At 71.5% G+C, this 47,068-nt stretch carries 40 protein-coding genes and 1 pseudogene (1 of these 41 only partly in view); 25 read left to right on the top strand and 16 right to left on the bottom strand.

All coding sequences use genetic code 11. The features are described from left to right. Nucleotides 1–102: 102 nt before the first annotated feature. Nucleotides 103–1,026 carry a UTP--glucose-1-phosphate uridylyltransferase gene (locus ACFYT4_RS26125; RefSeq protein ID WP_389273765.1) on the bottom strand — a complete coding sequence of 308 codons (924 nt, stop codon included), beginning with the start codon at nucleotides 1,024–1,026 and terminating at the stop codon, nucleotides 103–105. 209 nt (nucleotides 1,027–1,235) lie between these two features. Next, nucleotides 1,236–1,664, bottom strand: a complete 429-nt coding sequence (locus tag ACFYT4_RS26120) for a nuclear transport factor 2 family protein (RefSeq protein ID WP_389273762.1) — start codon at nucleotides 1,662–1,664, stop codon at nucleotides 1,236–1,238. A 412-nt stretch (nucleotides 1,665–2,076) separates the two neighbouring features. On the opposite strand from ACFYT4_RS26120, the gene ACFYT4_RS26115 reads away from it, so the two are divergent. The 9 genes from ACFYT4_RS26115 to ACFYT4_RS26075 all read left to right on the top strand — a co-directional run bounded on the left by ACFYT4_RS26115 (nucleotide 2,077) and on the right by ACFYT4_RS26075 (nucleotide 11,157). Then, on the top strand, nucleotides 2,077–2,745 hold the full coding sequence (locus tag ACFYT4_RS26115; protein ID WP_389273759.1) for a HEAT repeat domain-containing protein: 669 nt from the start codon (nucleotides 2,077–2,079) through the stop codon (nucleotides 2,743–2,745). Between the two features lie 6 nt (nucleotides 2,746–2,751). Next, a complete protein-coding gene (locus ACFYT4_RS26110) occupies nucleotides 2,752–3,756 on the top strand; it encodes a HEAT repeat domain-containing protein (protein ID WP_389273756.1) in 1,005 nt (334 codons plus the stop codon). 596 nt (nucleotides 3,757–4,352) lie between these two features. Then, on the top strand, nucleotides 4,353–4,622 hold the full coding sequence (locus ACFYT4_RS26105) for a hypothetical protein (protein WP_389273753.1): 270 nt from the start codon (nucleotides 4,353–4,355) through the stop codon (nucleotides 4,620–4,622). Next, nucleotides 4,619–5,053 (top strand): helix-turn-helix domain-containing protein, encoded by a 435-nt coding sequence (locus tag ACFYT4_RS26100; protein ID WP_389273750.1) that lies wholly within the window; start codon nucleotides 4,619–4,621, stop codon nucleotides 5,051–5,053. The genes ACFYT4_RS26105 and ACFYT4_RS26100 overlap by 4 nt, the downstream gene beginning before the upstream one ends. A 214-nt stretch (nucleotides 5,054–5,267) precedes the next feature. Next, the gene (gene uraD, locus ACFYT4_RS26095) at nucleotides 5,268–5,912 is read left to right on the top strand and encodes a 2-oxo-4-hydroxy-4-carboxy-5-ureidoimidazoline decarboxylase (protein ID WP_389273747.1); all 645 of its coding nucleotides are present in this window, start codon (nucleotides 5,268–5,270) and stop codon (nucleotides 5,910–5,912) included. A gap of 101 nt (nucleotides 5,913–6,013) precedes the next feature. Continuing rightward, nucleotides 6,014–6,412, top strand: coding sequence for a hydroxyisourate hydrolase (gene uraH, locus ACFYT4_RS26090; RefSeq protein ID WP_389273744.1), 399 nt, complete (start codon nucleotides 6,014–6,016; stop codon nucleotides 6,410–6,412). An 8-nt stretch (nucleotides 6,413–6,420) separates the two neighbouring features. After that, nucleotides 6,421–7,416, top strand: a complete 996-nt coding sequence (pucL, locus tag ACFYT4_RS26085) for a factor-independent urate hydroxylase (RefSeq protein WP_389273741.1) — start codon at nucleotides 6,421–6,423, stop codon at nucleotides 7,414–7,416. A gap of 122 nt (nucleotides 7,417–7,538) precedes the next feature. Next, on the top strand, nucleotides 7,539–8,915 hold the full coding sequence (locus ACFYT4_RS26080; protein ID WP_389273738.1) for an 8-oxoguanine deaminase: 1,377 nt from the start codon (nucleotides 7,539–7,541) through the stop codon (nucleotides 8,913–8,915). Between the two features lie 772 nt (nucleotides 8,916–9,687). Continuing rightward, on the top strand, nucleotides 9,688–11,157 hold the full coding sequence (locus ACFYT4_RS26075; protein ID WP_389273735.1) for a nucleobase:cation symporter-2 family protein: 1,470 nt from the start codon (nucleotides 9,688–9,690) through the stop codon (nucleotides 11,155–11,157). Nucleotides 11,158–11,329: 172 nt separating this feature from the next. Here the strand turns inward: ACFYT4_RS26075 and ACFYT4_RS26070 are convergent, their stop codons facing one another. Further along, complete coding sequence (locus ACFYT4_RS26070) at nucleotides 11,330–12,208, bottom strand: chitosanase (protein WP_389273732.1); 879 nt, start codon at nucleotides 12,206–12,208, stop codon at nucleotides 11,330–11,332. A gap of 512 nt (nucleotides 12,209–12,720) precedes the next feature. On the opposite strand from ACFYT4_RS26070, the gene ACFYT4_RS26065 reads away from it, so the two are divergent. The 4 genes and pseudogenes from ACFYT4_RS26065 to ACFYT4_RS26050 form a co-directional block, all read left to right on the top strand. Next, nucleotides 12,721–14,748 carry a M4 family metallopeptidase gene (locus ACFYT4_RS26065; protein ID WP_389273729.1) on the top strand — a complete coding sequence of 676 codons (2,028 nt, stop codon included), beginning with the start codon at nucleotides 12,721–12,723 and terminating at the stop codon, nucleotides 14,746–14,748. 476 nt (nucleotides 14,749–15,224) lie between these two features. Then, on the top strand, nucleotides 15,225–17,345 hold the full coding sequence (locus ACFYT4_RS26060) for a HEAT repeat domain-containing protein (protein ID WP_389273726.1): 2,121 nt from the start codon (nucleotides 15,225–15,227) through the stop codon (nucleotides 17,343–17,345). Between the two features lie 201 nt (nucleotides 17,346–17,546). Beyond that, the gene (locus ACFYT4_RS26055; protein WP_389273723.1) at nucleotides 17,547–17,879 is read left to right on the top strand and encodes a hypothetical protein; all 333 of its coding nucleotides are present in this window, start codon (nucleotides 17,547–17,549) and stop codon (nucleotides 17,877–17,879) included. Nucleotides 17,880–18,300: 421 nt separating this feature from the next. After that, nucleotides 18,301–18,486 (top strand): annotated as a pseudogene (locus tag ACFYT4_RS26050) (S1 RNA-binding domain-containing protein); the annotation flags it as partial. Nucleotides 18,487–18,520: 34 nt separating this feature from the next. Here ACFYT4_RS26050 and ACFYT4_RS26045 read toward each other — a convergent pair. From ACFYT4_RS26045 to ACFYT4_RS26030, 4 genes are all read right to left on the bottom strand, one after another. Further along, complete coding sequence (locus tag ACFYT4_RS26045) at nucleotides 18,521–19,009, bottom strand: transposase family protein (protein ID WP_389273720.1); 489 nt, start codon at nucleotides 19,007–19,009, stop codon at nucleotides 18,521–18,523. Nucleotides 19,010–19,012: 3 nt separating this feature from the next. Then, nucleotides 19,013–19,234 carry a helix-turn-helix domain-containing protein gene (locus ACFYT4_RS26040; protein ID WP_389273717.1) on the bottom strand — a complete coding sequence of 74 codons (222 nt, stop codon included), beginning with the start codon at nucleotides 19,232–19,234 and terminating at the stop codon, nucleotides 19,013–19,015. Next, entirely contained in the window at nucleotides 19,234–19,725 is a 492-nt protein-coding gene (locus ACFYT4_RS26035; RefSeq protein WP_389273714.1) for a DUF2975 domain-containing protein, read from the bottom strand. Before ACFYT4_RS26035 ends, ACFYT4_RS26040 begins: the two co-directional genes overlap by 1 nt. Before the next feature lie 429 nt (nucleotides 19,726–20,154). After that, nucleotides 20,155–20,805: a TIGR03086 family metal-binding protein gene (locus tag ACFYT4_RS26030; RefSeq protein WP_389273711.1), complete on the bottom strand. Its 651-nt coding sequence runs from the start codon at nucleotides 20,803–20,805 to the stop codon at nucleotides 20,155–20,157. A gap of 149 nt (nucleotides 20,806–20,954) precedes the next feature. Here ACFYT4_RS26030 and ACFYT4_RS26025 point away from each other — a divergent pair, with 149 nt between their 5' ends. Continuing rightward, nucleotides 20,955–21,908 carry a fibronectin type III domain-containing protein gene (locus tag ACFYT4_RS26025; protein ID WP_389273708.1) on the top strand — a complete coding sequence of 318 codons (954 nt, stop codon included), beginning with the start codon at nucleotides 20,955–20,957 and terminating at the stop codon, nucleotides 21,906–21,908. A gap of 325 nt (nucleotides 21,909–22,233) precedes the next feature. On the opposite strand, the gene ACFYT4_RS26020 is transcribed toward ACFYT4_RS26025, so the two are convergent. The 3 genes from ACFYT4_RS26020 to ACFYT4_RS26010 form a co-directional block, all read right to left on the bottom strand. Continuing rightward, on the bottom strand, nucleotides 22,234–23,172 hold the full coding sequence (locus tag ACFYT4_RS26020) for an alpha/beta fold hydrolase (RefSeq protein ID WP_389273705.1): 939 nt from the start codon (nucleotides 23,170–23,172) through the stop codon (nucleotides 22,234–22,236). A gap of 561 nt (nucleotides 23,173–23,733) precedes the next feature. Next, nucleotides 23,734–23,994, bottom strand: a complete 261-nt coding sequence (locus ACFYT4_RS26015) for a DUF397 domain-containing protein (RefSeq protein WP_389273702.1) — start codon at nucleotides 23,992–23,994, stop codon at nucleotides 23,734–23,736. Beyond that, complete coding sequence (locus tag ACFYT4_RS26010) at nucleotides 23,991–24,833, bottom strand: helix-turn-helix domain-containing protein (RefSeq protein ID WP_389273699.1); 843 nt, start codon at nucleotides 24,831–24,833, stop codon at nucleotides 23,991–23,993. Before ACFYT4_RS26010 ends, ACFYT4_RS26015 begins: the two co-directional genes overlap by 4 nt. Before the next feature lie 182 nt (nucleotides 24,834–25,015). On the opposite strand from ACFYT4_RS26010, the gene ACFYT4_RS26005 reads away from it, so the two are divergent. The 3 genes from ACFYT4_RS26005 to ACFYT4_RS25995 all read left to right on the top strand — a co-directional run bounded on the left by ACFYT4_RS26005 (nucleotide 25,016) and on the right by ACFYT4_RS25995 (nucleotide 31,048). Then, the gene (locus ACFYT4_RS26005) at nucleotides 25,016–25,498 is read left to right on the top strand and encodes an ATP-binding protein (protein ID WP_389273696.1); all 483 of its coding nucleotides are present in this window, start codon (nucleotides 25,016–25,018) and stop codon (nucleotides 25,496–25,498) included. Nucleotides 25,499–25,604: 106 nt separating this feature from the next. After that, entirely contained in the window at nucleotides 25,605–30,359 is a 4,755-nt protein-coding gene (locus tag ACFYT4_RS26000; RefSeq protein WP_389273693.1) for an RHS repeat-associated core domain-containing protein, read from the top strand. Continuing rightward, entirely contained in the window at nucleotides 30,356–31,048 is a 693-nt protein-coding gene (locus ACFYT4_RS25995; RefSeq protein WP_389273690.1) for a histone-like nucleoid-structuring protein Lsr2, read from the top strand. Before ACFYT4_RS26000 ends, ACFYT4_RS25995 begins: the two co-directional genes overlap by 4 nt. Nucleotides 31,049–31,168: 120 nt before the next feature. Here ACFYT4_RS25995 and ACFYT4_RS25990 read toward each other — a convergent pair whose 3' ends face one another. The 3 genes from ACFYT4_RS25990 to ACFYT4_RS25980 all read right to left on the bottom strand — a co-directional run bounded on the left by ACFYT4_RS25990 (nucleotide 31,169) and on the right by ACFYT4_RS25980 (nucleotide 34,932). Beyond that, entirely contained in the window at nucleotides 31,169–32,365 is a 1,197-nt protein-coding gene (locus tag ACFYT4_RS25990; protein WP_389273687.1) for an FAD-dependent monooxygenase, read from the bottom strand. A gap of 62 nt (nucleotides 32,366–32,427) precedes the next feature. Then, nucleotides 32,428–34,053, bottom strand: a complete 1,626-nt coding sequence (gene aceB / locus ACFYT4_RS25985; protein WP_389273684.1) for a malate synthase A — start codon at nucleotides 34,051–34,053, stop codon at nucleotides 32,428–32,430. Between the two features lie 225 nt (nucleotides 34,054–34,278). Beyond that, nucleotides 34,279–34,932: an NTP transferase domain-containing protein gene (locus tag ACFYT4_RS25980; RefSeq protein WP_389273774.1), complete on the bottom strand. Its 654-nt coding sequence runs from the start codon at nucleotides 34,930–34,932 to the stop codon at nucleotides 34,279–34,281. A 181-nt stretch (nucleotides 34,933–35,113) separates the two neighbouring features. On the opposite strand from ACFYT4_RS25980, the gene ACFYT4_RS25975 reads away from it, so the two are divergent. From ACFYT4_RS25975 to ACFYT4_RS25965, 3 genes are all read left to right on the top strand, one after another. After that, nucleotides 35,114–37,165, top strand: coding sequence for a protein kinase (locus ACFYT4_RS25975; protein WP_389273681.1), 2,052 nt, complete (start codon nucleotides 35,114–35,116; stop codon nucleotides 37,163–37,165). A gap of 120 nt (nucleotides 37,166–37,285) precedes the next feature. Next, nucleotides 37,286–37,603, top strand: coding sequence for a DUF5955 family protein (locus ACFYT4_RS25970; protein WP_389273678.1), 318 nt, complete (start codon nucleotides 37,286–37,288; stop codon nucleotides 37,601–37,603). Nucleotides 37,604–37,967: 364 nt separating this feature from the next. Further along, nucleotides 37,968–38,657, top strand: a complete 690-nt coding sequence (locus ACFYT4_RS25965; protein WP_389273675.1) for an alpha/beta hydrolase — start codon at nucleotides 37,968–37,970, stop codon at nucleotides 38,655–38,657. Between the two features lie 54 nt (nucleotides 38,658–38,711). Here the strand turns inward: ACFYT4_RS25965 and ACFYT4_RS25960 are convergent, their stop codons facing one another. Then, a complete protein-coding gene (locus tag ACFYT4_RS25960; protein ID WP_389273672.1) occupies nucleotides 38,712–39,521 on the bottom strand; it encodes an IclR family transcriptional regulator in 810 nt (269 codons plus the stop codon). A 411-nt stretch (nucleotides 39,522–39,932) separates the two neighbouring features. Here ACFYT4_RS25960 and allB point away from each other — a divergent pair, with 411 nt between their 5' ends. Together allB and alc are read left to right on the top strand one after the other, a co-directional pair. Then, complete coding sequence (gene allB, locus ACFYT4_RS25955; protein ID WP_389273669.1) at nucleotides 39,933–41,297, top strand: allantoinase AllB; 1,365 nt, start codon at nucleotides 39,933–39,935, stop codon at nucleotides 41,295–41,297. A gap of 2 nt (nucleotides 41,298–41,299) precedes the next feature. Beyond that, nucleotides 41,300–42,430 carry an allantoicase gene (alc, locus tag ACFYT4_RS25950; protein WP_389273666.1) on the top strand — a complete coding sequence of 377 codons (1,131 nt, stop codon included), beginning with the start codon at nucleotides 41,300–41,302 and terminating at the stop codon, nucleotides 42,428–42,430. A gap of 426 nt (nucleotides 42,431–42,856) precedes the next feature. On the opposite strand, the gene ACFYT4_RS25945 is transcribed toward alc, so the two are convergent. Then, on the bottom strand, nucleotides 42,857–43,069 hold the full coding sequence (locus ACFYT4_RS25945; RefSeq protein WP_389273663.1) for a hypothetical protein: 213 nt from the start codon (nucleotides 43,067–43,069) through the stop codon (nucleotides 42,857–42,859). Between the two features lie 145 nt (nucleotides 43,070–43,214). On the opposite strand from ACFYT4_RS25945, the gene ACFYT4_RS25940 reads away from it, so the two are divergent. Genes ACFYT4_RS25940 through ACFYT4_RS25930 form a run of 3 tightly spaced genes read left to right on the top strand, consistent with a single transcriptional unit; the run spans nucleotide 43,215 to nucleotide 46,372 of the window. Further along, the gene (locus ACFYT4_RS25940; RefSeq protein WP_389273660.1) at nucleotides 43,215–44,495 is read left to right on the top strand and encodes a sensor histidine kinase; all 1,281 of its coding nucleotides are present in this window, start codon (nucleotides 43,215–43,217) and stop codon (nucleotides 44,493–44,495) included. Further along, nucleotides 44,492–45,172 (top strand): response regulator, encoded by a 681-nt coding sequence (locus ACFYT4_RS25935; RefSeq protein ID WP_389273657.1) that lies wholly within the window; start codon nucleotides 44,492–44,494, stop codon nucleotides 45,170–45,172. The genes ACFYT4_RS25940 and ACFYT4_RS25935 overlap by 4 nt, the downstream gene beginning before the upstream one ends. Before the next feature lie 24 nt (nucleotides 45,173–45,196). Next, complete coding sequence (locus ACFYT4_RS25930) at nucleotides 45,197–46,372, top strand: cytochrome P450 (protein ID WP_389273654.1); 1,176 nt, start codon at nucleotides 45,197–45,199, stop codon at nucleotides 46,370–46,372. Between the two features lie 86 nt (nucleotides 46,373–46,458). On the opposite strand, the gene ACFYT4_RS25925 is transcribed toward ACFYT4_RS25930, so the two are convergent. Further along, nucleotides 46,459–47,068, bottom strand: the 3' portion of a protein-coding gene (locus ACFYT4_RS25925; protein WP_389273651.1) for a Gfo/Idh/MocA family oxidoreductase. 395 nt of this gene lie beyond the right edge of the window; the window shows 610 of its 1,005 coding nt (coding positions 396–1,005); its start codon lies beyond the right edge, outside the window — the gene reads right to left on this strand; it ends in the stop codon at nucleotides 46,459–46,461.

The raw sequence follows: 47,068 nt of genomic DNA, 5'->3' as shown, positions 1-47,068 counted from the left end.
GGGGGGGGGGGGGCGCGGGGGGGCGGCCCCGCGCGGGGGCGCCCCCCCCCCCCCCCCCCCCCCCCCCCCCCCCCCCCCCCCCCCCCCCCCGCCAGCGGCGGATCAGTCGGTCGTCCCGGCCCCGGGCCGGTCGTCGTGGTCCAGTTGCCGGGCGAGCCGGCGCAGGACCGGCCCGTACTCCGGGTGGGCCAGCGCGGAGGCCATCTGCGCCACGAGGTAGTCGGCCGGGTTCCCGGTGTCGTACCAGCGTCCGGAGATCACCTGCCCGTACACCGCACGGCTGTTGGCGTACGCGTTGATGGCATCCGTCAGATAGACCTCGCCGGTCCGGTGCTCGTACCAGCGGCTGGTCTGCTCGCGCAGCTCGTCGATGATGGCGGGGGTGACGACATAGCCGCCGATGGCCGCGTACCTGGAGGGGGCGTCGTCCGGTTTGGGCTTCTCGACCAGGCCGGTGATCCGCAGCAGCCCGCCGTCGAGGTCCTCCTTGACCACGGGCACCCCGTACCGGCGGGAGTCCTCGGCCTCTATGGGCATCAGAGCCAGCACGGGGCAGTTCGTCGTCTCGTAGGCGCGGATCAGCTGCTGGGCGCGGGGCACCTCGGCCACGAACACGTCGTCGGGCCACAGCACCAGCATCGGCTCGTCGCCGACGTTGCGGGCCGCGTTGAGCACCGGGGTTCCATTGCCGTACGGGCCGTGCTGGTCGAGATACGTGATGTGCCCCTGGTGGGCCAGTTCGGCGACCTCCTCCACCGCGTCCGCGTACGCGGTCTTGCCGTCGGCGCGCAACTGCTCGACCAGGGCGGGGTTGGGGCGGAAGTGGTCCTGGATCAACGACTTCCCGCCGGAGACGACGATGGTGATGTCCGTGATGCCGGACGTCACCAGCTCGCGCACGGTGTGCTCGATCACCGGTTTGTCGCCGACCGGGAGCATTTCCTTGGGCGTGGCCTTGGTCAGGGGCAGGAGTCGGGAGCCGAGTCCGGCGGCGGGGATCACAGCCCTGCGGATCGTCGGGGGCATCAGGTCTCTCTCGGTCGCACGGCGCACCGTACCGGTCGGCCCGGTGCGCTCCGACGCTATCAACGCGCCGGGCCCCGCCGGGCCGGTATGGCCCGGTGTGCACCGGCACCGGGCGAACCGGTGTACTTCGTCACCGTGAGGCGTCCGCCGGTGCCGGTCGCCCGGGTGATACGGGTCACGGGAGGTGGCGGCTCACAGCGGGTTCCGGCTCACGGCGACGACGGTGCCGGAGCCGCCGCGGTGATGTGGCTCAGCACGCACAGCCACCCTCCGTCGCGCCGTACGAAGACATCGGTCGTCCACTCGTCGGCGTCGAAGCGCCGGCCCCCGAAGTGGGCCGTGTTGGTCGCACGCGCCGTGAACACGGCCGTGTTCCCGTGCACCTGGATCCTGGGCCGACTGACGAGATCCATGGCCGAGTGGGTCAGGTCCCCGGACTCGACGAACGCGAGGAACTGCTCCTTGGTGGTGATACCGGTCTCGGAGACGATGGCCCACTCGTCCGCCATGAAGCTCGCGATGCGCGCGGCGTCGTTGGAGACGATGGCGGCCGCCCAGTCGTTCACGACGGTGGTGAGCTGATGGTGAACCGCGTCGTCCTCCGGCCCCCGGGGGAATGGATCGGCACTGTCTCCCATGGCCCGAGCGTAGCCCGGATCCCGCGCCGCGACCCGCCGGGTGGCGCACCTCGTGCCCGGCAACCGCTACGGCGGAGCCCGTACGGAAGGGGGGCGGCCGGACGCCCGGAGCTCGGCGGTAAACGGCGGAAGGCGACACCGGGCGGGTACGGCAGGGGCGCCGCGTCAAGGGCGGGGGATCGTGGGAGCTGCCGGCCGCGAGGGAAGCCGGGGCGAGTGCCGGGGCGTCACTGTTCCGCTTGAACCCGACTGGGCCGACCTGGGTATTCGCTGACCTGACGTCACGCACGTCTCGTCCGACGTGACGAGCAACCGGACTCGGTGGGCAGAGGTGCCCGGCCGTCTCTCGGCGTGGCCCGCTTGACCTTGACACGTTGACAAGGTCTTCACTGTGGCCGAGGAGGTGGTCCCGATGGCCATGCCCAAACAGGACACGAACACCACGCGAGCTCTCCAGGGGCTGGAGAACAGCAGCTCGTCGGTGCGGCTGCAGGCGGCGCTGGCGGTCGGCACTACTCCGGACGCGGGGTTCATCGGCAAGCTCATCGAGCGATGCGCGATCGAACCTGAGTTCTACGTGCGTGAAATGCTGACGTGGGCACTCACCCGCCACGCGGCATCGATGACGGTCCCGGTGCTGCTCGACGAAGTCCGCTCGGAGCGTGCGCAGGCACGGAGCCAGGCGTTGCACACGCTGTCCAAGATCGGGGACCGGCAGGCGTGGCCGGCGATCACACCGGCGCTGCTGTCCGACGCCGACGACGAGGTGGCCCGGAGCGCCTGGCGGGCAGCGGTCGTGCTCGTGCCCGAAGGCGAGGAGCACGCGTTGGCCGTAGCGTTGGCGACACAGCTCGGGCGCGGCGAACGCGAGACGCAGCTGAGCCTCAGCCGGGCGCTGATCGCGCTCGGGGAGGTGATGCTGCCGACACTGGGCGCCGCGACGACAGCTCTCGACCCTCGCGTACGCGCGCACGCGATCGCCACGGAACGGCTGTGGCGCGACCCGGATGCCGGATTCGAGTCCGCGATCGAGGAGGCGAAGCGCGTCGTAGCCCTCGGAACGACCGGCCGGGAGGGGTGACAGTCGGTGCTGATCGGTGATGTGGCACGACTCTCCGGGGTCAGCGCCCGCATGCTCAGGCACTACGAATCGCTCGGCCTGGTGCGGCCAACGGGTCGTACCGACTCCGGCTACCGGGAGTACTCCAGCGAGGACATCCGGCGGATCTTCCATATCGAGAGCCTGCGGTCACTGGGGCTGTCGCTGCGCGATGTCGGGCGCGCGCTCGATGACCCCGGCTTCACGCCCTCCGACCTCGTCGACGACCTCATCCGCCAGACGCGCGAGCGCATCGCGGCGGAGACGGAGCTGCTCACGCGACTGCGTCGGATCGGCGCCGCCGAGCCCGCCGGCTGGGAGGACGTCCTCCGGATCGTCGCACTCCTCCAGGCGTTGGGGTCGAAGAGCGCCGGGACGCGCCAACGCGCGGCCCTGTCCTCGGGCGAAGAGGTTCCGGTGCCGGTGGAAGCACTGGTCGAGGCGGCGCTGAGCGAGTCGGACCCGAACGTCGCGGGAGCCCTCCGATGGGCTTTGGCGCGATCGGGCGATGGCGGATTGGCACTGCTGGCGGAGGGCCTCGGCTCACCGGAAGCCGAGGTGCGGAAACGTGCCGTCCAGTCCATCGCCGAGATTCCGAGTGGTGAGGCGACCGCACGGCTGCGGGACGCCCTCGCGAACCCCGACATCGTGGTCCGCGGGTATGCGGCGCTGGCGCTCGGGGCACGTGGAGTGGCCGACGCGGTCCCGACGCTCATCGACATGGTCGTCGAGGAGACGAACGACGTCGATGCGGCCGACGCACTGAGCGCGCTGGCGAGTCGTCCCGCGCTGGCGGATCAGATCGCCACCGGGCTCGTTGATCGCCTCGCCCACGGTACCGCTGAAGCGCCCGTACGCCGACGGCTGACACAGGCGCTCGCGGATATCCCGGGAATCACCACGTCACGTGCCCTCGCGGAGCTGTCACATGACGAAGACCGTGCCGTCGCGCTCACCGCCGCCTACCTTCTCGACATGCGCACCGCGCGATAGCGGACCCTTCCCGGGGTGCCGTGTGCGTGGGGACCCGTTGGTGCCGGTCACCGCCGGCAACCCGATGTCCACCCCGACGCCCCGGCAGACTCGCCCCGCCGCCCCGGCGCGGGCAAGGCGGCCATCCGGTGCCACACCGCCCGCTGCCGCCTCGCTCCCCGACTCGCCACGGCGCTCGACGCGCCGACCCCCTCCGTGCGCAAGCCCGGCTCGGTGTGGACCGAGCTGCCCCGGCCCGCGAGCGCCGCCACCGAACCCGTGCCGGCCTCGACGGCGGGACCGTTCGCCGCCACCTCGCCGTACCGTCCGGCGCCGCCCCCGAGGGCGGTTCCCGCGGAGAACGTCATGGTCCGTCCACGACTCCGCCGATCACCGTGGAGGAGTCCGTTAAGGTCGTGTCGGAGTGCTCGGGCACATCGGCGCGCGGCGGCGACGCCGAACGTCCACGGACACCTCGGTCCCGCGTCGGAAGGACGGACGGGGGCCACGGTGGAGCGGGCGATCGACGCGCCGGCGGCGGAGCGTCCCCCACATATGCCCTCCCGGTGTGAACACGGAGAGAACGCGCAGGTCGGATGAGACGTCATGGGGGCACAGTGCGATTGAGAGTGGAGTTCACCACCGAGCCCTTCGACCTGGAAGAGGCGCCCGTCCACGCGGTGGTCGCCCGCGAGGTGGTCCAGTCGGCCGGGCTGGAGGCCGTGGACGTCGGGCCGTTCGGCAATACGGCGGAGGGCGGTACCGATGCCGTGCTCACCACCGTGGACGCGCTTCTGCGCCGCACCCTGGAGGCCGGGGCCACCCGGATCTCCCTCCAGGTGAGTCTGATCGAGGAGACCGCCGCGGCCGACGGGACGGACCGGTGACCCGACCGGACGACACCCCGCCCCCCGCGACGGAACACCCGCTGACGCGCGCCGTCACACCGCTGGTCGACGCCATGGGCGGCGAGATCGTGGGCCTCGCGCAGGCGGGCGCCGACGATGTGGTCCTGGCCTGGGAGGGCGAGGAAGTGCTCGCCGTACGCCTTCCGCTGCTCTCCGAGTCGCTGGACCGCATTCTCGCCTCCCTGGAACGCACACACGGCAAGCCCCTGTCGGAGCTGGACCGCAAAACGAAGCAACAGGTCGTACGGAACCTGGAGGCGCGCGGAGCGTTCTCCGTGCGGCACGGGGTGGAGACCGTCGCGGGGGCGCTGGGCGTCAGCCGCTTCACCGTCTACAACTACATCAACTACGCCAACGAGCGGCGGGCTCGGGCCCGTGGCGGCGACGAGCGGTCGCCGGGGGACGACTGATGTGACGGCGCTGTCCGGCACCCGGTCGTCCACAGCAGCAGTGCCCCTCCGCGGTCTGTCCGAACCGGAGAGGCGGCCGTGGGCGAGGCCGCCCGGACGGAGGGCAGGGACCCCTGGGAGGCATTTTTCAACAAAGTGTTGACGTGATGTTGTCGAGCGCGTTAGCTATGCGCAGCCCGTTCGACGCACAGCAGAAGCAGCCACGGAGGTTCCCGTGCCGTCGAGACCACAGCGCGTTACGGGGAAGGCGCACGAGCCCTCCGCGGGCCTCACCCGGTTCAACACCGCACCCGAGGGGGACGCGATCGCCGCGCTCCACGAGGTGTGCGCCAGTTCGGCGTGGGGGAGCGCACTGCTCGCCGGCCGCCCCTACGCCACCACCGAAGCCCTCCTCACCGCCGCGGACGCCGCCGTGGCCGGGCTGACGGACGCGCATCTGGCCGAGGCGATGGCGGGGCACCCGCCGATCGGCCGCCCCAGACCCGGAGATCCGACGTCGTCCCGGGAGCAGAGCGGGATGGCGGGGGCCTCCGACACCCTGAGGGCGGAGATGCTGGAACTGAACCTGGCGTACCAGGAGAAGTTCGGCCATGTCTTTCTGATCTGCGCCACCGGGCTGACCGGGGAGCGGATGCGTGACGCCGTCCGGAGCCGGATCGGCAACACGCCGGAGCGGGAGCGCGAGATCGTCCGCACCGAACTGGGCAGGATCAACCGCATCCGGCTGGCCCGTCTCGTCGAGGTCACCGAGGCAGCCGACGACAACGGGGCCATCGAGGTCACCAAGGCCACAGGAGAGACGGCAGAGAAGACAGGGAACACGGGGATCTCAGGGACGGCGGACAGTCGGGGCGACTAGGAGCCCTGGTGCCGGACAGCCCCTGCGCCCGCCGACGTGCCGGGGACGAGGCCGGACAGACACCGGGACCGACCGACGAAGCCCGTGGAGGAGAACAGCGCATGAGCACGGAAGCCACCGCGTCGGTGTCCACCCACATCCTGGACACCAGCATCGGACGCCCCGCCGCCGGCGTCGCCGTCACCCTGTCGGCCCGCACCGGGCCCGGCGCCGAGTGGGTGCCTCTCGGCGACTCCTCGACCGACGCGGACGGGCGCTGCAAGGACCTGCCGGCCCTGCCGCGGGGCACCACCGGGGTGCGCCTCGTCTTCGGGACCGAGGCGTACTTCCTGACGCAGCAAGCCGAGGCGCAGCAGGACGCCCCCGCGAACCGGGACAGCGGTGCCGGCCCCGTGTTCTTCCCCGAGGTGGCGATCGCCTTCGCCGTCGTACCGGGCGAGCACTACCACGTACCGCTGCTGCTCAACCCGTTCGGCTACTCCGTTTACCGAGGGAGCTAGCAGATCTCATGACAGCCGATTCCCGCCCCGACCGCCCCCGGAACCCGGGCCACGGCCCGGCCCGCGCGGACCGACCGGCCCACCCGGTGGTTCTCGGTCAGAACCAGTACGGCAAGGCCGAGAACCGTGTCGTGCGCATCACCCGTGACGGTCACACCCACCACATCAAGGATCTGAGCGTCTCCGTCGCCCTCTCCGGGGACATGGAAGAGGTCCACTACTCCGGCTCCAACGCCAACGTCCTGCCCACCGACACCACGAAGAACACGGTGTTCGCGTTCGCCAAGGAGCACGGGATCGCGTCCGCCGAGGAGTTCGGGATCCATCTGGCGCGTCACTTCGTGTCGTCGCAGGAGCCGATCCACCGGGCCCGTATCCGTATCGAGGAGTACGCGTGGGAGCGCATCGTGACCTCCGGCGGCAGCCGGGGGGCCGGAGGCGACGGCGGACCCGGCCACTCCTTCGTCCGCAAGGGCCAGGAGACCCGTGTCAGCCAGATCACCTACGACGGTGAGAGGTGGCAGGTCGTCTCCGGGCTCAAGGACCTCACTGTGCTGAACTCCACGGACTCCGAGTTCTGGGGTTACGTCAAGGACGGGTACACGACGCTCAAGGAAGCCTACGACCGCATACTCGCCACCGATGTGTCCGCGCGGTGGCGCTACGGCTGGACCTCGGACGAGGACCCCGTGCCCGACTGGAACACCTCGTACGAACAGGCGCGGACACACATCCTCCAGGCGTTCGCCGAGACGTACTCGCTCTCCCTGCAGCAGACCCTCTGCCACATGGGGTCACGGGTGATCGGACACCGGGACGAGATCGACGAGATCCGCTTCTCACTGCCGAACAACCACCACTTCCTGGTGGATCTCGAACCGTTCGGGCTCAAGAACGACAACGAGGTCTACTTCGCGGCCGACCGGCCCTACGGACTGATCGAGGCCACCGTTCTGCGGGAAGGCGCCGAGCCGGAGATCCCGGTCGATCTGACCAACCTGTGACCATCCTCTGACCGGCCCTGTGAACCCGACCCTGTGAACCCGACCGTGCGAACCGGTCGGAACGACCCGGACGCCCGACCCCGGACGCGGACGCCCGAGCCAAGGAAACGAGGACCCCCCGTATGGCGGCTTCGCGCATCGTCATCGAGAACTGTGCCATCGCGACCGTGGACGCACAGGACACCGAGTACGCCTCCGGCCATCTCGTCGTCGCGGACAACCGGATCGAGTCGGTGGGCCCGGGCCCGGCGCCCGGAGGGCTGGAGAACGTGGTCCGCCGTGTCGACGGCACCGGCCATCTCGCCACCCCCGGCCTGGTCAACACCCACCACCACTTCTACCAGTGGATCACCAGGGGAGTCGCCACCGACCACAACCTCTTCGACTGGCTGGTCGCGCTCTACCCGATCTGGGCCCGGATCGACGAGCCGATGGTCCGCGCGGCGGCCCAGGGTTCCCTGGCCATGATGGCCCGCGGCGGAGTCACCACGGCGATGGACCACCACTACGTCCACCCGAGAGGCGCCGGGGATCTCTCCGGCGCGATCATCGGCGCGGCGAGCGAGACGGGCGTCCGGCTCACCCTCGCCCGGGGCTCCATGGACAGGGGGGAGTCGGACGGGGGACTGCCGCCGGACTTCGCGGTCGAGTCCCTGGACGGCGCGCTGGCCGCCACCGAGGAGACCGTCGACAAGTACCACGACACGTCGTTCGACGCGATGACCCAGATCGCGGTCGCGCCCTGCTCGCCCTTCTCCGTATCCACCGAACTGCTCCGGCAGGGAGCCGAACTGGCGCGTCGCAAAGGCGTGCGGCTGCACACGCACGGCTCGGAGACCATGGAGGAGGAACAGTTCTGCAAGGAGCTGTTCGGCCTCGGCCCCACCGACTACTTCGCGTCGACGGGCTGGCTCGGCGACGATGTCTGGATGGCGCACTGCGTCCATATGAACGACGCGGACATCGCCGCCTTCGCCCGTACGGGAACGGGAGTCGCGCACTGTCCGTCGTCTAACGCACGGCTCGCGGCGGGCATCGCCCGGGTGCCCGACATGCTGAAGGCGGGTGTCCCCGTCGGCCTCGGTGTCGACGGAACCGCCTCCAACGAGTCGGGGGAACTCCACACCGAACTGCGCAACGCGCTCCTCATCAACCGCCTCGGCGCCCACCGCGAGCACGCCCTGACCGCCCGTCAGGCACTGCGCCTGGGGACGTACGGGGGAGCGCGGGTGCTCGGCCGGGCCGAACAGCTCGGCTCCCTGGAGGCGGGCAAGCTCGCCGACCTGGTGCTCTGGAGGATGGACACCCTGGCCCACGCCTCCATCGCCGACCCGGTGGCGGCTCTCGTCCTCGGCGCGGCGGCTCCCGTGACGCTCTCCCTCGTGGGCGGCAGAACCGTCGTCGAGGACAACCGCCTGACCACGGTGGACGAGGACGCCATCGCGCGCGCCACCCGGGCGGAAGCCCGGCGGCTCGCGCGGATCGCGGCGGGGGACTGAGCCGGCCATCGCGAACGGGGCGGATCGGATCGGCGCGGGTGCGGCCACCGGCGAGGACGGCTCCCGTCCGGCCCGGTCTCACCGCCGTGGGGGGGGGGGGGGGGGGGGCGGGGGGGGGGGGGGGGGGCGGGGGGGGGGCGGCGGCGCGCCCCGCGCGCCGCCCGGCGCGCCGCCCCCGCCCCCCCCCCCCCCCGGCCCCCGCGCCCCCCCGCCCCCCCCCCCCCCCCCCCCCCCCCCCCCCCCCCCCGCCCCGGAGAACCACCAGGGCTCGGAGAACCACCAGGACTCCGGCCGAGGGGGACGGCCCCCAGCCGGTGCCGTGGACTCGGAGGGGTCCACGGAAGCCGTGCCGGAGGAGGGGCCACCGCGTGTGGCGCGTCCACCGGGCACGGTGAGCGCGTGACGTCCCAGCGGGACGCCGTACGGCCCGGCGATCCGCCACCGTGCGGAGGTACGGCCGCCCCGCCCGGTGCTGTCCGCCCGCCGCACCACCCCGCGTGACCCGCACAACCCGTCCGACCCGCACCATCCGCGCGGCCGGAACGACCCGTACGACCTGGGAACCCGTACCGCCCGAACACCCCGTACCGCCTGAACAACTTGTACGACCTGGAACGCCCGCACCACGCGTACCACCCCCAGCGTCTCCCGCCCGACGCGCCCCCGCCCATGTGAGACACCCGTACGACCTGAACCGACTGCACCACTACGCACCACCTCCCTGACACCCGCGCCGTCGCCGACGGCGTGTAACCGACCGGAGGAACTGCCCGTGGCCGCGAAGCCCAGGTATCCCAGCGATGACAACGCAGGACCGGACGCCGACGACGGAGGCGGGGACCGCAAACACCCGGTCGACCAGTCGCTTCCGCCCGTCAAGCTCTTCACCAGCGGCCTGCAGCATGTGGCCGCGATGTACGCGGGTGTGGTGGCCCCTCCGATGATCGTGGGGCCCGCGGTGGGGCTCAGTGCGAAGGACACCGCGTTCCTGATGGGGGCGAGCCTGTTCACCGCGGGCATCGCCACGCTGCTCCAGACCCTCGGCTTCTGGAAGATCGGTGCCCGGCTGCCGTTCGTCAACGGGGTCTCGTTCGCCGGAGTGACCCCGATGGTCGCCATCGGGAAGGACCGCGGCGCGGACGGAATCGCCGTGATCTTCGGCGCGATCATCGTCGCCGGGATCCTGGGCTTTCTGCTCACTCCGTACTTCTGCAAGCTCGTCCGCTTCTTCCCGCCCGTCGTCACCGGCACCGTGATCACCCTGATCGGACTGTCCCTGCTGCCGGTGGCCTATCGGTGGGCGCAGGGCGGCAACTCGGCCGCCGACGACTACGGTTCGATGAAAAACGTCGGTATGGCGGCCCTCACCCTGGCCATCGTGCTCGCCCTGCGCAAGCTCCTGCGCGGCTTCCTCCGGCAGATCGCCATTCTGCTCGGGCTGGTCGTCGGCACGGTCGTCGCGATACCGCTGGGCATGACCGGCTTCGACGCCATCAAGAACGCCGATGTGATCGGCTTTCCGACGCCGTTCCACTTCGGAGCACCCCAGTTCGAGATCGCCGCGATCATCTCGATGTGTGTGGTGATGCTGGTCTGTATGACCGAGTCCACGGCGGACATGCTCGCCCTCGGCAGGATCGTCGAACGGCCCGCGGACGAGCGGACGATCGAGGGCGGGCTGCGCGCCGACACCCTCGGCAGCGCCCTGAGCCCGCTCTTCAACGGTTTCATGTGCAGCGCCTTCGCCCAGAACGTCGGCCTGGTCGCGATGACGAAGGTGCGCAGCCGCTTCGTCGTCGCCGCGGCCGGCGGAATCCTGGTTCTGCTGGGGCTCTTCCCGGTGGCCGCGTCCGTCATCGCCCTCGTACCGCTGCCGGTCCTCGGCGGTGCGGGGATCGCCCTGTTCGGCACGGTCGCGGCCAGCGGCATCCAGACACTGGCCGCGGCGGCACTGGAGAAGGGCGAGAACTCCCTGATCGTCGCGGCCTCGGTCGGTATCGGGCTGATCCCGATCGCGGCACCGGAGTTCTACCACGCCTTTCCGAAGGACATGCTGGTCGTTCTCGACTCGGGTATCTCGACGGGCTGCATCGTGGCGATCGCCCTGAATCTGGCCTTCTACCATATGGGGCGCAAGGGCGGTTCACCGACGGTCCCCTCCGAGGACGACACCACCGGAACCGCCGCCGAGACCGGGAGCGGGACCGGAACCGTGTCCGCACCGACCCCTGCGACGCACTGAGGACACCCGCGGAAGCACATACACGGGAGGGCGCGTACAGCGGAGGGCGTGTACGGCAGCGGGGCGCGTGCACTCGCGGGCGTACGGACCGGTCCGACCGCCGGCACGAAGGCGGGGCGCGTACCCATGGTGACGGGTACGCGCCCTGCCCCTTCCCCCTCGGTGGTGGACCTCAGTCGATATGGAAGCGGTCGCCGTAGACCTTCCAGTCGAGTGGTGTGGTGAGCGCGAAGTTGCCGTTCCGGACGAAGACCCGCTGGGCCGTGTCCACCCGACTGGTGTCCTTATGCGCCGTCTCCTGCTTCATCGCCCAGACCCGGGCGTCGAGGAAGGCGTTGAGATACGTCTTCTCGTTGCCGCCCTGGGCCGGTGACTTCGCCTTGGCGAGGGCCCTCATACGGATGCTGCCGAAGCTCGTGGGGTCCGTGCCGCCGCCGTGCATCACGATGGCGTCGTAGTAGATGAACTGGCCGAGCACACCGACGCCGTCACTCTTGCCACGGCTGACGGCCGGGTTGAAGTACACCCGGTCGCGCTCGCGGTCCTGCGCCCTCCTGAACTCCGGATCCTGGGCCGCCTTCACCCAGTCTGCGGGAAAGCGGGGATCGAGCCCGGCGTGTGATTCCGTGCCGTTCACCTGCCGGAGCGCGGGCAGATAGGTCGCCAGTACGTTGCCGGGCTTGCGCCGGGTGTACAGCTCGACCAGCTCCAGCATGTCGCCCGTACCGGAACAGAACCCGATGATCCCGGCGGTGTAGCCGCGCTTGTCGCGTATGTCCTCGATATAGGTGTACTGCGCTTTCCAGTCCAGCGACGAGTTCTCCGCGCTGGAGGCCAGCTGCATCGCGATCTCCTTCTTCGCCGGGTCGTCGAGCCCGACGGCGGCGCGCGCCCGGGTGGCGGGCCGCTGACCGGCGGCCTGCTGCCCGCCGCCGGAGGAGGAGCCCGCGTACGCCGTGGCGGACACGGTGATCAGCGTCACGCCGAGCAGCAGGACATGAGGGATGAATCCGGCGGCCGGACGTCGAGTGCGCCTGTGGGGGGCGGGCACCTTGCCTCCAGAGTGTGGGGTGTGGAGGTGCGCTGTTAGGAAGCTTTCCTATCAGAGGGGGGATCTGTCGAACACCCATGTATACGCAAAGAAGTTGAAGGGAGATCGTATGGTCACGGCCTTGTGCGTGAAGACGTGCGTCAAGTGTCCGGTGAATTCCGCTTCAGCCCTTCGTAGGGGGCGAACTACCCTCGGTTAAAGCGCAGGCGGTATCCGATCGGGCGGGTGTCGAGATTCCGCTTCTGGGTCGGTGGAGGGAAATCGGCCAACCTTTGTCCTGCTCCTGACACGCCGGGCAGCGCGGTGGCACGCTGACTCCCGGTCGGCGCCCTACACCCCCACAGGCTCTCCCGTGACCGCCGTCCGGCACTCCGGTCCCTCCGGAATCGCTCACCTTGAACCACCGTCACCGGGGCTGAACCACCGTCACAGGGCCGCCGGCGAGCGACCGTCCGCTGTCCGGCCCTCAGTCGGCATGCCCTCGGCAGGCCGGCCAGCGAAGGAGTCACACGTTGAGTCCCACCTCTCCCGGACCGGTCGGCAGGCGCGGCCGAACAGCGACGGCCCTGGTGGCCGTCGCCGTCGTCGTCACCATCGGTGTGCAGGTCACGGCCGATGCGACGACCCCCGCGACCTCCGGCGTGCCCGCCACCTCCCGGGCCATTCTCGGCGTCGTTCCGCCCGGCTCGGGCGGCACCCCGGTCGACCCGGGCGCGCTGCCCGCCGCGACCACCCCGCAGGAGAGGGCCGCGCTGATCCGGAAGGCGGAGGGGCAGCGCACCGGAACCGCCCGGGAGATCGGGCTCGGCCCCGGAACCGAGCTGAGGGTCAAGGACGTCGTCGAGAACCGGGACGGCACCACCCACACCCGGTACGAACAGGTCTACAAGGGCCTCCCCGTGCTCGGCGGGCAGCTCATCGTCCACCGCGGCCCGGACGGTGCCGTCGACGACGTCGACAGGGCGACCCGGGCCGAGATCGCCGTTCCGGCCACCACCGCGCCCGCCGCGAGGAAGCCGAAGGCCGCCACGGCGAAGGGCTCCAGGGCGCCGCGCAAAGTGATCTGGGCCGGGGGCGACAAGCCCGTGCTCGCCTGGGAGCGGGTCGTCGGCGGTACCCAGAAGGACGGCACGCCGAACGAACTGCACATCATCACCGACGCGCTGACCGGCAGGAAGCTGTCCGAGTTCCAGGCCGTGCACACCGGCAGCGGCAACAGCCAGTACAGCGGCACGGTCCGGATCGGCACCGCCGGCTCGCCCGGCGCGTACACCCTGACCGACACCGCGCGCGGCGGACACACCACGGTCGACGCCCACACCGGGGCCCTGTTCCAGGACACCGACGACACCTGGGGCGACGGCACGCCCGCGAACCCGCAGACCGCGGCCGTGGACGCCCACTACGGTGCGGCGCTCACCTGGGACTACTTCAAGACCGTCCACGGGCGCAACGGCATCAGGGGCGACGGGGCCGCCGCTTCCAGCAGGGTCCACTACGGCAACGCCTACGTGAACGCGTTCTGGAGCGACTCCTGCTTCTGCATGACCTACGGGGACGGCGAGAACAACCGGAAGCCGCTGACCGCCATCGACGTCGCCGCCCACGAGATGACCCACGGCGTCACCTCCCACACCGCCGGACTCGCCTACGACGCCTATGACGCCGGGGGTCTCAACGAGTCGACCTCCGACATCTTCGCCGCCGCCGTCGAGTTCCACGCGGGCAACGCGGCCGACACCGGTGACTACCTGGTCGGCGAGAAGCTCGACATCAACGGCAACGGCACACCTACCCGTTACATGGACGAGCCCAGCAAGGACGGGAAGTCCGTCGACCACTGGCGGTCGAGTCTCGGCGTCCTCAATCCCCACTACTCCTCGGGCATAGCCAACCACTTCTTCTATCTGCTGTCCGAGGGCGGCGGCCCGAAGACGGTCAACAGCGTCCGCTATGACAGCCCGACCTTCGACAACCTGCCGGTGCCCGCGATAGGCATCGGGAAGGCCGAGAAGATCTGGTTCAAGGCGCTCACCGAGAAGATGCTCCCCAACGAGACCTTCGCCGCCGCCCGTCAGCACACCCTGGAGGCGGCCGGCGAGCTGTACGGCGTGGACAGCCCCGAGCACAAGGCCGTGGGCCACGCCTGGGCCGCCGTCAACGTCGGCACCCGCCCGGACGGTCCCTGGCCGAGCGGACCCTCGTTCGAGAACCAGACCAACCTCCCGGTCGTGTCCCGCGGCCCGGCGGCTGTCTCCCCCGTCACGGTCACCGGCGTCAGCGGCAACGCGCCCACGTCGGTCAGGGTCACCGTCGACATCAAGCACGCGTTCCGCGGCGAACTGTGGATCGACCTCCTCGCCCCCGACGGGACCGTCTACCCGATCAAGAACTACACCGTGGACGGCACGGTCGATCTGAAGGACACCTTCGCCGTCAACGCCTCGGCCGAAGTCGCCAACGGCGTCTGGAAGCTCAAGGTCTGGGACACCTACCCGGGCAACGACGGGCTGCTCGACAGCTGGAAGATCACGTTCTGACGGTACGGGTACGCCGGGGCGACCGACCGGCGGCCGGTCACCTGATTGCCGGTCACCGGCCCCGGCGGCGTCCGGCCCCCGGCCGCCCGACGACCGGACACGTGCCCGCTGGTCACCTGCCGGCCGGTCGCCCGACTGCCCGGACGCCCGGGGAACGGATTCCCGACTGCTCCGGTCACCCGATGGACCGGGCACCTGTTCATCAGGGTCGCCGGCCCGGAGGACGGTTGCCCCGGCCCCTGGCGCCCCGGGGCCCGCGCCCATCCCCGGCCGCTGACCGGCGGCGGGCGCGGGCTGCCGGGCGCGGCCCCGGCGGCGCGCGTCCTGGCCGCCAGGCCCTCCCGGCCGGTCGCCCGACCGGCCAACCACCCGTGGTCCGGGCCCTGTCCGGGGTCCGGGGCGCGTCGGTCCCGGACCATCCGGTGCCGGCGGGCGTCCCGGCCGCGTTGTCAGACCCTCGTGCCATGCTCTGAGGCATGGATCTTGAACGGATTTTCGCGGATCTGGACGGCGTGCGCTGGGCCGAGCTGGAGCATGCCTACGGTGACGCGGAGGACGTGCCCGACATGCTGCGGGGACTCGTGGGCGACGAGGAGCAGGCGTCCGAGGCCCTCGACGAGCTGTGGGGCAGTGTCATCCACCAGGGCACGGTGTACGGGGCGACCGCGGAGACCGTGCCCTTCCTCGCGCGGCTGGCCGCCGCCGGGGTCCGTTCCGGCGATCTGCTGCTCCTCCTCGGCGCCATGGCCGAGAGCACCGACGAGTACGGCCTGCCGCGCCCGGGGCTCTGCCGGGCCGCCGTGGTGGCCGGGCTCCCGCTGATCCTTCCGCTGTGCGGGTCCGGCGACCCGGAGGTGCGCCGGGCCGCCGTCTGGACCGCGGGGCGCACGAAGGACGCCTCGGTCCTGCCCGTACTGCACGTGCGCCGGTCCGAGGAGCGGGACCCGGGTGTACGGGCCGAACTGCTCGCCGCCCTCGCGCATGTCGACCCCCTGGGCACGGCGGACGCCGCGGCGGAGGCGCTGACCGCCGACGCCCCCGCCGAGCTGCGCGTCGTCGCCGTGATGGCCTGCCTGGACGCGGGGCTGCCGTGGTCGCCCGTCCACCGGGACACCATGCTCGCGCTGCTCCCGGCCGACCCGGTCGTCTCCGGCCGCTTCGACCAGTTCCGGAGCGAGCCCCTGCGCCACGTGGTGAACGAGCTGCTGCTCCGCGACACCCCGGCCGACCGCGCGTCCGCGTACGAGCTGATCGAGGCCGCGCTCCGGCTCACCGAACCCGGTGCGCGGGGCGAGGCGCTCGGAGCGGCCGAGCACGCCTGCCTGGTCTCCCGCGGCGCGCCCGCACGGCTGGCCCCGGTGCTGCTCTCCCTGCTGTCCGACCCGTCGTTCACCCACACCGCGTCCCTGCTGCCGATCCTCGACAAGCTCGGTGGCCACGCGACCCCGGCGGCGCCCGCCCTGGCGGCGCTCGCGGCAGCCGGGGGAGACCTCGCGGACCGCGCCCTCGAAATCCTCACCCGCCTCGCCCCGGAACAGGCGGCGCCGCTGCTGGCCCGCGACCTCGGCGACCGGTCCCGTACGCTCGCCGCCGTCGTCGGCTTCCCCGGCGCCCGCCCCGCGGCCCCGATCCCGTACGCGCCGGAGCTGCTGAACGCGATTCGTATCCAGCTGACCGCCGTCGCCGCGGCGGACGACCTCAAGACCACCGAGCCGGGCCGGCTGACCGCGCTGCTGGCGAGCTGGGGACCCCGGGCGTCGGCGGCGCTGCCCGAGCTGACCGCCCTGTTCCACCGTTCACCGTCCCGCTTCGCGCGGGCGCTGGCGGCGGTCTGCCCGCCGGAGAGCCGCGACGGGACGGCCGAGCTGCTGCGCAAGGCCGCCGACCGCGGTCCCGTCGCGGACCGTTACGCCGCGGCCGAGGCCCTGCGCGGCCTCACCGGCGAGACCGGACCGCTGCTGAGCGCGCTCCAGGACACCCTGGGCGGTGAGCTGCGCGCGGAGATCCCCGAGACGGCGGGCACCCTCGGCGCGGACGGTAGCGTCCTCGTCCCGCAGCTGCGGACGGCGCTCACCCCCGCGGGCAGCAGCCGGACGGTTCACGAGATGAACACCGACATCCGGATAGCCCTGGCCCTGTGGCGGCTGACGGGCGACGCGGCCGAGCCCCTGAGGATCCTGGGGGGCGTCCTCGCGGAGGCGGCGGACGGTATGTGGATGGGCGGACCGATCCACAACTCCTGCCGGGCGGCGGCCGAACTGGGCGTCTGCGCCCGCCCGTTGGCCCCCGTACTGGAATCCCTGCTCGCCGACCCCGAGCACGCGCCGACGGCCGTCCTGGCGCTCCACGCGGCCGACACCACCCCGGCGCACGCGGCCGACCTGCTCCTGACCTCGGCCGAGCTGCACGCCGACCCCGTCACCGCCCTGGAGGCCCTGCGGGCACTGGGCACCGACACCCTCACCGCCGAGGAGACGGCGCGCCTCACCGCCCTCGGGGAGCGGGACCTGCGGGTGGTGGCCTCGGGCCCGGAGCCCGAGATCATCCCCGGGGACGAGCGCTTCCAGGACGCGGTGCGGAAGCTGCTCACGGGCTGAGCGACGCGGCCCGGATACCCCCGGCAACGGCGTGCCGGTCAGGCTGAGTGCGCGGGGGAGCGGGCCCCCGCAGCCGTGGGGCGGCACGCGCCGGGTGCCGGTGAAGGTCACTGCAGTTGCTTTTGAGCTGCGGAGATCGTTGCCCCGCGTGTGACGGGGTGCGGCGCAGGCCAACGGGTGCGGATCGGTATCCTGACGAAGGTGTTCACCGCTGAGGTGGTCGACGCGGCGACAGCCGAGCATGACCGAGCCGAGCGGCGCTGCCGACTCCTCGCGTCGACCGACGCCAAGCTCACGCACTCGTTCGCCGAGGCGGGTCGGGAGGTGTGCAGCCGTCTGCTTCCGGTCCGGCGGCGCCGGGACTGTCCACGCGCGATCAAGAAGCCGAACCGATGGCCGGTGCTGAGGACTCGCGTCAGAGGCGACACCGTGCAGCACGGCCGTTGGGCCCACAACCCGACCGCGAAGCAGAAGAGCTCACGTCGGGCCGGACGACCCGCGCTGAAGGCAACGCAAGCTCTGCCACCGCACTGACAAGTAGCCTCCGCCTATGAGCTGGGCCGCTGCCTGCGGACCTGTCGTCGATCGACGACCTTCCCCCCAAACACGAGCCGCCTCCCATCGGAAGCCGGTCCGAGATCCACGAGGCACTCAGGTCAGCCCTGAGCGAGGTCGACCTCACCGATCCCGCCTGGGGAGAGGCATTCGGGCCGACCTGGGTAATCGAACTCGGCATAGGCGAGAACGACCCCGTCGGGTCGGTCATGCTCCATGTCCGGGGCGGGGAGGACGACATGCTTCCCGTAATCTTCCGCATCTCCCGAGCGCTCGGCTGCCGTCCTTTCGACTGCTCCACCGGTGACCTGCTCACGGAGGACGCCCCCGACAAGTTGGCCCGCCTTCCAAACTTTTCGAGACAGGGCGTTCGACTAGGCCATATGCCAGGGTGGCCGGCATGGATTGGCATTCTGAGAGCCCGGAACTTTGGGCGTTTCTGGAGTCACTGAACCGCGGCGAGATCCTGTCCGGTACCGTCGCGGCGATCGAACGGTTCGGCGTCTTTGCCGACCTTGGGGACGGAGTCGTCGGGCTGGTCCCCTTCCAAGAGATCCACGGCAGGCCTGCGGCCGGTCCGCCGGAGGCGTTCGAGGCCGGCGAGGAGATCTCCGTCGTCGTTACGGACATCGAGCGTGCCCATCGCGGCCCGTGGCCCTGGCCGCTCCGCGCAGGGTCTTGCCGTCGACCGCCACTGCGTGCAGCCGGCCGTCGGCCCCAGCGCGCCGGTCGGCCAGCCAGCGGCCCACCGCCCGGTCCAACGCGTCGCCGTCGATGCGGCCCAGCAGCCGACGCACCGTCGCCTCCGCCGGCAGGCACCGCTTCGGGGACAGCGGACCGGGCCGTACGCCGAGACGCTCCAGGACGGACGGCGGGGCGTCGGTGATCCACCCACCCACCGCCAGCAGGGAGGTCGCTCCGGCCAGAACCGCGCACGCGGTCAGCACAAGCATGACGACCAGAGCGTGCCGTACGCCGCGCGGATCGCGAGGGTCGGGCACCTCGGCCAGACGCTCCAGCAGGCCCGGGATCTCCCCGGGTACGGCCCCGGGATGCTCGCGGAGTTGGTCAAAGGCAAGAGGGATCGGCGATGACGCGTCGGCAGGCACGGTTCATTCGCCCGCGGTGTCCTCGGCCTCCCAGCGAAGCAGGTCGCCTGGCTGGCACTTGAGCACCTCGCAGAGCGCGGCGAGCGTCGCAAAGCGTACCGCCTTGGCGCGGCCGTTCTTGAGTACCGCCAGGTTGGCGGGCGTGATCCCTGCGCGGTCTGCGAGTTCGCCCACGGACATCTTCCGCCTGGCCAGCATCACGTCGATGTCGACGGCGATCGGCATCAGATCACCTCGTCCAACTCGGCCCGCATCTGCGCCGCTTCGACGTCGCGGGCGACGGCCTGGGCGAGCAGCATCCGCAGCACGAGCACGATGAGCGCGACTCCCAGGATGGCCACGCCAATCCCGCCCATAATGAGGGTGACGCCCGGGTCGTCCCGCTGGCCGGGCGCATTCAGGGCCGTGACCGCGAACCACACGAGAGCAGCCGCAACGATCGCGCCGATGATGACGTCCACGTACCGGAAGGCGGCGTGGGAGAACACGGTTCCGCGCCGCACCATCGTTACCAGTCGCCATACACAGACCAGGGCGACCTGGGCCGTCCCAATGCCCATGATCGTGATCACGCGCAGCGGGGTCAGCGGGAGCGACCCGTCCTCCGGGTCACTCCCGCTGACCAACGCCCACACCATCAATGCCTGTACGAACACGGTGCCGGTGAGCACCACCACGAGCACGGCGCGCAGCGCGCGCACCGTCAGCTTTCCCATGACCCATCCTTCCATCGAGTTACGATAGAAATCTATCGAATCTCGATAGATGAAGCAAAGGCTGAGCCGGAGGGCGGGCGGCGGTTTCGCGCCATCGCGGGATGCCGCCGCCTCCCGCGGCATGGCGCGATGCGAAGGTTTTCGATCGTGCCGAAGTCGACCTGGCTTAGCCACAAATCGGACACCATGCGACTACGCCGAAGCCTTGGCCGGTGAAGGGCCCCGGCCCGGGCGGGGTGAGGTTCGCCAGGGCCGGGACCGGTGTGGCCGGGCCCGCGTTGTCCGGGCCTGCGGGCTCCGCGCGGGTCGTCCGGGCGCGGTGGGGTCCGGTCGCGAGAGTCCGGGCGGCGGGCGATCAGGAGCCGATGGGAAGCCCGCAGGCGTGCGGGGCCGACCGGGCGGAACCGGGTTCACCAGGTGTCCGGCCGGTCATCCCGCCGCCGCCCGTTCGCCGGGTCGCCAGTCGGGCCGTCGTCCGCTGAGAGCGACGACCCGGTCGAGCAGGGGTGCTCCCTCCGGCACGTCGACGATCGGCCCGAAGATGGTCCCCCGCATCGGGTCGTCGTCCCCGGCCGCCTCCAGTGGCGCGTACGAGCCCCGGAGGCTCGCCTCGCCGGGTGCGTACCGCTGACGCGTGGCGCGGGCCAGATCCCACCCGTGGATCACCAGCTCGTTCAGCGCGACCCGCCCCGCGACCGCCGCGGGCAGGCCGACACTTCCGGCCTCGGTCTCGCCCTCCCACGCCGCGGGGTCGGCCCATGCCTGAGCCGTCTCGTCGAGTCGTCGCGGCAGGACGTCCCGCCAGCCGTCCTCCAGGACCGGCAGCGCGTCCCCGGGGTCGACACCGGTCGTCTCCCCGAGATCCTTCCGCCCGGCGTCGCGGAAGGCGGTGGTCAGCCCGACGGGATGCCCGAGCAGTTCCCGTACCGCGTAGTCGGGACAGGGGGTCGGATCGCCGAGCCGGTCGTCACGGACGCCGACGAGCAGCCGGGCCACGGCGTCGGCGGCGGGACGCAGGCCGGGAAAGGGGGTCGCTGTGGGTTCCGTACAGGGCAGACCCCCGGCGCGCCGGGAACTCATCGCCCGCCGATCACCGTGCGGCCGCGCCGCCCCGCCCGGAGCCGCGCGGGGCGGCGGCCCCGTCGCGAATCCGCGCGAGAGTCTTGCTGTCCGGGCCCCCTGCGGCCATATTGGTCTGGACCATTGCCCTCGCCCGCGGAGGCCCGATCGTGCAACGTCCCCCCACACCAGCCGCGTTGGTCTGCGTGGCCGCCCTGCTCGTCCTCACCGCGTGTGGCGGTGAGGACGAGGACACCGAGCCCCCCACCACACCGTCCGGCGTCACCGCCCAGGCGGGCAGCGCCACATCCGTCCACGTCATGTGGGAGCGGTCCACCGACGACAAGGCCGTCACCGGCTACGAGGTGTTCCAGAAGGGCACCAGGGTCAAGACCCTGCCCGCCACCAAGAACATGGTGGACATCGGCGGCCTCAGCCCGAAGACCGCGTACAGCTTCACCGTCCGCGCCCGTGACGCCGCCGGAAATCTCTCGCGGCCGAGCCCGGCCACCGCCGTCACCACCCCGGCCCCCACGCCGGAGGACAAGAAGGCGCCCACGAAGCCGGTACGGCTCCGCGGGAAACTCGACGGCGGTCGCGCGGTCACCCTCACCTGGGAGAAGTCCACCGACAACACCTCGGTGACCTCGTACGACGTCTACCAGGAGGACTCCCGGGTCCACAGCGTCCCCGGCACCGGGACGACCGCGCGTGTGACCGGGCTGCGTCCCGGCACCGTCTACACCTTCACCGTCCGGGCTCGCGACGCCGCCGAGAACTCGTCCCCGGACAGCAACGCCGTCGATCTGACCACACCCGCCGCACCCGGCGAGGGGCCCAGCACGGCGCCCACGGAGGTGACCACCTCGGCGCGGAAGGGGTCCGTCGAGCTGACGTGGACACCGCCGAAGACCGACGGGCCGATCCATACCCATGAGCTGTACCTCAACGGGAAGTTCGCCACCACGATCGTGTGGGGCGCGACCCCGCCGGCCGGCCGGGCGACCTACACGATGACGGTCACCGACCCGCCCGGCACCCGCTACAGCGTGAAACTCCGGGCCAAGCTCCCGGACGGCAAGTGGGGCGACTTCTCCGCACAGCGCACGGTGGTGGTCCGCTGACGGCCCCAGCGCCGTGAGCGGACCGGCCCCGCTCACGGCGGGGTGGCTCACCACCGCGGCCACCACAGCCACCGGCCGGTTGAGTACCGGGCAGCCGAGGCGTCCGGCTTGGCCGAGTACCCGAGTACCCGAGTACCCGGGAGCCTCCAGGGCGTCCGGCCCGGTCCGGCGCCGACAGCCCACCGCGGCGTCCGGCCCTGTCTTGGCGCTCGGTTCGCCTCCGAGGCGCTCAAGCGGGTACCGACGGTCGATCCGATCGTGCTCGACCGCTCGTCCCTCGCGGCCTCCGCGCGTTCGCCCTTTCGGTACCCGCGCTCCTCTTCGGTCAGCGCCGGGGGGCCCGCCACCGGGAGCCGGCGAACACCAGCGCCGAGCCCGTGAGCACCGCCGCGCCCGCCAGTCCACCGGCACCCGCGAGCGCCAGCTTGCGGGCACCGGACTCGGACAGGGAGGTGGCCCGCGCCGCGCCGGACGCGGTGGCGTCGGCGGCCTGGCGGATCGTCCGGGTGACGACCTCCGGGTGGGACATCATCGCCGCGTGCGAGGAGTCGACCTCGACCGTGCGGGACCTGGCGCGCTTGGCCTCGAAGCGCTCCAGATCGGGGGCGATGGCCTTGTCGTTCTTGGCGACCACGAACCAGGAGGGAATGGTCTTCCAGGCGGCGGGGCCCGCCTTCTCCTCGAAGGTGGCGCCGGAGATGGGCCGTTGCCCCACAGCCATCAGCCGGGTCGTCGACACGGGCAGATCCGCGGCGAACACGCTGTGGAACCGGTCGGTCTTGATGTACAGATCGGTCCCCTCGGTCGTCCCGTCCGAGTACGGAACGGAGTTGAGCGCCGGCTGGAGTTCACTGCCCGGGAACGTCGCCGCCAGGGCGCCCAGCGTCTCACCCTTGTCGGGCATGAACGCGGAGACGAACACCAGCGCCTTGACGTTGGGGTTCCCGGCAGCCGCACCGCTGATCACCGCGCCGCCGTAGGAGTGGCCGACGAGCACGATCGGCCCGTCGATGCTCTTGAGCACGCTCGCGATGTACGCGGAGTCCCCGGTGAGACTCCGCAGCGGATTGGCCGGCGCGATGACGTCGTAGCCGTCCCTCATGAGCCGCTCGGCGACCCTGTTCCACCCCGACGCGTCCGCGAACGCGCCGTGCACCAGCACCACCGTCGGCTTGCCCGTCCCCCCGGCCCCCGCCGAACCCCCTCCCGCGACGTCCCGCTCCGCCGCCACCGCGGGCCCCGCGCCCAGCACCGCCGCGGTCACGCCCAGAGCGAGGGCGGATGTCCGGGATCCCCGGCACGCACGGGACGTACGGGATCCACGGGAATCACGGTGTGCCCGCGCTACGCAGGAGCCGTGGGACGCACGGGACGTACCGGACGCACGGGGGGTACGGGGTATTCGGCGCCGAAGCGGGTGGCGCACGGATGAGGACACGGACATGGGCGGTCTCGTTTCTCCGGGGGAAGGGCTTGTCGACCACCAGCGTTTTCGAGCCCGCCCGTCCCTGCACGCCTGGGAAAGCACGCGAGTGAACGGGAGGACCGTCCGGGTGACCCACCGGAGGCCGCCCCTCATCTCCTCGCCCGACCTCCTGGGCCGGCGTCCCCGAAGGGTTCGCCGCGACGGAGGTCCGTCCCGTCGGGCAAGCGGGATGCGGCCCGCGCGACCGTCCTCGCGGACGTCCTGCCCACCGAGCACGTGCCCTGCCTCGCGGCTCAGCGCTACCAACGGAGCAGGCCGACCGAGCCTCGCGTACAGGCGCGTACAAACGCCCGGCACCGGAACGTTTCCCGGTGCCGGGGCGCTGTCGTTTTCTTACGGTCAGCCTCGCGCGGCGAATTCCACGAAGGCCGCCCAGGGGGCCGGAGCCAGCGACAACATCGGCCCCGCTTTGTCCTTGGAGTCGCGGACGTGGACGGTGGTCGGGCATGTCGCGACCTCGATGCACTGGCCACCTTCGGCGCCGCTGTAGCTGCTCTTCTGCCAAGCAACTTCAACGCACTCGCCACCATCGCCAGCGCTATAGCTGCTCTTGAACCAGACCAAGTCTCGGGGGACTTGTTTGGTCGCTTCCCAGCTCATCTCTCTCCCAGCAGCTTCTCGATCAGGGCGAAGGTTTCCTCCGGAGTGAGCGCTTGAGCCCGAAGAATCCCGTACGCGGCTTCCAGCCCCCGGACCTTGCCGCGTTCAGTGTGGACGCGGCTGTCACCCTGAACTTCCGTGTAGGCGATCCTCCGCCCTTCCCGCTCCTCGATCAAGGTGAAGGGGCCGGCCAACCCGGCGTGATCCTCGCGGTGCAGCGGCATGACCTGCATTGTCACGCTGCGTTTCTGCCCCACCAGCAGGATCTGTTCCAATTGGCCGCGCCAAACATCCTCACCACCGAGCGGACGGTGGAGCACGGACTCCTCGATGACGAAGCTGAGGTGGGGTACAGGCCGTCGCGTGTAGACATCCTGCCGAGCCATTCGGGCCGCCACACGTTGCTCGACAATTTCTTCGTCCACCAGTGGCCGCCACATCTCGAACACCGCTCGTGCGTACTCCACCGTCTGCAACAACCCGGGCACCGCCTGCGTCGCATACACATGCAACTCAACAGCCTGCGCCTCCAACCTCGCCGCATCCCTGAAAAACGCCGGATACCTGGCCCGCGCCACCTCCTCCTTGCTCGCCCTCAGCACCCCGCCCGCGTCCAGCACGTCATCGGCCTTGTCGATAAAACGCTCCGGCGGAATCCGGCGCCCCTGCTCGAAGGAGGCGATCGTCGAGGCCGAGTACCCGGTCAACGACCCCAGCTCTGCCCGTTCCATGCCCTTTCGCACGCGGCAGAGCTTCAACTGCTGCCCGAAGACGTACAGGATCCCCGAGCCGGGCTCGTACTCCTCGCCACGTTCCGACAGTTCCTGCTGATCGTCCATGTCACGTACCTCCCGTACCGCCCGCCATCCGTGTGTGGTCGGCCGTGGACGCTCCACCACCCCGGGAGCCGGTCCGGTCACGGCCGATTCGCGGACAACGCCGAGCCCCGGCGCGTACAGCCCTGACCGGTCATGGCGTTACTCCTGGTGAACGGTACGCACACACCGCCAGGGTTTTCCGCATGAACAGAGGAATTACCCCGACGGAGGCATTCCGCCAACGGCAGGCACCGGAGCGCGAGTTCTCGATGCGTTTCACGTCGACACCGCGCGGCGCCCGGCTCGCACGAAGGCTTGTCGCGCGCAGGCTCGACGACTGGGGATATCCGCGAGGCTCCGACCCGCATGACGCGGTGACCCTCATCGTCGCCGAGATGGCGAGCAACGCGGTGCGCCACGGACACGTGCCCGGTAGGGACTTCGATGTCCGGCTCACCGTGACCACCACGCCCGGAACGCTCCGTATCGAGGTCGCCGACTCCCGTACGGAGAGGGGATCCGTACCCGAGGCCCCCGGTACGCCTCCGCCCGCGGACGAGGAATCGGGCAGAGGGCTCTACCTCATCTCGCTGCTCGCCGACCGCTGGGGCATCGTCCCCCGCGTGGACGCGCCCGGTAAGCACGTATGGGCGGAACTCGCCCTGGGACAACGGGAGAAAGGCTGAGGTGTGCCCCGATCTGGCTGAGACCCGACCCCGTCCGAACGGGTGCTCCATGTGATGCTGGATCTTCATATCATCGGCCTGGGTGTGAAGCGGGGGCAGGTGCGTCGTGGGGTACACGATTCCCGAAGGCGTGGACACGATGCTCGACGTCGTCGGCGTGGGCTGGCCCAATGTCGACGAGGAAGCGTACCGCGATATGGCGGACGCGCTGCGGGAGTTCGCGGACGACGCGGACGACGACGGGCACACCGCGCATCAGCATGTCCAGCGGCTGCTCTCCAGCGGACAGAGCGAATCGCTGACCGCGCTGGACCGGCACTGGAAGAAGGTCCAGCGCAAGAACAAGGATCTGGCCGCGGCGGCGAGGATCATCGCCGGTGCTCTGGACCGGGTCGCGGACATCATCGTGGCGCGGAAGATCGCTGCGGTCGCCGAACTCGCCGATCTCTGCGCCACGGTGGGCATCACCCTCGCGCTCGCTCCGGTCACCATGGGGCTCACCACGCTGCTCGCCGGCGGCAAGATCGTGGCGACCCGTATCGCCTTCAGGCGGATCCTGAAGGAGATGGCGGAGGCGGCGGTGGCGGAGATCGTCGCCACGCTCACCGAGCCCGCGGTGGCGGCGCTGGAGAACATCGTCACCGACCTGGCCATTCAGACCGCGCTGAACGCCGCCGGTGTCCAGGACGGCTACAACCCCGACCAGACCGTACAGGCGGGCAAGGACGGGCTGAACCTCGCGTCGGCGGACGGCGCCGCCGGTGGCCCGGGCCCCGGCGGCGGCCCGGTCATCGACCATGACGCGCACGGTCAGGCCGGGACCAAACTCGCGAACGTCCAGGTCTCGATGAAGACCCGGGCGGGCAGCAAGATCAACAAAGCCAAGGGTCACCACGGCCGGGCCAAGGGCAAGGACTCCCTGACCGCCGTACTCGACACGACCATCGAGAAGGTGACGGCACAGCTCGTCAAGGGACACAACGACCTCGGCGACCACCTCGGCAAGGCTCTCCCCGACGCCATCACCAAGGGGTCGAAGATCCACAAGGACACCGACCGGGGTGTTGACGACGGCATCAAGAAGGTCAGCGCCAAGGGCGGGAAGGACGGCGACCCCGGACAGGCGGGCAGAAGCGGACCGTCGCACCGCAAGGGTCCCGACGACACCCGCGTGAAGCCGGACTCCCTCGACCTCGCCAAGTCCGATCCCCGCCGTAACGCCATCTCGCTGGAGAAGAAGCTCTGCAAGAACGACCCGATCGACATCGCGACCGGCGAGATGACGCTGCCCCAGACCGATCTGTCGCTCCCGGGAGTCCTCCCGCTCGTTCTGCGGCGCACGCACCTCTCGGAGTACCGCTACGGCCGCTGGTTCGGGCGGAGCTGGGCATCCACCCTGGATGAGCGCATCGAGCCGGATCCCCGGGGACAGGGAGCGATCTGGGCCCGCGAAGACGGTTCCCTGCTGATCTATCCCCGGCTGCCCGGGCCCGACGACCCGGACGGTGTGCTGCCGGTCGAGGGTCCGCGCCTTCCCCTGGTGTACGAGGGGCGGGAGAACGCGTCCACGACGTACCGGGTCACCGAGCCGTCCTCGGGGCTCGCCCGGTTCTTCACCGGAAGCCCGTACAACGCGTCGCCCGCGTACTGGCTGACCGAGATCGAGGACCGCAACCACAACGGCATCACCTTCGTGCGGCGCGGCGACGGAAGCCCGGCCCGGGTGGTGCACGACGGCGGATACGAGGTCGCCCTGACCGTCGAGGACGGCCGGGTCAGCGGACTCGCGCTGCGTACCCCCGAGGGCCCGGTCACCGTGCGGTCCTACGGCTATGACGCGCAGGGCAACCTCGACGCGGTCGTCAACTCCTCCGGGCTCCCCCTGCGGTTCACCTACGACGCCGACGCCCGAATCACGTCCTGGACCGACCGCAACGGCTCGACCTTCCGGTACGGGTACGACACCGCGGGACGGGTTGTCCGGACGATCGGCCCCGCAGGCTGTCTGTCGTCCACGTTCGTCTACGAGACGGACCCCGAGACCGGTGGCAGGACCACGCGCTACACGGACTCCGCCGGCGCCACCAGTGTCTACACCGTGAACGACGCCTTCCAGGTCGTTGCCGAGACGGACCCCCTGGGGCACACCACCCGCTTCGTCCACGACGCCCACGACCGGCTGCTGTCCCAGACGGACGCCCTGGGGCGCACCACCCGCTTCGAACGCGACGGCAGCGGCAGCCTCGTGGGTCTCGTCGCCCCCGACGGTATGCGTACCACCGCCACGTACAACGATCTGCGCCTGCCGGTCAGCGTCACCGAACGCGGCGGGGCCCGGCGGCACTACACCTACGACGACCGGGGCCGTCTGCTGAACGCCGTCGACCCCGCCGGCGCGCGGACGGAGTACGCGTACAACGGGCGCGGCCATGTCACCGCCATCCGCGACGCCCTCGGCCGTGTCACCCGGATCAGGACCGACGCCGCCGGACTTCCGCTGGAGATCACCGCACCCGGCGGCGCGAGCACCGTCATCGTCCGGGACGCCTTCGGCCGCATCACCAGTGCCACCGACCCCTTGGGGGCGGAGGTCCGGCAGGGCTGGTCCCTGGAGGGCAAACCCCTGTGGCGTGAGCCGGCCGACGGCACCCGGGAGGAGTGGACCTGGGACGGTGAGGGGAACCTCCTCGGCCGCACCGACCGCATGGGCCGCACCAGCACCCACACGGCCACCCACTTCGACCGCCGCTCGGGAACCCGGACCGGCGGCGGTGACTACGCGTTCACCTACGACACCGAGTTGCGCCTGACCAAGGTCACCAACGCGGAGGGCCTGGAGTGGCACTACTCCTACAACGCGGCCGGACGGCTCGTCTCCGAGACGGACTTCGACGGCCGGACCCTGACCTACGATCACGACGCGCTGGGCCGGATCGTGCGCCGTACCAATGCCGCAGGACAGTCGCTGGCCTTCGAGCGGGACGCGCTCGGACGCGTCGTCGAACTGCGCCACGGCGACGGCGCGGTGTCGGCCTTCACCCACGACGAGAGCGGTCACGTCTCCCGGATCACCAACGCGCACGCCCGGATCGACCTGGTGCGGGACAGGGCCGGCCGGGTCGTGTCCGAGTCCGTCAACGGCCGTACGCTGGCGATGGGTTACGACGCCCTCGGCCGTCGCTCGCACCGGCGCACTCCGTCCGGTGCGACCAGCGACCTCTCCTACGGTGACGGAGGTCTGGCCGCCTACACGGCGGGGGACCACACCTTCCGCTTCGACCGGGACGCGCTGGGACGCGAGACCGCTCGTACGCTCGACGACTCGCTGACGTTCCGGCAGGAGTGGGACCCGGTCGGCCGTGTCGTACGGCAGTCCCTCGGCACTCCGGGCGCCGACATCCTGGACCGGGCCTTCACCTATCAGGCCGACGGCTCACCGCTCGGTGTGGACGACAGCCTCACCGGCCGCCGTACCTACACCCTGGACGCCGCGAGCAGGATCGCCGTCGTACAGGCGGAAGGATGGCAGGAGCGGTACGCCTACAACACCGCCGGCGACCAGACCCACAGCGCCCTTCCCGCCGGGGCGCCCGGCCAGGACAGCACGGGCCCGCGGCGCTACGACGGCAGCCGCGTCACGCACGCCGGCCGGACCCGGTACGCGTACGACGCCCAGGGCCGTGTCATCGAGCGGCGGACCACCACCCTCAGCGGGAAGATCCTCACCTGGCGTTTCACCTGGGACGCGGAGGACCGGCTCACTCATGCCGAGACTCCCGGCCATGGCCGCTGGCGCTATCTCTACGACGCTCTCGGCCGCCGGATCGCGAAGGAGCGCGTCGACGGGGACGGCCGAGTCCTGGAAGCCACCGGCTACTGCTGGGACGGGGCACAGCTGGCCGAGCAGTACACGGACGGCACCACGCTGGTGTGGGACTACGCGGGGCTGAGCCCGCTGGCGCAGCGCGAGTACAGGGCGCTCGGCCCACAGGAGGCCGGCGCACAGCGGAAAGGCGGCACCCAGGAGGAGTACGACCGCAGGTTCTTCGCGATCGTCGGCGATCTGTCGGGCAGCCCCAGCGAACTCGTGGGCCGTGACGGTTCTCTCGCGTGGCGGGCCCGGGGCACGGCCTGGGGAGCCACGCAGTGGAACCGCGACTGCACCGCGTACACACCGCTGCGCTACCCCGGTCAGTACTTCGACCCCGAGACCGGACTGCACTACAACGTCAACCGCTACTACGACCCCGACCTCGGCCGGTATCTCACCCCCGATCCGCTGGGTCTCGTCCCCGCGATCAACCACTACGCCTACGTTCCCAACCCCTTCACGCTCGCCGATCCCCTGGGTCTCGCCGGCTGCGAGGCCGACCCCACCTGGGGAGGGCGGGTCGTCTTCGTCAGGGACGAGCACGGACGTCCCTACGAGATGCACGCGACGATCACCAGGGACATGCTCAACGAAGGCACGGACGCGCGGAACTCGCTCCGGCCGCCGGGCTTTCTGCACGGCACCGACTACAACCAGGCCCGCGGGCACATGCTGGCGAACATGCTCGGCGGATCCGGCGACACCCTGGACAACCTGTTCACCATCACCCAGGACCCCACGAACAGCCCGGACATGCGGGACCTGGAGCAGTCGATCTACAACGCGGTGAACGGCGACCCCTCCCGGAACATACCCGGCGAGATCGTCCAGTACAGCGTCTACCTGGAGTACACGGACGATCTGAAAGACTCCGTGCCCAAGTACATTCAGATGGAGGCCGACGGAAACAACGGCTTCCGTCTCGGCACGTCTCTGCTGAACCCCGACCACGCCGACCAGCTCCAGCGACGTCTTCTAGGAATCCCGTGACCGCGCTCGCCGCACTCACCCGGCTCTGCCCGCCGCCCGAGACCTCCCCGCGTCCCGTCGACTGGGACGAGGCCGAAGCCCACCTCGGCATCCGGCTTCCCGGGGACTACAAGCGGCTCGCGGCGCTGTACGGACCCGGGGTCTTCGCCGGCTACATCCATGTCTTCCACCCCCATGGGGCGACCGAATGGGTCGACCTCACCGGTCCGGTGCCCGCCAGGGCGCGTGCGCAACTGCAACGGGACCTCGACGGAGGCACGCACCCGGTCCCCCACGACCCACGGCGTCTCTTCGCCATGGCCGGTACGGACAACGGTGAACGTCTCTTCTGGATCACCGACCCGCAGGACGCTCCCGACGCCTGGCGCATCACCGTGAACGAGGCCCGCGGTCCCCGCTGGTTCACCTTCGACGGGACCGTCACCGAGTTCCTCCTCGCCGTGCTGAGCGGTGAGACGACCGTGCCCCAGTTCCCGAAGGACCTGCTCGACCAGGCCACGCGTTTCACCCCGTCGCAACCGGTTCCGCGCACACCGCCGCAGCCCCCGGCCCGGCCGCCCGCCTCCACCGCCGCCGTCCGGGAGTGGGCCCGTGCCAACGGCTACGACCTCCCCGCCCGCGGGCGTATCCCCGCCGAGATCCTCGAAGCGTGGGACCGGGCAGGTCAGCCCGGGGCGGCCGGAGGCTGACGGGCCTGCCCCGGGGAGTGCCGACCGACGGAGCAACCAGGACGGCGGCCGGGGTGACGATGGAGGGCGCTCGGACCGTGCCGGAGGATCCGACGAGGTTCGTGGTCTGACCGGGCCTCGCTACAGCCGCCTCCCCCCGAACACCCCCGCCCCGTCCGCACCCTTCCACCAGGCGTCCAGGGCGGGCTGGTCCAGGGTGGGCCAGTCGGGGGTCGACTCCACCAGGGCCCGGCCCAGGCGGCGGCCGAGGTCGACCATGGTGCGGCCCATGACGGAACGGGCGCTGTCGTAGGTGCCGAGGGCCTCGGGCAGGGACGGGGTGGAGCGGAGCGCGGATTCGAGCAGGGCGGCGTCCTGGAGGGCCTTGACCGCGCCCGCGCCCGTGTGGGGGCGGGCGACCGTGGCCGCGTCACCCAGGAGGGCCAGACGGCGGGTGGTGCCCGGGGAGGCGGTGAAGTCGTACATCGGCTGGACGAACAGTTCGCCGGGGGTGGTCAGTGCGACGAGCTCGGCCCAGAACGGCGGCAGACGACGGGAGGCCAGCCGGGCCAGGTGCTCGCGCAGACGGTCGCCCAGGGTGCCCGGCGGCAGGCTGGTGGGCAGCGAGAGCAGATTGTCGGAGCCCGGGGGCGGGGCGGTGTACAGGACCCAGTTGACCCGGTGACCGCCCGTGCCGTCCGGGATGCGGTAGACGACGAGATGGCCGCCGGGGAACACGACGTAGGCGACCGTGGTCTTCTCCCACCGGCCGGGGTCCGGCAGCCGGCTCTCCGGGTAGGCGCCGCGCCACGCCAGATAGCCGGCGTAGGCGGGGCGTACACCGGGGCAGGCAGTCTCACGGACCACCGAGCGATAGCCGTCCGCGCCGATCACCAGGTCGTAGCGGGCCGAGCCCGTCCGGGTACGGACCTCGGCGCCGGAGACCGACTCGACGACGGAGGAGACCTCGGTGCCGGAGCGGAAGACGACCGGATCGGGCACCCGGGCCCGTAACTCCCGCCACAGCGGCCCCCAGTTGTACGTACGGAAGGCGAAGGCGTCCGAGGCGATCAGACGGCCCAGGGGAGCGTCGCCGTCGCGGACGAGCCAGTGGCGCTCCGTCAGTCTGACCCAGGGCATCGCGCCGTCGAGATAGCCCGCCGCCTCCAGCTCCGTGTAGCGCGTGCTGTGGACGGCGACTCCGACGCCCCGGTCGGCGAGATCGCCCGCCGTGCGCTCGTAGACGGTGATGTCCCGGTGCCCCGCGCGGTGCACGGCGAGTGCCGCCGCGCATCCCCCGATGCTGCCGCCCACGACGGCGACCCGCAGTCCGCTCATGGAGCGCATCATGGCAGCCCCCCGCGCCCGGAAGCGGCCCGGACGCGGGGGAGCGGCGGGAATCAGCCGATCAGCTGCTCGTACGCGGGGAGGGTCAGGAAGTCCTCGTAGTCCTCGTCGAGCGCCACCTTCAGCAGCAGGTCGTGCGCCTGCCGCCAGTTGCCCGCCGCGAACGCCTCGTCGCCCAGCTCGGCGCGGATGGCCTCCAGTTCCCGCGCGGCGACCTCGCGGGCGAGTTCCGGGGTGGCGCGCTCGCCGTTCTCGAAGACGACGCCCGCGTTGATCCACTGCCAGATCTGGGAGCGGGAGATCTCGGCGGTGGCCGCGTCCTCCATCAGATGGAAGATGGCGACCGCGCCGAGGCCCCGCAGCCATGCCTCGATGTAGCGGATGCCGACCTGGACCGCGTTGCGCAGCCCCTCGTACGTGGGTGTGGCGTGCAGGGAGTCGACGGCGATGAGGTCACCGGCCGCGACGGAGACGTCCTCGCGCAGACGGTCCTTCTGGTGGGGCCGGTCGCCGAGGACGGCGTCGAAGGAGGCCATGGCGATGGGCACGAGGTCGGGGTGGGCGACCCAGGAGCCGTCGAAGCCGTCGGCCGCCTCGCGGTCCTTGTCCGCCTTGACCTTCTCGAAGGCGACCCTGTTGACCTCGGCGTCGCGGCGGGAGGGGATGAAGGCCGCCATACCGCCGATGGCGTGGGCACCGCGCCTGTGGCAGGTGCGGACGAGGAGTTCGGTGTAGGCGCGCATGAAGGGCGCGGTCATCGTGATCGCGTTGCGGTCGGGGAGGACGAACTTCTGGCCGCCGTCCCGGAAGTTCTTGATGATGGAGAACAGATAGTCCCAGCGGCCCGCGTTCAGCCCGGAGGCGTGGTCGCGCAGCTCGTAGAGGATCTCGTCCATCTCGTAGGCGGCGGTGATCGTCTCGATCAGGACGGTCGCGCGGACCGTGCCCCGGGGGATGCCCGTGTAGTCCTGGGAGAACACGAAGATGTCGTTCCAGAGACGTGCCTCCAGGTGGGACTCCGTCTTCGGGAGGTAGAAGTACGGGCCCTTGCCGAGGTCGATGAGGCGCCGCGCGTTGTGGAAGAAGTAGAGGCCGAAGTCGACCAGCGCGCCGGGGACCGGGGCGCCGTCCGGGGCCTGGAGATGGCGTTCCGTCAGATGCCAGCCGCGCGGGCGGGTGACGACCGTCGCCAGCAGATCGTCCGGCTTCAGGGCGTACGCCTTGCCGGTGCGCTCGTCCGTGAAGTCGATCCGGCGCTCGTACGCGTCGATCAGGTTGAGCTGGCCGAGGACCACGTTCTCCCAGGTCGGCGCGGAGGCGTCCTCGAAGTCGGCGAGCCAGACCCGCGCGCCCGAGTTCAGGGCGTTGACGGTCATCTTGCGGTCGGTGGGTCCGGTGATCTCCACCCGGCGGTCCTCCAGCGCCCGGGGAGCGGGGGCGACCCGCCAGGAGTCGTCCTCGCGGATCGCGGCCGTCTCCGGCAGGAAGTCCAGGGTGGAGGTACGGGCGATCTCGGCACGCCGCTCGGCCCGGAGGGCCAGCAGCTCGTCCCGGCGGGGGGTGAAGCGCCGGTGCAGCTCCGCCAGGAAGGTGAGGGCGGCCTCGGTGAGCACCTCCTCCTGCCGGGGCAGGGGCTCGGCTGCGACGACGGCCAGCGGGGAGGGCGCTGGTGCGGACATGAGCTGTCACTTCCTTCGACGGGCGGTGCGCGGGTGCGTACGAAGGCCCCCGGGCGGCGGGGGCGACTGAATCGGATATTAGTTTCCTCATCGTGGAAGTTCAAGGTCTGTTGATATCGAGAATCCGCGGTTCGACACACCGCGGGTGCGGGGCCGTTTCGACCAGCCGCGGGTGCGGGGCCGTCCCCGCACCCGCTCGGACCGTGGCCCGCCACCCGGGGCGGCTCACTCCAGCCGTTCCAGGTCCTCCGGCGTGTCGATGTCGTACGGCTCCGCGACATCGCCGCACTCGACCAGGACCAGCGACGAGGCGTGCCCGGCCAGATAGGCGCGGGCGCCCCGGTCGCCCGCCGCGCTCCGGGCGACCGCCCGCCAGCGGTGCGCGCCGAGGAGCACGGGATGCCCGCGCACCCCCTCGTACGAGGCCGCCGCCAGCGCGTCACGGGAGCCGTACGCCGCCCGGACCCGGGAGACCGCCGCCGCGCCGATCCCCGGCTGGTCCACCAGCAGGACGAGTGCCGCGTCGGCGTCCGTGCCCGCGAGGGACTCCAGGCCCGCGCGCAGCGACGAGCCCATGCCCTCCGCCCAGCCGGGATGGTCGACCAGGACGCAGCCGGGGAGGTCCGGCAGCACGGTCCGGGCCCGCACCTGGTCGGCTTCCGCGCCCAGCACCACGTGCACCGGCCCGCAGCCGCCCTCGCGCAGCACCTCGACCGCGTGCTCGATCAGCGGGCGGCCCCGGTGCGGGAGCAGCGCCTTCGGCCGTCCGCCGAGCCGCCGTCCGCCGCCCGCGGCCAGCAGCAGTCCCGCGACCACCGGACCTCCCCGGACCGGTCCGCCCAGCGGCTCCGGCAACGGCTGGTTCGACAGGGGTGTCATGGGGTGTGTCATAAGGACTCCCTAGCGCAAATCCGGGCGAAGCGGCGAGTGGCTGACGGACCGTCGGCGGCGGGCCGCGACCGTGCGCGCGGCGGCCGTCGTCCGGCGTGGAGAGGGGCGGGTGACCTTGGGTAAGGTGCTCATTCCAGTTCGTGTAGTTCGCCGTGGGGGACAGAAATCGATGAGTGGGCGCGCACATCAGGGAACGGTCTTTCAGCCACTCGGTGAAGGGGATCCGCGGCACGTCGCCGGATACCGGCTCGCCGCCCGGCTCGGCGCGGGCGGTATGGGCAAGGTCTATCTGTCGTACACACCGGGCGGCCGGCCCGTCGCCATCAAGGTGATCCGGCCCGACTTCGGGCAGGACGCGGAGTTCCGCCGCCGGTTCGCCCAGGAGGTGCACGCCGCGCAGCGGGTGCAGGGCCTGTACACCGCGCCGGTCATCGACTCCGACCCCGACGCCGAACAGCCCTGGCTCGCCACGGCGTACGTCCCCGGGCCCTCCCTCGCCGACGCGGTCGCCCAGCACGGCAAACTGCCGGTCGAGACCGTGCTGTTGCTGGTCGCGGGCATCGCCGAGGCCCTCCAGGTCATCCATGGCGCGGGCATCGTCCACCGTGACCTCAAGCCCGCGAACGTCCTGCTCGCCGCCGACGGCCCGCGCGTCATCGACTTCGGCATCGCGCGCGCCGCCGACGCCACCTCGCTCACCAGCAGCGGTGTCACCATCGGTACGCCGTCGTTCATGGCCCCCGAGCAGGCGGCCGGCAGCCAGGTCACCCCGGCCACCGACATCTTCGCCCTCGGCCAGGTCGCGGCATACGCGGCCACCGGACGGGCCGCCTTCGGCGAGGGCACCTCGCACGGGGTGCTCTACCGGATCGTGCACGAGGAGCCGGACCTCTCCGGCGTACCGGAGGCCCTCCACGAGCTGGTGACCCGCTGTCTGGCGAAGGAGCCGGACGAGCGGCCCTCGGTCGCCGAACTGCTGACGATCTGCCAGAGCGCCAACGCCGAAACGGTGCTGCGCCGCCCGGAGGAGTGGCTGCCGAGCGTGGTCGCCGCCGAGATCGGTACGCGCAAGGCCGCGCCCGCACCGCCGGTGACACCGGCGCCCCCGGCCGCCCCCGCTCCCGGCCACGTCCCCGCGCCGCCGGCGACCCCGCCGCTCCCGGCCGCGGGCCCCCAGGTGCCCGCGCCCCCCGTCGGCGCCCCGGCGGCGGGTCCCGCAGGGCCGCCCGGCGGAGCGCCGGCGCCCGTCGAGCCGCCGCCGTCCGCGGCCCCGCAGGCGTCCCCCGAGGCCGGGAGCCCCGCCGCGGCCACCGGCCCGGAGCAGGCCGCCGGGACCCCGCAGGACGCCGCCTCCGGCACCCCGGGCGACCCGCGGGCGGTCACCGCCACCCCCACCGCCGTGTCCGCCCCCGCGACCCCGCCACCCGGTTTCGGTCCGCCCCCGGCCTCCGCGTACGGCTACCCGCATCCCCAGCCGGTTCCCCAGGGCGCCACGGTCCCGACCCCGCAGTACGGCGCGCCCGCGCAGCCGTACGGGGCGGCCACCGCGCCCGCCGGGCCCACCCCGCCCCCGAAGAAGCGCGGCCGGTTCATCGCGATCGCCATCGCCGCCACCCTGGTCGTCGGAGCGCTCGCGGGAGGCGGCGCGTATCTGGCCCTGTCGGACAAGGACGACAAGGGGGAGACGGGGAGCAGCAAGCCCGGTGACGCCGTGGCGGCCTCCGAGGCCCCCCGGCAGCCGGTGGACAGTACGCCGGAGTCCGGGCCCACTCCGGATCCCTCGGTGTCGGAGCAGCCTTCGCAGCCCGCCGAACCGGTGCAGGACCCGGAGCCCTCCTCGTACACCGGCCTCAATGTGGTCGACGGCTACCACCTCACCTTCGGGGACGACCCGCTCAAGCCGCTCGACGACAACTCCAACTCCGACGTCTCCTACGACTGGAGCCTGGGGCGCCTCGACGTCGAGAACGGCAGGCTCATCCTGCTGCGCAACGGCCAGAAGCCGGACCTCGCCACCTGCCGCGGCGAGACCCGGTACGCCCAGAACCTCGAACTCGACGTGCTCTCCAAGGGCTCGAAATTCTGCGTTCTGACCGACTCCGGACATGTGGGCGTCGTTACCTACCAGGGCAAATCCCCTGATTCCGACCCCAGTAAGTTTGTCACCCTCGATGTCACGGTGTGGCTCAACGCGGTGGATGTCGTACAACCGACATCCTGAATTCGGTCCGCGGAGTGGCGCGTACTGCCTCCTATGGCGTTAACTTGCCCGCAACTCTGGGTGGTTGTGCATCGACTGAGTGTCGTCGAGCCGTCCCGGGGGTGTGTGAGGGGGAGAGCTTTGTTGCGAAGCGTGGGGCAGACGCGGGTGACAGGGAGCGGGGAGGACCCCAGGGCGGCGGAACTGAACGCCGCCGTCTCACGGCTGCGCCGTGAACTGGCGGCCCACCCCGGACGGTTCTCCGACCGGGACGTCGCCGAGGACGAACTGGCGGTACTGGCCGCGATGGTGGCCGGCGGCGCCCCGGAGATCCCCAGAATGCGCCGCTCCCTGCTGCTGATCGCGGGCGCGATCGGCTCGGTCAGCGCGCTCGCGCCCGCGCTGCTGCAGGTGCGCAGGGCCGTGGATCTGTTCGGTGAGGTGCCGCGCCAGCCGTGAAGTGCCGCGCCGGCCCGTGAGGTGCCGGTCGCCCGTGAGGTGCCGCGCCGGCCGTGCATCGATACACCGGCCGTGAGCCGCCGCGCGGCGGTCCGGCCCATCGGCCCGGGCGTTCGGCGCATCGGCCACCGAACCGGCTTACGGAGGTCCTGTGCCGGGTCCCATGGCCCCGGGGGCGGGGCTCCGGGGTGGTGTGCCGGAGCCCCCGCCCGCGCGTTCCGCATACCCGCTCCGTGCGGCGGTCACCTGCCCGGCCGGTCACCTGCCGGGCAGGTGCCGCCTGCGGTGGCACGGTCGAGAGGCCGGTCATAGCGTGGAAACCAAGGGGGTTCCACAGGCCGTAGACCGAAACGAAGGTGCCAACATGGCCAGTAAGCCGACCGTCGTCCTGGTGCATGGATTCTGGGGCGGCGCAGCCCACTGGGGTAAGGCCATCCTTGAGCTGAAGGACCGCGGCTACACCTCCCTGAGGGCGGTGGAGAACCCGCTCACCTCGCTCGCCGAGGACGCCGAGCGCACCCGGAAAATGGTCAAGCAGGTGGACGGCCCGGTGCTGCTGGTGGGCCACTCGTACGGCGGCGCGGTCATCACCGAGGCGGGCGATCTGCCGAATGTCACCGGACTGGTCTACATCGCCGCGTTCGCGCCCGACGCCGGGGAGAGTCCGGGCGGAATCAGCCAGGAACTCCCGCCGGCCGCAGTCGAGAACATCGTCCCCGACTCCGACGGCTATCTCTGGATCAAACAGGATAAGTTCCGCGAGAGCTTCGGCCAGGACCTGTCCGCCGACGAGGCGCTGGTCATGGCCGTCACGCAGAAGGCCCCTCTCGCCTCGACCTTCGGGGACGAGGTGACGGACCCCGCGTGGCGGAAGAAGCCGGTGTGGTACCAGGTGTCGACGAACGACCGGATGATCCACCCCGACAACGAGCGACGGATGGCCCGGCGGATGTCCCCGCGCAAGATCGTCGAACTCGATGCCAGTCATGCGTCGCTGGCCTCGCAGCCCAAGGCCGTGGCCGATCTCATCGACGAGGCCGCGAACAGCACGTAGCGCCGGCGGCACCGCGCCGTGGGACGCGGCCGGGGACCGGGCCGTACGGGACCGTCAACCCGCGCCCGTGGCCGAGCCGTTGTTCGCCAGCGCCGCCGACAGCTCACGGGCGACCTCCTGGAGCACGGGCACGATCCGCTCCGTGGCCGACTCCGTGACCCGGCCCGCCGGACCCGAGATGGAAATCGCGGCGGCGGTCGGCGAGTCGGGCACCGGGACCGCGAGACAGCGGACCCCGATCTCCTGCTCGTTGTCGTCGATCGCGTAACCGGTGCGCCGGACCTCCTCCAGGGCCGCGAGGAAGCCGTCGGGCGTGGTGATGGTCTTCTCGGTGGCGGCCGGCATACCGGTCCTGGCGAGCAGCGCCCGTACCTCGTCCGCGGGGGTGCCGGCGAGCAGGGCCTTGCCGACACCCGTGGAGTGGGGCAGGACCCGCCGTCCGACTTCGGTGAACATCCGCATCGAGTGCTTGGACGGCACCTGTGCCACGTACACGACCTCATCACCGTCGAGCAGCGCCATGTTCGCCGTCTCGCCCGTCTCCTCGACCAACCGGGCGAGACAGGGGCGGGCCCAGGTGCCGAGCAGCCGGGAGGCGGACTCGCCGAGGCGGATCAGACGGGGGCCGAGCGCATAGCGGCGGTTGGGTTGCTGGCGGACGTAGCCGCAGGCGACGAGGGTGCGCATCAGCCGGTGGATCGTGGGCAGCGGAAGGCCGCTGCTCGCCGACAGCTCGCTCAGCCCGACCTCGCCCCCGGCGTCGGCCATGCGTTCGAGCAGATCGAAGGCGCGCTCCAGGGACTGCACACCACCGCTGGTCGTGGTCTTGGCGGCGTCGGCGGAGCCGGCACTGGACGTCGGCACGGGCGGCGGTCCTTTCGGGCGGACGGGCAAGGGAGCAGCCTACCGGGCGGCGGCGCCCGGCACACCGCTCCCGGCCGGAGTCCTCGCCGGTCAGGGGGTGTTTGTCCGCTGGCCGTCCGGAGTCGGGAAGCGTCTCGGGCGGGGCGGCGGCACCTGGGTGGAGCACCTGTGGAACAACGCTACCTTCTGCTGATCGGGATTCCCATTCCGCCTGATGGAAATTCCGTCCCTTGACGGCCCGACCGCCCAGAGGGAAGACTCCTTCAACAGTTCGTTGATTCTGTCGGATGTGCGAACACGCGGACGGGCGGCGATGTGGACCTGAGCGACACGGATGTGAGGGGCACGGACGCGCGTGGCACGGGCGCGGGTGCCACAGGCGTGAGTGACGCGGGCGCGGGTGCCACAGGCGTGAGTGACACGGACGTCGGCGGCCTCGGCTCGGGCGGTGTCGATCTCGTCCTGCGCTCGTCGCGGGTGGTCACCCCCGACGGAACCCGTGCCGCCTCGGTCGCCGTCCGGGGAGGCAGGATCGCCGCTGTCCTGCCGTACGGCTCCGCGGTCCCGGCCGGCGCCCGGCTGGAGGACGTCGGCGACGATGCCGTACTCCCCGGTCTCGTCGACACCCATGTCCATGTGAACGACCCTGGCCGCACCGAGTGGGAGGGGTTCTGGACCGCCACGCGCGCGGCGGCCGCCGGCGGTGTCACCACCCTGATCGACATGCCCCTCAACTCCCTGCCGCCCACCACGACCGTGGGCCATCTGCGGACGAAGCAGCGTGCGGCGAGGGACAAGGCCCATGTGGACACCGGCTTCTGGGGCGGCGCGGTTCCCGGCAATGTGCCGGAGCTGCGGGCGCTGCACGACGCCGGGGTCTTCGGCTTCAAGTGCTTCCTGTCGCCGTCCGGCGTCGAGGAGTTCCCCGAACTGGGCCCGGACCGGCTCGCACGGTCGATGGCCGAGATCGCGGGCTTCGGCGGACTGCTCATCGTGCACGCCGAGGACCCGCGCCGTCTCACGCCCCCGCGGCCGGGCCCGAAGTACGCCGACTTCCTGGCCTCCCGGCCCCGGGACGCCGAGAACAGGGCCGTCGAGCAGTTGATCGGGCTCGCCCGGCGCCTCGACGCACGGGTGCACATCCTCCATCTGTCCTCCGCCGACGCGCTGCCGCTGATCGCCGCGGCCAAGGACGACGGCGTCCGGATCACGGCCGAGACCTGCCCGCACTTCCTCACACTCACCGCGGAGGAAGTCCCGGACGGAGCCACGGAGTTCAAGTGCTGCCCGCCGATCCGGGAGGCCGCCAACCGGGACGCCCTGTGGGCGGGCCTCGCGGACGGCACCATCGACTGCGTCGTCTCCGACCACTCGCCCTGCACCACCGCGCTGAAGACCTCCGACTTCGCCTCCGCCTGGGGCGGCATCTCCTCGCTCCAGCTCGGCCTCCCCGCGATCTGGACCGAGGCCCGCCGGCGCGGCCACACCCTGGACGACGTCGTCCGCTGGATGTCGGCCGCCCCCGCGCGGCTGGCCGGGCTGGGCCACAAGGGCGCGATCGAGGCCGGACGCGACGCCGACTTCGCGGTGCTCGCGCCCGACGCCGCCTTCACCGTCGATCCGGCCCGGCTCCACCACCGCAACCAGGTCACGGCGTACGCGGGCAGAACCCTGCACGGGGTCGTCCGTACCACCTGGCTGCGCGGCCGGTGCGTCATGGCGGACGGCACGTTCCCGGCCGGGCCGGCCGGACTGCTACTCGAAAGGAACAACTGAACATGTCCAGCCCCGTCCTTCCCGCCGTCCCCTCGTTCACCGGCGCCGCCGATCCGTACCCGGGCGGCGACCCCTACGCCGACTACCGCACCGCCGAGTTCCCCTTCGTCCACCACGCCGATCTCGCCGACCGGCGGCTCGGCGCGTCCGTGATCGCCGCGAACGACGAGTTCTTCGCCGAGCGCGAGAATCTGCTGAAGCCCGGCCCGGCGGAGTTCGACCCGGAGCGTTTCGGCCACAAGGGCAAGATCATGGACGGCTGGGAGACCCGACGCCGCCGGGGGCCCTCGGCATCCCGCCCGTACCCCCTGTACGACGAGCACGACTGGGCGCTCGTACGGCTGGGGGCGCCCGGGATCGTCCACGGGATCGTCGTCGACACCGCCCACTTCCGGGGCAACCACCCGTACGCCGTCTCCGTCGAGGCGACCGCGGTCGCCGGGACGCCGTCGCCCGCGGAACTCCTCGCGGACGACGTGACATGGACGACGCTCGTCCCCCGTACGCCCGTCGGCGGGCACGCGGCGAACGGATTCGCCGTGTCCGTCCGCAGGAGCTTCACCCATGTGCGGGTCAACCAGCACCCGGACGGCGGAATCGCCCGCCTGCGGGTGTACGGGGAGGTGGCGCCCGATCCCGCGTGGCTCGCCGCGCTCGGCACCTTCGACCTCGTCGCGCTGGAGAACGGCGGACGGGTGGAGGACGCGTCCGACCGCTTCTACTCCCCGGCCACGCACACGATCCAGCCCGGCCGCTCCCGCAGGATGGACGAGGGCTGGGAGACCCGCCGCCGCCGTGACGCGGGCCACGACTGGATCTCCTACCGGCTGGCCGGGCAGTCCCGGATCCGCGCGATGGAGATCGACACCGCGTGTCTCAAGGGCAACAGCGCGGGCTGGGCCTCGGTCTCCCTGCGGGACGGCCCGGAGGGCGAATGGGTCCGGATCCTGCCCATGACCGGGCTCCAGCCCGACACCAACCATCGCTTCGTGCTGGACGCCGTCGCGGTGGGGAGCGAGCTCCGGCTCGACATCCACCCGGACGGGGGGATCTCCCGGCTGAGGGTCTTCGGCAGCCTGACCGAGGAGGGGATGGCGGCACTGCGCACCCGGGACGACTCCCTGCGGGGGTGAGGCCCGGCCGGTGCCGCCCCGGGATCGCCGGCGGAGCGGCCCCGGGCCTCCGGTCGGTACGGCCTCCGGCTGCCGCGGGCGTGGCCGTGCACAGCTATGAACTGGCGGGCCGCCCCGAGTACGGCTCGTACTGAGCACCGGCGTACGCGCGCTAGGGCGTGTATCGAAAGTAGCGCCGTCCGCCCGGAGGGCGGGGCCTGCGGCGTCCGGTGCGTGCAATCGCAAGGCGGAGGGTCGCCCTCGTACTGGACGTACTTGGGTGATTCCGACAACGCAGCGAGTGTGCGTGCTGGGCGTCGCAGGCCAGGCGGGACTTTCGATACACGCCCTAGTACCGGACACCCGCACGGCACGGCACCCACCGGGTACGCGCCGGCCCCGGTGGGGAGCATGTGCCCATGGCACGTACAGGTGTTGTCCCGGCGGCTATTTGCAGGCGTCGGCGGCCATCACCACCGCGACCCCCGCCACGGCGATCACGATATTGGTGAAGAGGCCGTGATCCTCCATGAAATCAACGTTCTCCGTGAGGAAGCGCGTGAAGCCCAGGAAAGGAAACCAGCCCGTCAGCTCCCGGATGACGCCGGCCACGCCCACGAGCACCAGCAGCCCGCCGGTGGTCTCGATCAACTTCTTCATGCCACGATCCTTCTCCCGCGCACCGCACCGGCGCGTCGGCCCTCGGGATGTGCCGCCGGGCCGAAAGTCTCAGGTCCCGCGACTTTGGTAGCTTCCGGCCTCCGAGGGGCAGCGGGAAGGATCCCGCCTGCGTAACTTTGTCGACATGACGCGTACGGAGTACCCCTGGCTGCTGCCCTCGGCCATGGCGGAACCGGGCCTGATCGACCCGGCGCCGCCGGGGGGCCGGCCCGAGGGGAAGCCGGGCCGGCCCCCCGGCGGGAAGTCCGGCCGCCGGGGGCGCCGACCGCGGCGGACCGTGCGCGACTGGGTCGTCGACATCATCGCCTTTCTCTTCGCCGCGCTGCTCGGACTGGTCGCCGCCGACGCCAGCGACCAGATCAACCAGAACGACGGGATCGTCCTCTTCGACCAGTTGGTGGGCGCGGCGTCCTGCTGTGCGATCTGGCTGCGCCGCCGCTGGCCCGTCCAGCTCGCGATCGTCCTGACCGTGATCACGGTCGTCTCGCCGGCCTCCGCGGGCGCGCTCATGGTGAGCCTGTTCAGCCTCGCCGTGCACCGGCCCTTCCGGCCGCTCGCGATGGTCGGCGCGCTCTCCCTCGTCCTGGGCGCGATCCAGCCGTTCGTCCGTCCCGATCCCACCACCAGCACCCTGACCTCGATCATCGTCGGGGCGGTCGTCCTGCTGCTGGTGACCGGCTGGGGCATGCTCGTACGGGCCCGCAGGCAGCTCGTCGTCGCCCTGCGCGAGCGGGCGCGACGGGCCGAGACCGAGGCGGAACTCCGCGCCGAGCAGGCACAGCGCCTGGCGCGCGAGGCCATCGCGCGGGAGATGCACGATGTGCTCGCCCACCGGCTGACCCTGCTGAGCGTCCACGCGGGAGCCCTCGAATTCCGGCCGGACGCGCCGCCCTCCGAAGTCGCGCGGGCGGCCGGAGTGATCCGTGAGAGCGCGCACGACGCGCTCCAGGACCTGCGCGAGATCATCGGCGTCCTGCGGGCGCCGGGCGACGGCGACGGCGGCAACCGCCCGCAGCCGACCCTCGCCACCCTGGACGCGCTGGTCGCCGAATCCCGGGACGCCGGGATGAAGGTCACCCTCGACAATCGCATCCGCGATCCCGCCGCCGTCCCCGCCGCCATCGGCCGTACCGTGTACCGCATCGCCCAGGAGGGCCTGACCAACGCCCGTAAGCACGCGCCGGGCACGGAGGTCACCGTCGCGGTCGACGGCCGGCCCGGCGACGGGCTCACCGTCGGCATCGACAACCCGGCCCCCGACGGCGAGATCGAGGCGGTGCCCGGATCCGGCCAGGGGCTGATCGGACTCACCGAACGCGCGACGCTCGCGGGCGGCGGACTCGAACACGGAGTCACCGGCGACGGCGGTTTCCGTGTCCGGGCCTGGCTACCGTGGGCGGCATGACTATCCGGCTGCTCGTCGTCGACGACGATCCCCTCGTGCGCGCGGGCCTCTCCTTCATGCTCGGCGGAGCCGACGACCTGGAGATCGTGGGGGAGGGCGCGGACGGCTCGGAGGTCCCCGCGCTCGTCGAACGCCTCGCCCCCGACGTGGTGCTGATGGACATCCGGATGCCGGAGGTCGACGGGCTCACCGCCACCGAGGAGCTGCGCCGCAGACCCGGCGCCCCCGAGATCGTCGTCCTCACCACCTTCCACGCCGACGAACAGGTGCTCAGGGCCCTGCGCGCCGGGGCCGCCGGCTTTGTCCTCAAGGACACCCCGCCCGCCGAGATCGTCGCCGCGGTACGCCGGGTGGCCTCGGGCGAACCCGTCCTGTCGCCCGCCGTCACCCGGCAGTTGATGAGCCACGTCGCGGGCCGCGCGCACGAGCGGGGCACCGCCGAGCCGCGCAGAACCACGGCCGCGCAGCGCCTGGCCACCCTGGCCGAACGGGAACGGGAGGTGGCGGTCGGGGTCGGCCGCGGCCAGTCCAACGCGGAGATCGCCGCGGCGCTCTTTATGAGCCTTCCGACCGTGAAGACCCATGTATCCCGCATTCTCGCCAAACTGAGCCTCAACAACCGTGTCCAGATCGCGCTCCTCGCCCACGACGCCGGCCTCCTGGACGACGAGCCCTGAGCCGGGCCGACGTACGCTGAACCGATGGGAGCCGTCGACCTGCGTGCGTACCCGGGCTTCAACGCCGATCCGTATCCGCACTACGCGGCGCTGCGTGAACTGGGGCCCGTCCACGAGGTGTTCAGCGTGCCGGGGGAGCCGTTCTGGCTGATCGTGGGCCACGAGGAGTCGCGGGCCGCGCTGACCGACCCACGGCTGTCCAAGTCGGCGGCCTCGGTGGGCGCGGAGATGTTCGGGGTGGACGTCATCGGCCCCCATCTGCTGGTCGTCGACCCACCGGACCACACCAGGCTGCGGCGGCTCGTCGCACGCGAGTTCACCATGCGGCGGGTGGAGCAGCTCGCTCCGCGTGTCCAGGAGATCACCGACGAACTCCTCGACGTGATGCTTCCCGCCGGGCACGGCGATCTGGTGGACGCCCTCGCGTTCCCGCTGCCGATCATCGTCATCTGCGAGCTCCTGGGCATTCCGTCCGGGGACCGTGACGCGTTCCGCGCCTGGTCCAACGAGGTCGTGACCCCGACCGGGTTCGAGGAGTCCCGTGCCGCGATCCAGGCGCTCGCCGTCTACCTCGACGAACTCATCGAGGACAAGCGCTGCCAGGGCCCCTCCGGCGATCTCCTCTCCGCGCTCATCCGCACCCGGGCCGAGGACGACGACCGTCTCTCGGCCGCCGAACTGCGCGCCCTCACCTTCCTGTTGCTCATCGCGGGCCATGAGACCACCGTGAATCTGATCTCCAACGGCGTACGGGCACTCCTCGCCCACCCCGGTCAACTGGCCGATCTCCGCGCCGACTTCTCCCTCCTCGACGGAGCGGTCGAGGAGATGCTGCGCTACGACGGGCCCGTCGAGACGGCGACCGTGCGGTACACCACGGAGCCCGTCCCGGTCGGCGACGTGGTCATCCCGGCGGGTGTGATCGTCCTCGTCGGTCTCGCGGCGGCCGACCGCGACCCCGCCCGCTATCCGTCCCCCGACACCTTCGACATCCGCCGCGACACCCGCGGTCATCTCGCGTTCGGCCACGGCATCCACTTCTGCCTGGGCGCCCCGCTGGCCCGCCTGGAGGCCCGTATCGCCCTCAGGTCCCTGCTGACCCGCTGCCCGGACCTGGCCCCCGACCCGTCGGCGGGCCCGCTCGACTGGCTGCCGGGGATGCTGATCAGAGGCGTACGAAGGCTCCCGCTGCGCTGGTGACGAACTCCGGCCGCCCGGCTACCGGGGCCGGGGCCGGGGCCGGGGTACGGGCTCTGGGGTACGGGGTACGGGCTCCGGGTGCGGGGTCAGCCGACCTCGATCTCCTCCACCCGTACCGGACGCCTCTCCCGCCGCGACAGCTCGCACGCCTCCGCGACCCTCAGTGCCGCCAGCGCCTCGCGCCCGTCGCACGGATTCTCCGTCTCCCCGCGCACCAGCCGGACGAACGCGTCCAGCTCCGCCTCGTACGCGGGCGCGAACCGCTCCAGGAACCCGGGCCACGGCTTGTCCGCGGGCGGCGGCCCCTTCGGCTCCGTCGAGCTGATCGGCGTACGGTCGTCCAGACCCACCGCCACCTGGTCGAGATCGCCCGCCAGTTCCATGCGTACGTCGTACCCGGCGCCGTTGCACCGTGTCGCCGTCGCCGTCGCGAGGGTCCCGTCGTCCAGTGTCAGCAGCGCCGCCGCGGTGTCCACATCACCCGCCTCGCGGAACATCGCCGGACCCGCGTCCGCACCGGTCGCGTACACCTCGACGATCTCGCGCCCGGTCACCCAGCGCAGGATGTCGAAGTCGTGGACCATGCAGTCCCGGTAGAGCCCTCCGGAGAGTGGCAGATACGCGGCGGGCGGCGGCGCCGGGTCGGAGGTGATCGCGCGCACGGTGTGGAGCCGCCCGAGCTGCCCCGAACGCACC

Source organism: Streptomyces sp. NPDC004609 (assembly GCF_042873655.1).
Classification (GTDB): domain Bacteria; phylum Actinomycetota; class Actinomycetes; order Streptomycetales; family Streptomycetaceae; genus Streptomyces.
The sequence above is the reverse complement of the archived record's forward strand: the minus strand, read 5'-3'. Positions and strand labels throughout refer to the sequence as shown.

Excerpts from the sequence above, each read along its gene's own strand:
- ACFYT4_RS26125 (WP_389273765.1), bottom strand. The coding sequence starts at position 1,026 with ATGCCCCCGACGATCCGCAGGGCTGTGATCCCCGCCGCCGGACTCGGC.
- ACFYT4_RS26120 (WP_389273762.1), bottom strand. The coding sequence starts at position 1,664 with ATGGGAGACAGTGCCGATCCATTCCCCCGGGGGCCGGAGGACGACGCG.
- ACFYT4_RS26115 (WP_389273759.1), top strand. The coding sequence starts at position 2,077 with ATGGCCATGCCCAAACAGGACACGAACACCACGCGAGCTCTCCAGGGG.
- uraH (WP_389273744.1), top strand. The coding sequence starts at position 6,014 with ATGAGCACGGAAGCCACCGCGTCGGTGTCCACCCACATCCTGGACACC.
- pucL (WP_389273741.1), top strand. The coding sequence starts at position 6,421 with ATGACAGCCGATTCCCGCCCCGACCGCCCCCGGAACCCGGGCCACGGC.
- ACFYT4_RS26080 (WP_389273738.1), top strand. The coding sequence starts at position 7,539 with ATGGCGGCTTCGCGCATCGTCATCGAGAACTGTGCCATCGCGACCGTG.
- ACFYT4_RS26060 (WP_389273726.1), top strand. The coding sequence starts at position 15,225 with ATGGATCTTGAACGGATTTTCGCGGATCTGGACGGCGTGCGCTGGGCC.
- ACFYT4_RS26040 (WP_389273717.1), bottom strand. The coding sequence starts at position 19,234 with ATGCCGATCGCCGTCGACATCGACGTGATGCTGGCCAGGCGGAAGATG.
- ACFYT4_RS26035 (WP_389273714.1), bottom strand. The coding sequence starts at position 19,725 with ATGGGAAAGCTGACGGTGCGCGCGCTGCGCGCCGTGCTCGTGGTGGTG.
- ACFYT4_RS26030 (WP_389273711.1), bottom strand. The coding sequence starts at position 20,805 with ATGAGTTCCCGGCGCGCCGGGGGTCTGCCCTGTACGGAACCCACAGCG.
- ACFYT4_RS26015 (WP_389273702.1), bottom strand. The coding sequence starts at position 23,994 with ATGAGCTGGGAAGCGACCAAACAAGTCCCCCGAGACTTGGTCTGGTTC.
- ACFYT4_RS26010 (WP_389273699.1), bottom strand. The coding sequence starts at position 24,833 with ATGGACGATCAGCAGGAACTGTCGGAACGTGGCGAGGAGTACGAGCCC.
- ACFYT4_RS26005 (WP_389273696.1), top strand. The coding sequence starts at position 25,016 with ATGAACAGAGGAATTACCCCGACGGAGGCATTCCGCCAACGGCAGGCA.
- ACFYT4_RS25990 (WP_389273687.1), bottom strand. The coding sequence starts at position 32,365 with ATGAGCGGACTGCGGGTCGCCGTCGTGGGCGGCAGCATCGGGGGATGC.
- aceB (WP_389273684.1), bottom strand. The coding sequence starts at position 34,053 with ATGTCCGCACCAGCGCCCTCCCCGCTGGCCGTCGTCGCAGCCGAGCCC.
- ACFYT4_RS25980 (WP_389273774.1), bottom strand. The coding sequence starts at position 34,932 with ATGACACCCCTGTCGAACCAGCCGTTGCCGGAGCCGCTGGGCGGACCG.
- ACFYT4_RS25975 (WP_389273681.1), top strand. The coding sequence starts at position 35,114 with ATGAGTGGGCGCGCACATCAGGGAACGGTCTTTCAGCCACTCGGTGAA.
- ACFYT4_RS25965 (WP_389273675.1), top strand. The coding sequence starts at position 37,968 with ATGGCCAGTAAGCCGACCGTCGTCCTGGTGCATGGATTCTGGGGCGGC.
- alc (WP_389273666.1), top strand. The coding sequence starts at position 41,300 with ATGTCCAGCCCCGTCCTTCCCGCCGTCCCCTCGTTCACCGGCGCCGCC.
- ACFYT4_RS25945 (WP_389273663.1), bottom strand. The coding sequence starts at position 43,069 with ATGAAGAAGTTGATCGAGACCACCGGCGGGCTGCTGGTGCTCGTGGGC.
- ACFYT4_RS25940 (WP_389273660.1), top strand. The coding sequence starts at position 43,215 with ATGACGCGTACGGAGTACCCCTGGCTGCTGCCCTCGGCCATGGCGGAA.
- ACFYT4_RS25935 (WP_389273657.1), top strand. The coding sequence starts at position 44,492 with ATGACTATCCGGCTGCTCGTCGTCGACGACGATCCCCTCGTGCGCGCG.
- ACFYT4_RS25930 (WP_389273654.1), top strand. The coding sequence starts at position 45,197 with ATGGGAGCCGTCGACCTGCGTGCGTACCCGGGCTTCAACGCCGATCCG.